We start from the raw sequence: 56805 nt of genomic DNA, 5'->3' as shown, positions 1-56805 counted from the left end.
CGCAGCTCGACGCCGGGGTGCTGCAGCCGCAATGGTCCGACTTCCCGCTGGACCGGCTGTTCGACGAGATCAGCCGCAACTTCCGCAACGTGGCCGAGCAGCAGGGCCTGCGCCTGGTGGTGCGCAAGACCGACCTCTGGGTGCGCTGCGACTACGTGATGCTCTCGCGCATCCTCAACAACCTGGTGTCGAACTCGCTGCGCCACACGAACGAAGGCGGCATCCTGGTCGGGGCGCGCCGGCGCGGGCGCGGCGTGCGCATCGAGGTGTGGGACACCGGCGTGGGCATCGCGCCGCAGCACCAGGCCCGGGTGTTCGAGGAATTCTTCCAGATCGATCCGCAGCGCAAGAGCGGCTCGCCGCGCGGCATGGGCCTGGGGCTGTCGACCGTCAAGCGGCTGACGGCGCTGCTCAACACGCGCGTCGACCTCGCCTCGGTGCCCGGCCGCGGCACCCGCGTGCGGATGCTGGTGCGCGCGGTCGAACCGGTGGCCGATGCGCAACCGTCGGAGCCGGCGGCGCTGGCGCCGGCGGATCCGATGCCCGGCGACCTGGCCGGCGTGCGGGTGCTGGTGATCGACGACGAGCGCACCATCCTCGAAGGCCTGCAGGTCGTGCTGACGAACTGGGGCATGGAGGTCATGGCCGCGCAGTCGCGCGCCGAGGCGCTGGCGCTGGCCGACCAGTGGGCCGCGCCGCCCGATGCGGTGGTCTCCGACCTGCTGCTGCAAGGCGGCGACAACGGGCTGGACGTGCTGGCCGCGCTGGAGAAGCACCCGCGCGGCATCGGCGCGGGCACCGCGCGGCTGCTGGTCACCGGCGAGACCAAGCCGGACCGCCTGCGCGAAGTCGCCCAGGCCGGCGTGATGGTGCTCTACAAACCGGTCTCGCCGAGGGCGCTGCGCCAGGCCATCGGCGCGCAGCTGGCGGCGCTGCGCATACCGGCCTGAACCGGATTCCGGGGACGTGCGGCGCGCCCCTCATCCCCGTGAGCTATGCCGATCGGCATAGCGCGCATGCCCGCAGGGCCGCCACGCACGCGACATAAGCCCTCCGCCTTATCGCGCGAACCCAGCCGCGTCCCTACAGTCAGGCGATCCTCACCGCGGTGAACCTTCATGCTTCTCGAAAGCGTGCGGACCGTCGCCGGTGCCCTGCGGGCACTCGTCGCCGTGCTGCTCATCCTGACCGGCGTGCCGCCTGGCCTGGCGCAGGCGGCATCGGCGCGCGTGACCGTGCTGACCGCCGGCGGCGCGGCCGACGACGAGTTCGTGCGCCAGCTGCGAACGCTCGAGGAGCCGGGCGGCGACTTCCGCGTGATACGGCTGGACGGCGCCGGCACCACCGCAGCCGCGGTCGTGCTCGCGCCCGACAACGAGACCGGCCAGGAGGCCGCGAATGCCGGCGTGCGGACCCGCGGCCGGATCGCACCCGCCACGGCCCCGGCCGGCGCGGCGACGACGGTGGCGGTCGGTGCGGAAGCGGCGCGCTCGGCGGTCGAGCGCGACGGCGCCGACCCGCTGCTGCTGGCCATGCTCAGCCAGCTCGAGTACGAGCAACTCAAGTCCAGCCCCGGCCTGCACCGCGCCGGCCGGCGCGTGGCCGTGCTGCTGCGCGACCCTTCCATGGCGGCGCAACTGAGGCTGGTCGCCGCGGCGCTGCCGCAGGGGCGCCGCCTGGGCGTGCTGGCGGCGGCGCAGTCGCAGCCGCTGGTGCAGGCGCTGGAGCAGGCCGCGGGCAGCGCCTGGACACTGAACGTGGCCACGGCCGCCGACGTGCAGGCCATCGGCCCCGCGCTGCGTGACGTGCTGCCCGCCAGCGATGCCCTGCTGTTGCTGCCCGACGCCATCGGCGACGACGCCGCCGCCACTGCCGCGGTGTTGCGTGCGGCCGCCGGCGCCGGCGTGCCGGTGTTCGGCGCCAGCGACGCGATGGTTCGCTCCGGCGCGTTGGCGTCCGCGCTGTGCGGCCCGGCGCAGATGGCGCGGCAGGCACAGGCGCTGGGGCGCCGGCTGGTGGCCGGCCCGGACGAGGCCTTGCTGGTGGAGGCGGCCCGGCCGTCGACGGTCAGCGTCAACGGCAACGTGGCGCGCAGCCTGGGCCTGCGGCTGCCCAGCAGCGACGAGTTGACCCGGCGCGTCGCGGCGGCCACCCCATGAGCCCGGCCGTGCCCGCCATGGCCGCCACCCCACCCCCGCGGGATGCCGACCGGCGTCGCACCACGCCGGCGCCGGCCGAGGCGGGGGCGGCCGACGACCCGCCCGGCTCGGCCTTCGTGCCGGCCGCCTTCGCACGGGGCTCCGGCCCGGGCCCGCACGCGATCGTCATGAGCGGCAATCTCCGGCGCGACCTGCTGCGCCTGGGCCTGATGCCCTGCGCCGCGGCGGCGCTGGCGCTCACCGCGTGGTTCACGCATGCGCGGCTGGAGGCGCTGGAGCATTCTTTCGACGCCGAGGGGCAGGCGATCGCGCGACAGGTGGCGGCGCTGACCGACCTGAGCCTGTACGCCGGCGACCAGGCCGCCGTGCAGGCCGTGGCCAACTCGGCGCTGCGCGGCGGCCAGGCGACGCGTGTCGAGATCAGCAACAACGCCGGGCTGTTCGTCAGTGCCGGCCCGGCCGTCGGCAACCTGGAGAAGCTGCGCGTGTACACGGCGCCGGTGCGGCTGCGCGAATCGCCCGGCGCCAGCCCGTTCGGCCCGCCGGCGCCCGGCGCCACCGCCGCCGCCCCCCCGGGCCCCGGCGCGGCGCCGATCGGGCTGGTGCAGGCGTTTCGCGACACCACCGCCTACAGCCGCGAGCGCTATCGCTCGCTGCTGGCCGGCGTCGGCATCGCGCTGATCGCGCTGCTGGTGGCCTGGGCCTCGGTGCGTCACATGGCGCGCAGCGTGACCCGTCCGCTGCGCCGCATCTCGCAGACAGTGGCCGCGCTCGAGGGCGGCCATTTCGACACGCGCTGCGACGTGGAGGCCGCGCCCGCGCGCGGCGCCGCGGAGGCCGCGCGCCCGCACGAGCTCGCCAGCCTGGCGCACGATGTCAACCGGCTGGCCGAACGCCTGGCCCACAACCACCAGGTCAGCGAGGAGCGCGTGCGCGAGGCCACGTCGGTCGCACTGCAGCGCATGGCCGAGGCCGAGCAGGCCGCGCTGTCGCGGGCCCGCTTCCTGGCGGCCGCCAGCCACGACCTGCGCCAGCCGCTGCATGCCATGGGCCTGTTCATCGACGGCCTGCTGCCCGGCGCCAGCGATGCGCAACGCCCGGCCGTACTGCGCCTGCAGGAAGGCACGCAGTTCATGACGCTGCTGCTGGACGACCTGCTGGAGATCTCGCGGCTGGACGCGCAGGTGCTCACGCCGAAGATGGCGCCGGTGGCGCTGGATACGCTGTTCGAGCAGCTGGCCGCCCAGCACGCCGCGCAGGCGGCGCAGTCGCAGGTGCGCATGGTGTTCAAGCCGCAGGGCCGGCTGGTGCACAGCGACGCGGCGATGCTGCTGCGCATCGTCGGCAACCTGATCGGCAACGCCATCCGCCACGCCCCGCCCGAAGGCACGGTGCTGGTGGCGGCACGGCGCGGGACGCGGCCGGGCACGACCCGCATCGAGGTGCGCGACAACGGCATCGGCATCGCGCCGATCCACCAGCAGCGCATCTTCGAGGAGTTCTACCAGGTGGCCAACACCGAGCGCGACCGGCGCCAGGGCTTCGGCCTGGGCCTGGCCATCTGCGCGCGGCTGGCGGCGCTGATGGGCTCGCGCATCGAGCTGCGCTCGGCACTGCTCGAAGGCAGCACCTTCTCGCTGACGCTGGCGCAGGCGCGGCAGGCGCCCGCGCCGAGGCCGTCGGCGGCCCCGCCCGCCGGCGCGCCGCTGGCGGGCCTGCGCTGCCTGGTGGTGGACGACGACGACGCCATCCTGCACGCCACCCACGAGCTGCTGCGCCAATGGGCCTGCGTGCCGGTGTGCACCCGGACGGTGGCCGATGCCATCGCCCTCATGTCCGAGCCGGACGCGCAGTTCGACGTAGTGCTGTGCGACCTGCAGCTGGCCGGCCATGACGACGGCCTGGCCGTGATCGATTCGGCGCGCAAGCTGCAGCCCGATGCGCTGGCGGTACTGGTGTCCGGCGCCACCGGGCCGGAATCGCTCAAGCGCCTGCGCGCGCATGACGCGAGCCTGCTGACCAAGCCGGTGGCGCCGGCCAAGCTGCGCGCCCTGCTCACCACCCGCCGCCAGTCGGCCACGCCGGTGCCCGTGCCCTTCCATGCTTGAGCCCGGCGCGCTCCCCGGCATCCGGCCCTGGATCGCCACGCCCAGCTACAGCGGCGCGCTGACCACCGGCTACGTGCGCAGCCTGCTGGGCCTGGTCGGCCTGGCGTATGCGCACGGCTTTGCCATGCACACGCGCTTTCTCGACGGCGACAGCCTGGTCACGCGGGCGCGCAACCGCATGGTGGCGGAGTTCATGGCCGACCCGCGCTGGACGCACCTGTTCTGGATCGACGCCGACATCGGCTTCGAGCCCGAGGCGGCCTTGCGGCTGCTGCTGTCGGGCCATGACGTGGTGGCCGGCGTCTACCCGCACAAGCACGATGCCTGGCCCGCGCAGGGCCTGGACCAGCCGCTGCCCGCGGGCAGCACGCGCGAGGATTTCGAGGCGCGCTACGCGAGCTTTCCGGCCAACCTGCTGCGCCACGCGCCGGGCGAGGTGGATGCGCACGGCTTTCTGGAAGTGCTGGACGCGCCGACCGGCTTCATGCTGATCGCGCGCCACGTCTTCGAGCGCATGGCCGACGCCCTGCCGGAATTGCGCTACACGCCCGACCTGGGCGGCCGCGCGGCGGCGCGGCAACCCGCGCACTACCGGTTCTTCGACGTCATGGCCGAGCCAGGCAACGGCCGCTACCTGAGCGAGGACTACGCCTTCTGCCGTCGCTGGCAATCTGTCGGCGGCAAGGTGCACGTCGACACCCGGGCGCGCCTGACCCACCAGGGCCACAAGGTCTACACCGGGGACTTCGCCCGCGCGCTGGGCTGCTGAAGGCGGGCCGCGGCGCCGTCAGAAGTCGCCGCAGCTGTTGGTCCGCTCGGTGTCCAGGCAGCTGGTGAGGTTGGGACGCGTGCGCACCATCGACCACTGGCGCGCCAGCACGTCGTTGCCCTGCACGGCCCGGTCGCCGGTCAACGGCGCGCTGCTGGCCAGGCAGATCGGCGCGATGCCGATGTTGCGGTCGTACAGCCAGGTGGTGGGCTCCTCGCGCAGCACATCGACGAAGCGCGGCAGGATGTCGGCGCGCGGGGCCTCTCGCGGGGCCGGCGGCGGCGCTGCCGGTGGCACTGGCGGCGGTGGCACCACTTCCAGCGCCACCACCCGCAGCTGGCCGGGCACGACGTTGATCGCATAGCCTTCGGCGGAGGTGAAGCTGCCGTCGACCGGGTAGCTGCCGGGCGGACTGGCGGCGTCGGCCGGGCTGCTCGTCGTGCCGCCGATGCCGGCGCCGGTGTCGCCCAGGATCAGGCCGGATACGGTGAAGCCGAACGGCGGATTGGCGGTGCCGACCGTGCGCTGGAAACTGCCGATGGTGACCGTCGCCGTCGGCTGCTGTCGGTAGATGAAATGGTTGTCGGCCGGCGTGACGGTGACGCCGCAGGCGCCGAGGAAAGCGCAGTTGTAGTAGTTGGGGAAGGCGCCCGAGCCGGCCAGCCCGCCGCGCGTCTCGCCGACCCAGGTGTCGGCCCACACCCGCCATGGCGCGCCGCCCAGGCTGCCGCCGCCGGGGTTCTGGAAGGTGTTGGCCGCGACCAGGTCGGCGCCGCCGACGCTGCTCACCGCGGTGTCCAGCAGCAGGTCGCCAGACAGGGTGCGCACGAGAAGCGTGTCCGCCGCCATCGAGGTGGCGGTGACCGGCAGCGGCGCTTCGCCCGCGGCGTCCCAGCCGACGACCGAGACGGCGCCCACGCGCAGGCTGCCGGCGTTGACGTACTCGAAACGGCCCGCCGCGCCGCCGCCCAGGGTGCTGGCGCTGACGTTGTTGGCCGGGTCGGCCAGGATCACGTCGCCATTGATCGAACGCGCCAGCAGCGTGCCCGCCGTGATGGCCTCGCCCGCCGCCTGCGTGATGCTGCCGCCGCTGATCAGGCCCAGTTGCGGCGCCGTAACGGGGGCGCCGAGCGTGATGCCGCCACCGCCGCCGTTTTGCAGCGTCAGCGGCACGCTCGAGTTGACGGCCGCATTCACGGTGATGCTTCCCGCATGGGTGTTGCTGCCGACCACCAGCGCGCCGGCATCCAGGCGCGCCAGCTCGTCGGACGAGATGTCGAAGCCGGTGCCGCCCGAACCGCCCAGGGTGATCGGGTTGGCGGTGCGGTCGACGCCGGCACCGCTGGCCTGGTCGACGCCGCCGGGCCGCAGGTTGAGCACCTGGCCGGCACGCACGGTGCCGTCCAGTGCCAGCGCATCGCTGCTGCCGTCGTTGGCCGCTCGCAGCGTCACCAGGCTGTTGCCGTCGATGCGGGAGGCCGGCACGGGCGCTCCGGACACGTCGGTGGCCGCCCCGGTCAGCAGCAGGCCGGCGCCGTCGCCCTGCGTCTCGCCGGTCACGGCGATCCGGCCGCTGCCGGTGCTGGTGGCCAGGGCGCCATTGGCCATGAGCACGCCGATGCCGCGTCCGTTCCCCGGCGGCTCGGGCAATACGACCAGCGGGGCGAGCGGCGGTGGCGCAGGATCGGGACCGCCGGTGCGCAGGCCGCGCACGTCGATGCTGCCGTCCGTCGTTCGCAGCACCGCGCCGTCGATGCTGACGCCGTGGCCAGGCCCGTCGCTGCTGTTGCTGCTGTAGGCGCCGATGCCCGTGACGGCGATGCTGCCGCTGGTGGTGCGGATGCCGGTGGGCGCCGCGGCGTCGAGGGCCAGGATGCGAACGCCGGTGCCGATCGCGGCGCGGCCGGACACCTCGACGTTGCCGGTGCTGCTGCTGATGCTCGTGTCGTAGAGGTCCACCACGGCATCGGTGGAGATGCCGCCTTCGCCGATGGCGGCGGTGGACTGCACGCCCTGCAGGCTGACGCTGCCGCCGGCATTGGCATCGCTGCCGCCGGTGCGCGTGTCGATGGTCGTGGCGGTCAGGCAGATCGTGCAGGGGTCGAAGCGGCCGCCCAGCGCCGTCATCGCGACATTGCCGCCGTTGGTCAGGATGCCGCCGCCATAGTCGATGCTGCCGCCGTCCGGGCCGAGCCCGGCGGCGAACTCGACGTTCAGCGGCTGCGTGCCGGTGCTGCGGATCTGCGTGTCGCGGGCAAGGCTTTGGATGTCGCGCTGGGCCTCCAGCCGCAATGTCAGCGGCGCGGTGCTGGTGGCCGTGCCGAGGTTGATGTCCACGCCCCGGTCGAGATAGATCGAGCCGGTGAACGAGTTCGCCGCCGGCGCCCCGGTGGTGATCGTGACGTTGGTGCCGCTGTTGAGCGCGGCATTGATGTCGCCGTCCTGGACCGTCGAGCTGGCCAGCGGCACGAACGGCTGCGCCGGCAGGGTGCCGGCCGCGTCGCCGTGCGCGACGGTGATGTCGAACGGATCGACCAGCCACAGGCCGGCGTTGCCCGCCGGCGCGCCGGCATCCACCCGGATGCCGCGCAGGTCCACATTGCGCCCGGAGGTCTCGACGAAGCCGCCGTTGCCGCCGCCGGTGCCCGCGCGCGCGCCGTACACGCCGTGGCTGCGCAGGTCGCCCTGCGCCACCGCCTCGATGCGGCCGCCGTTGCCGGTGGCCCCGGTGGCGTCGGCCCGGATGCTCGCGTTCTGGTCGATGCCCATGTCGCCGCTCGCGCGCAAGGCGACGGTGCCGCCGCCGGTGGCACCGCGCGCATCGATGAAGGCGGGGGTCGCCTCCTCGGTGTAGTCGTTCGTCACCAGCAGGTTGCGGCCGGTCACCGAGATGCTGCCGCCCTGGCCGGTGTCGGAAGACGCGTCCAGCAGGGCGATCGGGCCGCCCTCCGAGTCGTCGGTGTAGCCCAGGTTGACGTCGGTGCCGTTCGCGTCGAGTGTGATGCTCCCGCCCTTGGCGGTGACGGCGCCGCGGCCGAAGCTGGCATCGACGGTGACCCCGTAGGCGCTGCGCGTGTCGGGCACGACCGAGATCACGCCGGCCTGCCTGACCGCCGTGAAGCCGTTGCTGCCGGCCGTGCCGATGATGTCGATGCGACGCCCGGCGCCGGCACCCACGTCCGAGTCGAACAGCGCCACGCCGTGCGAGCTGCCCATCGTCGCCGAGTTGCTGTTGGCCAGCAGCGCCGAGCGGAAGGCCGCCTGCGCGCCCAGCGCCGTGAGGTCGGCGCCCTGGCCCTCGATGCGCACGTCGCCGCCGGTGGCGATGACCGCATCGGCCACCACCACGCCACCGCCGCCGCCGGCATCGCCGTCGCTGTTGGCGCCGTCGAACTGCACCTGCGGCATCACCACCGGATCGGCCGCGGTCCAGCCGCGCGTGTCCCCGCGCAGCGAGACGTTGCCGCTGGCCGATTCGATGCGGCCCTGGTACAGGCGCCCGGCGCTGTCCAGCCGCACGCCCGAGGCGCCGATGCCGCCGCGCCCATCCAGCGTGACGGCGCCGCTGCCGGTGCGCAGCACGCTGCCGTGCACGCCGACGCCGTTGCCGCTGATCGATTCCGTGCCCTCGATCTGCAGCGTGACGCCTTCGCCGCGCAGGCTGATGTCGCCCGCGCCGGTGCATGCGGCCTGGCCGGCGGCGCAGGTGGACAGCAGCGTGTCGCCGACCTGGACGCCGTCCGGCTGGTACTGGCCGTTGGGCAGGACGACGCCGCGCGCGCGGCCGTTGGCCGGATCGCTCTGGCCGTAGGCGCGGATGCTGCCGCCGTTGGTCTCGATGGTCGACTGCGCCATCAGCACGGCGCCGCCGCTGGCCGTGTTCACCGATGTGACCGGCGCCGGCGCCGACGAGAGCGCGCCCTTGGCATCGGCATTCAGGTTGACGTTGAGCGCCCCGCTGGTCGAGCTCAGGTTCGCCTGCTGCAGCGCCACGTAGCGGTTCGAGTTGACCGAGAACGTGACGTCGCCGCCGGCGTCCTTGGTGATGGGCGCATCGAGGAAGGTCACGCCGAAGCCGCCGGAGTAGCCGTTGTTGTCGAACGGGGTCGGCGTGGCGTTGCTGTTGAGCGTCACGTCGGTATTGCGGCCGAGTGCGCGGCCCAGCGCGCCGGCGTTGATGATGCCGCCCATGAAGATCGGCGCGTCGTCCGGCGCCGTGGCGGTCACGAGGATGTCCTGGTCGGAATTGACCGTCCATTGGCCGTTGCCCGCCGTGCCGCCGGCGTTCACCTGGACCTGGTCGTCGATCGTCACGCGGTGGCCGGAGGTCACGATCTGCCCGCCGCTGGCACCGCTGGCGTCCAGCGAGGCGCCAGCCACGGTCAGCGCACCGGCGCCGATGTCGATGCGTCCGCCGGCGCCGCTTCCCCCCGAGGCGTCGACCGTGCCGGCCACGCGCATGCTGTTGAGGTTGTCGATGCCGGTCCCGATGCCGGCGCCGAGCACGATCTCGCCGCTGCGTGCGTCCAGCGTGCGCGCTCGCAGGACGCCTGCCTGGTTGACCACCTGCGCCTTGGCGGTGGACGCCGCCTGCATGGCGATGCGGCCGCCGTCGGCCGTGACGACGCCGGTGTTGGTGGCCGCCGCCAGCGCGTCCAGGGAATCGGCGGGGATGGTGAAGCGCGTCAGGCCGTCGCCCTCGAAGTCCAGCGTGACCGTGCGCGCCGACACCAGCCCGGCGCTGCCGCGCGCCACGCCGATGGTGCCGCTGTTGGTCACCTGCGCGCCCATCAGCGCGGCGATGCCGCCCTCGCCCACGTTGATGACGCCCTGGTTGGTCACCGCGGCGTTGTTGCCGGCGGCGCGCTGGAAGACCAGCCGGCTGCTGCCGTTGAGGAACGCGTTGTCGTCGGTGATGTCGAGCGTGGACGCCACCAGGCCGCCGACGTTGACCGAGGAGGTCGGGCCGAACAACACCCCCGCCGGGTTGATCAGGTAGACATGGCCGTTGGCGTTGAGGTTGCCGGCGATGTTGGAGGCCTGGCCACCGACCACGCGATTGAGCAGCACGCTGGCGCTGCCGGGCTGCACCACGTTGACCGTGCCGCCGGCGCCGATAGAGAACGCCTGCCACTGCGCGATCGCGCGCTGCGTGCTCTGCCGGACCGTCATCGTCGCGCCGGCGGTCTCGGCGGTGACGGCCGGCGTGGGCGTCAGGCCGGTCGGCAGCGTCTGCGCCAGGGCCGGGGTCAGTCCCAGGCAGATCAGGCTGAGCACCAGCGGCGTCGGCCGCAGGACCGGCGCGGGCAGGCGGGCGCGCGCGCGCGGCGGCCGCGAGGCGTTCGATCGGGCGTGTTGAGGCTGCATGGCGTTGACCGGCCCTAGAAGAATTTCTGGAACTGCACGAACAGCCGCGGATCGTGGCCACCGCCGTCGGTGATGGCCTCGCGCGTGCCGTCGCGCCACGCCAGCGTGGCGTTGAAGGCGAAGTTGTTGGCCCGCGCCCAGGCCAGCCCGAAGCCGACGCCGCGCAGGCTCTGGGTGTTGTCCTGCCCGAGCGGCAGCGGGTCGTGCGACACCTTGCCGCGCGCGGCGTCGTAGAACACGTACGGCGTGACCTCGTCGTTGAGCGACCAGCGCCATTCGATGGTGCCGAGCAGCCCCTCGTCGACCAGCAGCTCGCCCGAGGGATAGGCCCGCACCGCGCGTGCGCCGCCCAGCGACAGCTTCTGCGACGGGTCGAGGTTGCCGCTGGCCATCTGCCCGCCCAGGCTCAGGTACAGCGAGTGGCGCGGCAGGATCGCCTGCAGCCGCGAGACGCGGAAGGTGAGCTTGTCGAAGCTGCCTTCGGTGCCCAGGCCGTTGGGACCCTGGTCGATCGTCTGCGTGAGCTCGTCGCGCAGGTCCAGCCTGCCGTGGTAGAGCGTGCCGGAGCTGGCCCAGTAGCCGCCGCCGAAGATGTCGTCGCGCAGCTCCCAGGCCCAGCCCAGGCCGAGCCCGGCGATGCGCTTTCTCGGGTTGTAGTCGACCGCGTCGTAGTGGTCCGACAGATCCTGCATGTCGGCGCCCAGGCGCAGGAATAGGTTCTGCCGGCGCGAGCGGATCACCGGGTAGTTGAGCGAGGCGTCGACGATGTCGGCGGTGCCGTGCGCATCCAGGTCGGCGAAGTCGCCGCCCAGCTCGTACTGCACGTGCGCGATGCCGACGCCGGCGCGCAGCCCGCTGGCGCCGATGGGCGCCTCGTACGATGCGCGGCCGAACACCATGCCGCTGCTGTCGGCGGCGATCAACCGCAGGTCGATGTTGTCGCCGATGCCGAACGGGCTGAGCCAGCGCGCCAGTCCGCCCAGGCGGTAGCGCCCGGTCTCCTCGGTGCCGTGGTTGTCGGCATCGACCGCGAACTCCCAGCGCGGCGCCGCCACTACTTCCACCGTGAGGTCGGTGGTGCCGGACTGCGCTCCCTCCTGCAGCGACGAGCTGACGCGGATGCCCGGCTGGTCCGACAGCAGCAGCATCGCGCGCTCGTAGCGGCGCAGGTCCAGCGCGCCGCCCGGTGGCAGCGCCTGCAGGAAGGCGCGCACCCGTTCTTCCTTGATCGGCGCGTCCGGCGCGACGTTGACGTTGACCTGGCCCAGCCGCCCTTCGATCACGCTGATCTCGACGACGCCGCCCTCGACCTTCTGCACCGGCACCACGGCCTGCGCCAGGAAGTAGCCGCTGTCGCGATAGATCTGCGTGATGGCGCCGGCCATGGCCTCGAGGTCGGACAGCGTGACGTCGCGCCCGATGTAGGGTTCGATGGCCGGCCGTATCTGCTCGGCCGGCAGGGCGTTGGCGCCCTTGAGCCGCACGTCGGCAAGCCGGAAGCTGGCTGCCTGCGATCCGGCGGGCAGCGGCGGCAGCGCCTGCGTCGGCGCACCCGGCACGGCCTGCGCGGTGGCATCGCCGTCGCGTTCGCAGCGCGTGCAGGGGTTCTGCGTGGGCGTGAGCGTGGTGCTCTCGATCTGCTGCGTCTGCGCCTGCGCGTGGCGCATGCCGATGCCGCAGGCCAGTCCCGCCAGCAGCAGCGATGCCGCGCCGAGCCGCGCCGCGCGGCGGCGGCTCGCCACGGCATTCGGGGGAGCGTGGCGGGCGCTCATGCCGCGCTCCCGCCGACGGTCATGCGCCAGTTGCCGATCAGGTTGAAGGGCGCCCAGAAGAACGGATGCGCGAGCTTCGGATCGCGCAGCACCGCGAGCTGGGCCGCCTGCATGGCGCGCTGGGTGTCGCGGCCCTTGGCCAGCTCGCTGTAGAAGGTGCTCATCAGCAACTCGGTGGCGTCGTCCGATACCGGCCAGAGCGAGGCGATCATGGCGCCGGCGCCGGCCATCAGGAAGGAGCGCGGAAAGCCCAGCACCTCGTCGCCGCGGGCGATGCGGCCCAGCCCCGATTCGCAGGCCGACAGGGTCACCAGCGCGGTGCTGTTCATCTTCATGTCGAGGATCTCGTGTGCTTCGAGGAAGTTCTGGCGCCCGCCTTCGTTGGCCAGCAGGATGCGCGAGTACAGCGGGTCGACCTGGTCGGCCTCGGCGTGCGCGGCGACGTGCACGATCGGCGCATCGGCCACCGCCTGGCGGAACTGCGTCTTGTTGGCCGCCGCACCCAGGTACACCTCGTTGCGCGGGAACAGCCGCGCGAGCTGCTTGACCTCGACCTCGGCGCCGGGCAGGTCGTACTTCTGTTCGATGCTCGGGTTGCCGAACGCCACGAGGTCGGCCTGCGCCTGGTTGCCGCGCTGGGCCAGTTGCAGCGCAATGCCCATCGACGGCACCACCGAGACCGGGTGCGTCTCGATCAGGTAGCGGCCATTGAGGCGCAAGGCCTGGAACGGCAGGTAGTGCAGCGGCCCGTGCGGCACCACCACCAGCCGCTGTCCGTCGGCCAGGCCGAGCGGGCCGATCAGCGCGCTGCCCAGGCGGTCGGCATTGGTGACGGCGCCGCGCCGGCCGCGCACCACCGACTCGCGAAAGCCGTCCACCAGTTCGCCCAGCTCGTCGCGCCGGATCGGGATGGCGTGCGCCTGCACGCCGGTGGCGCTGACCACCCAGACCTGCAGGCGGTCGGGCAGCGAATGGAACTCGAGCACGCGCTCGTCGGCGCGCAGCGCCTGTTGCATGGTCGCAAGGTCGGGCGCGGCCGCCGACAGTGTGGCATTGCCGCCGCGCCCGCGCACGGCGTCGAGCAGCGCACGCGAGCGGCCGCGTTCGCTCAGCTCGAGCGCGCGGCCGTTGTCGCCGAGCTCCACGTACAGGCCGATGGCGCGGTCGAAGATGGACTGCACGTCGGAGAACAGCCCCATCTTGAATTCCTCGCTGCGAAAGCGCGCGCGCACCGAGTCGGCAGCAGCCACGGCCTGGCTCGACGCATTGGCCGCAGCCTGCCTGTTGCCCAGCATCTGCTCGGCTCGGGCGACGCCGTCCCAGGCCCACATGCGGTAGTACGAGGCGTCCACGCCGGCCTTCTGCGTGGTCTGTTCGCGATACAACTCGCGCGCCATCTCGGCGTTGTTCTCGGCCAGCAGCAGCCGGGCCTGCGTGCGGTCGAGCTGCGCGGCCAGCGACGCGTTGGTCGGTTGCGCGATGGTGTCGAGCACCTGCCGCGCCCGCGCGAGCTGGCCCTGTTCCACCAGCGCGTTGACCAGCGATGCCTGCACCAGCGGCTTGTAGCGATCGGAACTGCCGGCCAGCGCGGCGTCGTAGCTGAGGATGGCGCCGGCATAGTCGCGCCGGCGCGTCTGCACGTCGCCGATGACCTTGTTCGCCGGGCCGACCACCTGCGTCGGGTTCTTCACCTGCATGCGCAGGGCGTCGCGCGCGAACTGCTCCGCTTTTTCGAGCTGGCCCGAGTAGCTGAAGACGATGGCAAGGTCGCGGTTGGCGTAGGCCAGCAGTTCCGGATCGCGCGTGCTGTTGGCCAGGTGCAGCGCCTTGCTCGCGGCGCGAACGCTCTGGCGGAAGTCGCCCGCCTCGGCCAGCGCGACCGCCTGGCTGCAGTACTGGTAGCCCGACATCTTGATGTCGTCCTGCGCATACAGGATGGCGCCGTCCTGCGTCAGGGCGAACACGGTGTCCACGTCGGCCAGGCGCGCCTTCTCCATGCGGGAGGCGGCGGCCTCGGCATCGGGCGCGCCGCCTTGCGCGCGGGCCGCACCGGCCATGATCGCGAGCGACGCGGTCAGGACCAGCAAGGCGACAGGCCATCGGACGACCGCGCCGCGCGAGTGGAAGGAGCTTGTCAGGCAAGGTTGCATTCAGGGCCCCGCGCCAGGCCTGCGGCGGCCACGCCGACATTGGCGCCGCCCCATCGGTGCGCGACCAGCGCACCCTCCTCTAGCCTGTGCGGCGCAGTCTAGGCAGCGCCCTTTGCAGCGAACATTCTCAATAAGGTCTAGCGCTAACGGCTTAGCCGCTGGCAGCGGCGCCGAGGCTGTTCAATGCGTGCCTTGCCCCGCGATGCGCGAGCGCCGCGCGGCTACGCATCGGGCGGCACGTAGCCGATGCGGCGCATCGCGGTCGACAGGCCGTTGCGCGTGCCCGCCATGGCGTCCCACGGCGCATTGCCCACGCCGCGCCGCGCGTCCACGTTGGCGAGCGTCCACTGGTCGCCCGCCTCGAGGGTGCCGAGTTCGCTCCAGTCCAGCGGCACCGACACGCCCAGCCCGGGCCGCGCGCGCACCGACCAGGCCGCCACGGTGGTGGCCCCGAAGCCGTTGCGAAGATAGTCCACGAAGATCTTGCCGACGCGATTGCGCGGCCCGCTCACGGCAACGAACCGATCCGGCAGATGCTGCGCCAAGTGCTGCACCACAGCCTGCGAGAACCCCTTGACCGCGTCCCAGCCGTAGTGGCGGCGCAGCGGCACCACCACGTGCAGGCCCTTGCCGCCGCTGGTCTTGACGAAGGCGACCAGGCCAAGCTCCGCGAGCAGCGCCTGCACCAGTTGCGCGCCTTCGCGCACGCGAGCCCACTGCACGCCTTCGCCGGGGTCGAGATCGAACAGCATGCGGTCGGGCCGGTCGATGGCGCGCGAGGTGGCGTTCCAGGTGTGCAGTTCGATGGTGTTCATCTGCGCCACCGACAACAGCGCCTCGGCGCGGTCGATCTGCAGCAGCCCCGGATGCCCGGGGTCCAGCGCGGGATCGAGAAGCGTGACATGCGGCAGCTCGCGGCCTTGCGCGTGCTTCTGGAAGAACAGCTCGCCGCCCACGCCCTCGGGCGCGCGCACCAGCGACACCGGGCGCCCCGCGAGGTGCGGCAGCATGAGCGGCGCGACGCGTCCGTAATAGTCGACCAGCGCGCCCTTGGTGCTGCCGCTGGCGCTGTCGATCACGCGCTCGGCATGGGTGACGCGGATGGCCTTGGCGCTGCCGCCGGCCTTCGCCGCCGCGGCGCCGGACTTGCGCGCCGCGCCTGTCTTGCCGCCGGCCTCCGCGTCGGCCGCACGTTCGCGCCGCACCTCGCGCGCCGGCTTGTCGTCGCGCAGCCCGTTGAAGACCGGGTGGCGCAGGTGCCCGTCGCGGGTCCAGCCGCTGAAGGCCACTTCCGCCACCAGCTCGGGCCGCACGAACTGCTGGACCTTCACCGTGTTCGGCACCGGCGTGGCGAAGGGCGAACTGCGGCTGGCCAGCTTGTCCATGCGCGCGCGGATGTCGGCCAGGCGCTGCTGGTCGAAGCCGGTGCCGACGTTGCCGCAATACTGCAGGCGCCCCTCGTCGTCGTGCACGCCCAGCAGCAGCGAGCCGAAGTCGGTGCGGCCGCCCTGCGGGCGCGTGTAGCCGCCGATGACGAACTCCTGGCGCGCACCGCCCTTGAGCTTGATCCAGTTGGGCGAACGCGCCGACACGTAGTGCGAATCTCGCCGCTTGCCGACGATGCCCTCGAAGCCCAGCCGCATGGCCGCCGCCAGCAGGTCGCGCGGCGCCGCGTCGAACGCCTCGCTCACGCGCAGCTGCGGCGGCGAGTCGGTGCCCAGCAGGCCGGGCAGCAGCACGCTGCGCTGCTCGAACGGCATGCCGCGCAGGTCGCGTCCGTCAAGGAAAGGCACGTCGAAGATCCAGTAGACGATGCGCGCGGTGGCGCCGCTGTCGAACGCGTTCTGCAGCGACTGGAAATCGGGCGCGCCGTTGTCGTCCTCGACCACGATCTCGCCGTCGATCCACCCGGACCGCACGTTCAGCGTGCGCAGCGCCTCGACCAGTTGCGGCATCCGGTCCGTCCAGTCGTGGCCGTTGCGGGTGAAACACCGCACCGAGCGGCCATCGATGCGCGTGAGCAGGCGATAGCCGTCGTACTTGAGTTCGTACAGCCAGTCGTCCTCGGCCGCGGGCGGCCCCGAGGCCAGCGTCGCCAGCTGCGGCGCCAGCTTGGCCGGCAATGCGGCGCGGGGCGGATCCGGCGGCGCGGCCGCGTCCGGCCGGGCGGCGGATCCGGCGGCCGCGGCAGGACGCTTCGCCCGACGGCCGGCCGGCTCGCCGGGCGAGGCGAGCACGCTGCCGGGCTGCGCCACCAGCACGTCGAACTCGTCCAGCGGCCGCGCCTCGCCGTCGCGCTCCTTGATCAGCAGCCAGGGCTGCTTGCCCTTGGCGGATTCACGGTCGCGCCCGCGAATGCGCACGAGCACCCAGCGGCCGTGCAGCTTGTGGCCGTGCAGGTCGAACTTGAGGTCCCCCTTGGCCAGGCCGGCATGCGGATCGCCGATCGGCTGCCAGGTGCCGTTGTCCCACACGATGACCGTGCCGGCGCCGTAGTTTCCCGCGGGGATGACACCCTCGAAGCCGCCGTAGGACAGCGGGTGGTCTTCCACTTCCACCGCCATGCGCTTGACCTTCGGGTCGAGGCAGGGCCCCTTGGGCACGGCCCAGCTGAGCAGGCGCCCGTCGAGTTCCAGCCTGAAGTCGTAGTGCAGGTGGCTCGCGTCGTGCTTCTGCACCACGAACGACAGGCTGCCCGACGATGCCGGCGCCGCCTTGCCGCCGCGCGGCTCGGGGCTGCGCGCGAAGTCGCGCTTGCGGTCGTAGGTCTCGAGGGTGGACGGCTGGCGGGCCATGCGGGTGGCGGCTGCGGCGTCAGGCGGCGCGGCGGGCAGCGGTCTTGCGGGCCGGGGTCTTGGCCTTGGCGCGCGCGGCCGGCTTGCCGCCGCCCTTGCGCAGGCTGCGCTGCAGCAGCTCGGTCAGGTCGACCACGTTGCTTTCCTCCGGTGCGTCCTCCAGCGCCTCGGGCTGCTCCACGTGCCGGGTCTTGCCGGCGGCCGCCTTGCGCTTGACCAGTTCGTGGATGCGTTCGGTGAAGGCGTCATGGAAGTCGGCCGGATCGAACTTGTCGCCCATGTCGCCGATCAGGCGCGTGGCCATCTCGAGTTCGCTGGCGCTGATGCCGGCCTTCTTCATCTCCTGCGGCGGCAGGTCGAGCGCGCTCCAGGGACGGATGTCCTCGCTCCAGCGCAACAGGTTCAGCACCAGCCCGGGGCCGGTGGGCACGAGCATGGCCAGGTGCTCGCGCGTCTGGATCACGACGCGGGCCACGCCGACCTTGCCCGCCTTGCGCAGCGCCTCGCGCAGCAAGGCGTAGACCTTGGCGCCGCGCTCGACCGGCGCCAGGTAGTAGGGCCGGTCGAGGTAGATGAAGGGGATGGCATCGGCCGGCACGAACGACTCGATCGCGATGGTGCGCGTGGTGCGCGGATAGGCCTTGCCGATCTCTTCCGGGCTGATCAGCACGTAGTTGCCGTCTCCGGTCTCCACGCCCTTGGCGATGTCGTCCTTGGACACCTCGCGCCCGGTGCGCTTGTTGATGCGCTTGTAGCCCACGGGGTCCATCGAGCGCTTGTCGAGCCAGTCGAAGTCGATGCCGTGCTCGCGCGTGGCCGGATACAGCGCCACCGGCACGTGCACCAGGCCGAAGCTGATGGCGCCTTTCCACAGCGCGCGCGGCGCGCCGCTCCCGGCGCCCTTGGCGCGCCTGGCGCTCATCGAGCTCGCGCGGGTCTTGCCGCGCGCCGCGGGCGCACGCGTCTTGCGCGGACGTGATGCTGCGCCCTTCGTGGTCTTGGCGCGCGTCGTGGTTGCCATCGCTGGTGCCTCCTGGCCGTTCGTTGCCGGAAGATAGCCGCTGCGCCGCGGGAAAACTGTAGGAATAGGGCTCCAGCGGGGCCGGCGCGAGGGTTAGTCCAGCACGCGTTCGCTGGCCCGCGCGTAGTAGAACCACTCGGCCCCGGCCAGGGCGCGGTCGTTCGGGAAGACGATGTGCCCGTCGCAGGCGGCGCGTACTTCCTCGCCCCCCGCGCGGATGCCGATGAGGTCGCCGCACCGGACCGGATCGAAGGTGGCCCAGTCGCGCACGAAGCGGTCCTGCGCGTCGTGGCGCAGGACCACGCCGGCCAGCCGCAACACCTGCGGATGCGGCGCCGGCGGCTCGTCCGGCGGCGCGTCGATCATCGCCAGCAGGCGCAGCACGGCCAGGATGGCGCGGTAGCCCACCTCGGGCGCGTCCGGGTCGCGGTGCTGGCCGCATTCGAGCGTGACGCCGTAGCCGCCCCGGCTGCGCATGTATTCGTTGGTGCCGCGGCCGAAGTCGATGGCATCGTCCGGCAGCGTCTCGCCGGCAGCGGCGCGCTGGGCCAGGCCCTCGGCATAGATGTCGAGCCAGCCTTCCACCACGCGCGGCGTGCCGAGCTGGCGGGCCAGGCGCCCTTCCTCCCGGGCGCGGGCGAAGGGCTCGAGCGCGCCACGGTTGTCGCGCGGGCCGATCATCGCGAAGGCCTCGCCGTCGCTCTCGAAGGAATGCAGGTCGAGCAGCACCTCGTGGCGATCGATCAGCGGACACAGCAGGTCGGTGATGCGCGTCTCGTAGTCGGCGGCCGGCTGCCCGGCGGGGCTGGGGCGGAAGTTGCGGTTGAGGTTGCGCTCGCCCTCGCGCGTGCCCTTGCGGCGCGCCAGCGGGTTGGCCACCGGCACCAGGGTCAGCTGGCCGCGCCGCAGGGCGTGCATGCCGCCGTCCAGTTCGGCGCGCAGGCGCTCGATGGCCATGCTGCCGCAGGTCTCGTCGCCGTGGACGCCGCCGAGGACGAGCAGGCGCGGACCCGGCTCCAGGGCGCAGAAGGCATGCACCCGCAGCATGTCGCCGGCGGCGCCGTTGGCTAGCGGGTCGAGGGCTCCGGGCTCGGCCAGGGCACTGAAGGGCGAAGTGGACATGGCCGGGCATCCTACAGCCGCCGGCAGGCGGCTCCTACCTGCGCGCGCGGGCGGCGATGGGACAAACGAGGGCCGAACACGAGGAGTCCAAGCATGCCCCGCACAGCAACCAATCCGCCCGACGAGAGCAAGGCGCGCGTGCCGGACCCCGGCACGACCCGCGCCACCAAGGGCCCGCGCCTGCCGCATGAGCGCGACGAATCGTCCGACAGCCAGCACCAGGACAACGTGCCCGGCGACAAGGAGCGGCGCGCGCACGACGACGTCGAGCGCGGGGTGGTCGACACCGACCGCGGACCGGTGACGGACCGGCTCTATCGGGAAAAGCTCAAGCGTTGAGGCCGCGCGCCGGCTCAGCCGCGCGCCGCGGCGGCGAGCTCGGCGCGCATGTCGCCGATGACCTTGGCGTAGTCGGGCGCGCCGAAGATGGCGCTGCCGGCGACGAAGGTGTCGGCGCCCGCGCTGGCCACGCGGGCGATGTTGTCGGCCTTGATGCCGCCGTCCACCTCCAGCCGGATGTCGCGGCCGCTCTGCTCGATGCGCTTGCGGGCCAGTTCGATCTTGCGCAATGCCGAATCGATGAAGCTCTGGCCGCCGAAGCCCGGGTTGACGCTCATGATGAGGATCAGGTCGATCTCGTCGATCAGCCAGTCGAGCGGCTCCAGCCCGGCACCGGGGTTGAAGACCAGCCCGGGCTTGCACCCGGCCGCCCGGATGGCCTGCACGCTGCGGTGCGCATGCGGCGAGGCGTCCGGATGGAAGCTGATGTAGTCCGCGCCGGCCTTGGCGAAGGCCGCGGCCAGGGCGTCGACGGGCTCGATCATGAGGTGCACGTCGATCGGCACGGCGGTGCCGTCGGCGCGCTTTGCGTGCGGCTTGAGCGCCTGGCACACCATCGGCCCGAACGTGAGGTTGGGCACGTAGTGGTTGTCCATCACGTCGAAATGGATCCAGTCGGCGCCGGCCGCGATGACGTCGGCGAGTTCGGCGCCCAGGCGCGCGAAATCGGCCGACAACAGGGACGGGGCGATGCGGTAGGTGGGGCTGTCGTGATCGGCGCTGCTCATGCTCGGGATTGTCGCAGGGTCGGCGGCGCGCGGCTCGGCTACCATCCAGCCCATGTCCTCGTCCAGCTCGATCACCGTCGTCGTCGAACCGCGCTTTCTGCCGGAGCAGTCGGCCCCGCACGATCGGGTCTACGCCTTTGCCTATGTCGTCACTGTGACGAACCTCGGCAAGGTGCCGGCACAGCTGATCTCGCGGCACTGGAAGATCCAGGACGCCGGGGGCCGGCTGCAGGAGGTCAAGGGACTCGGCGTGGTCGGCCAGCAGCCGCTCATTCCGCCAGGCGAAGCTTTTCGTTACACGAGTGGCTGTCGCTTACAAGCGGGTACCGGGTCCATGCAGGGGAGTTTCTTCTTCGTGACCGAGACGGGAGAGCGCTTCGACGTGCCCATCCCCGTCTTCGTCCTCGACGCCGGAGCGGGCGAAGAACCGCCCGTGCCTCGCGTTCTCCACTAGGGCCAGGCCCTGGAAGTTTCCGGCTGGGGCCGGTACGGTATGCCGTCGTCCGGCCGGCCGGGCACTTCTGTGCGCCCGGGTGGATCGCGGCACATGAATGATTGCGGATGACTCCTTTCTTCAACGATCTCCTGGGCTTCTGGTCCGAATGGGTACACCCCTCGGCCGGGTTGCCGACGATCGTCTGGTCGCTGCTGCTGGCTGCCGCGGCCGCCACCGGACATCTGTTGCAGCGCTACACCGGCATGCCCAAGCTGGTGGGCTACACGCTGGTCGGCACGGTGGTGGGCTTCGCCGGCTTCGAGGGCGCGGTCTGGCCGCTGCAGGGCACGGGACTGTTCCTGCTCGAACTGGGCGTGGCCATGGTGCTGTTCGAGACCGGCGGGCGGCTGCCGCTGCGCTGGTTCCGCCACAACCCGATGGTGCTGGTGCAAAGCCTGCTCGAGAGCACGCTGACCTACTTCGCGGTGTACTGGGTGCTGCGCTGGATGTCGGTGGCCGAAGGCGTGGCGGTGCCGCTGGCGCTGATGTCGCTGCTGGCCTCGCCCGCGGTGCTCAGCCGCGTGACCATCGACACCCGTGCCTCCGGCCCGGTGACCGAGCGCGCGCTGGCGCTGTCGACACTCAACACCTTCTACGCGCTGTCGCTCAGCCATGCCCACACCAGCATGGTGGCCGCGGGCACGGCGCCGATGGGCTTGCTGGCACGGCTCTACCCCGTGGGCGTGGTGCTGGGCCTGTCGTTCGTGGTGGGCGCACTGATGGCACTGGCGCTGCGCTCGGCTCTTCGGGTGATGAGCCCGACCAGCGAGAACACCTCGATCCTGCTGCTGGCGATCATCGGCGCCGGGGCAGCGACGGCCGCCTACCTGGGTGCCTCGGCGCCGCTGTCGGCGCTGATCGGCGGCGTGCTGCTCAAGCAGCTCAACCCGAAACCTTGGGTGTGGCCGCGCCAACTCGGCACGGCCGCCTCGCTGATCACCATGCTGATGTTCGTGCTGGTCTCCAGCGTGGCGGCGCAGGCGCAGTGGAGCGTGCCGGTGGCGGGCCTCGTTCTCGCGCTGATCGGGGTACGGCTGCTGGCCAAGGTGACCGGCGTGGCCGTCGCCAACCCGGGCAGCGGCGCGAGCTGGGCGCAGGCGTTGTGGCTGGGCCTGGCGATGTCGCCGCTGTCGGCGGTGGCGCTGCTGATCGTGTCGGCCTTCGCGCGCGCCTCGCCGATGGTCGGCGGCATGGTCGCGCAGATCGGCCTGCCGGCCATCCTGCTGATGGAGGTGCTGGGCGCGGTGCTCGCCACGGTGGCGATCCACGCCGCCGGCGAAAGCTCGCAGCGCTGGCTGCCCGACCTGATCGCACGCCGCGCGCGCGGCAGCGGCAATGCCGGCGGCGCCGGCAATGGGGAGACGACCCGATGAAAGCGCATACCGACCGCGTCGTGCCGCTGGAGCCGTTCACGCGCTCCGAGGCGCTGTCGCTCGGGGTCGAGCTGGAGTTGCAGCTGGTCAACACGCACGACTTCGACCTCGCGCCGTACGCGAACGACATGCTGCGCCTGATGGCCGACATTCCCCTGCCCGGCAGCGTGGTGCCCGAGATGACGTCCAGCATGATCGAGATATCGACCGGCGTGTGCCATTCGGCGCGCGACGTGCTGAGCCAGCTCAGCCCGATCCGGGACGCGCTGGTCAAGAGCGCGGCCAAGCTCAACATCGCGGTGCTGGGCGGCGGCACGCATGCGTTCCAGCAGTGGCACGAGCAGCGCATCTACGACAAGCCGCGCTTTCGCGAGCTGTCGGAGCTGTACGGCTACCTGTCCAAGCAGTTCACCATCTTCGGCCAGCACGTGCACATCGGCTGCCCGAGCGCGGACGGCGCCCTGCTCATGCTGCACCGCATGTCGCGCTACATCCCGCATTTCATCGCGCTGTCGGCGTCGTCGCCTTTCGTGCAGGGGCAGGACACGCAGTTCGACTCGGCGCGGCTGAACTCGGTGTTCGCGTTCCCGCTGTCGGGCCGCGCGCCGTTCATGCTCAGCTGGAAGGAGTTCGGCCACTACTTCGAGCGCATGACCCGCACCGGCGTCGTGCGCAGCATGAAGGACTTCTACTGGGACATCCGCCCGAAGCCGGAGTACGGCACGGTCGAGATCCGGGTGTTCGACACGCCGCTGACCGTCGAGCGCGCCGCGGCGCTGGCCGGCTACGTGCAGTCGCTGGCCGCCTGGTTCCTGCAGGAGCAGCCCTTCACGCCGAGCGAGGACGACTACCTCGTCTACACCTACAACCGTTTCCAGGCCTGCCGTTTCGGCCTGGACGCGGTGTACGTCGACCCGGCCACGGGCGACCACATGCCGCTGCGCGAGCACATCCTGATGACCATGTCGCAGCTGGAATGGCATGCCGAGGCACTGGACGCCACCGAAGGCCTGGCGCAGTTGCGCACCGACGTCGAGGGAAGCCAGAACGACGCGCGCTGGCTGCGCGAGCGCCAGGACAAGGAGCGCCTGCTGGCCGAGGTGGTGCGGCAGGCCGCGCTGCGCTTCCGCGGGGGCGCCTGATGGGCGAGTTCGACCTGATCGCGCGCTATTTCACGCGGCCGGCGCGGCGCTCGCCGCTCGGCGTGGGCGACGACTGCGCGCTGCTGGCGCCGGCGCCGGGCATGCAGGTGGCGGTGTCGAGCGACATGCTGGTCGAAGGCCGGCATTTCCTGTCCACCGTCGACCCGGCACGGCTGGGCCACAAGGCGCTGGCGGTCAACCTGAGCGACCTGGCGGCCTGCGGCGCCAGGCCGCTGGCCTTCACGCTGGCACTTTCGCTGCCGTCGGTGGACGAATCCTGGCTGGCCGGCTTCGCGCGTGGCCTGTTCGCGCTGGCCGATGCGCACGGCTGCGAACTGGTCGGCGGCGACACCACGCGCGGGCCGCTCAACATCTGCATCACCGTGTTCGGCGAAGTGCCTGCGGGCGCCGCGCTGCTGCGCTCGGGCGCGCGGCCGGGCGACGACGTCTGGGTCAGCGGCACGCTCGGCGACGCGCGGCTGGCGCTGGAGGTGTTCCGCGGCCGGCTGGCGCTGCCGCCGGCGCTGATGCAGCTGGCGCGCGACCGCATGGAGCTGCCGACGCCGCGGGTGGCGCTGGGCCTGGCCCTGCGCGGCATCGCAACGGCGGCGGTGGACCTGAGCGACGGCCTGGCCGGCGACCTGGGCCACATCCTCCGGGCCAGCGGCGTGGGCGCCACGCTGGATGCCGATGCCGCCGCCGACCGCCTGGCCGGCGCACGGCACCCGGACCATGCCGCGCTGCCCCCGCAAGGCGCGGCGCGCCATGCGCTGGCGCTGGCCGGTGGCGACGACTACGAACTCGCGTTCTGCGCACCGCCCGCGGCCCGCGCCGCGGTGGAACAGGCCGGGCGCGACGCCGGCACGGCGGTGGCCCGCATCGGCCGCATCGAGGCCGAGCCAGGGCTGCGCCTGGTCGATGCGAGCGGCGCGCCGCTGGCGGCGCAGGCTTTCGCTTCGTTCGACCACTTCGCCTGAGCGCCGCCGCGCCGCGGCCGCCGGCCAGCCGGCTAACATCGGCGCAGATGGCCGCCGACACTCCCCTGATGCCTCCCGCCTCGCCCGATCCCGCCCGCCGCTCCGGCGCGCGGCGGCCGGGCTGGCGCTTTCTGCTCGCGCACCCGGCGCACTTCATCGCGATGGGCGGCGGCTCGGGCCTGTCGCGCCTGGCCCCGGGAACCGTGGGCACGCTCTGGGCGTGGGTCGCCTTCCTGGCGATGCAACGCCTGTTGTCCCCGGCCGCCATCGGCTGGGTCATCCTGGCCGGCCTGCCGATCGGCTGGTGGGCCTGCACCGTCACCGCGCGCCACATGCGGGTGGCCGACCCGGGCAGCATCGTGTGGGACGAGGTCATCGCCTTCTGGACCGTGCTGTGGCTGGTGCTGCCCGCCGGGCTGCTGGCGCAGTGCATCGCCTTCGCGCTGTTCCGCTATTTCGACGCCGCCAAGCCGGGGCCGGTGCGCTGGGCCGACCAGCTGTTCAAGCCGCGAGACGATGCCGGCAAGGAGGCGCCGCGCTGGGCCGCCGCCGGTTTCGGCATCATCCTCGACGACCTCGTGGCGGCTTTCTGCACGCTGCTGGTCATCGCGCTGTGGCGCGCATTCATCCAATGATCGGCATCACGACATGAGCCCTGCCGCGTCCGAACCGCTCGAATCCCTGCCGACGCCCGTGCTGGTGGAACGCCTGGCCGAGCGCCTTGGCGCCCGAGGCTGGATGATGGCCACCGCGGAAAGCTGCACCGGCGGCCTGATTGCCGGCGCCTGCACCGACCGGGCCGGCTCGAGCGAGTGGTTCGAGCGCGGCTTCGTTACCTATTCGAACGCCGCCAAGACCGAGCTGCTGGACGTGGACGCGGCCCTGATCGCCGAGCACGGCGCGGTGAGCGAGCCGGTGGCGCGCGCCATGGCCGCGGGCGCGCTCGCGCGGTCGCGGGCCCAGGTGGCAGTGGCCGTGACCGGCGTGGCCGGGCCGGGCGGCGGCAGTGCGGACAAGCCGGTCGGCACGGTCTGGTTCGGCTGGTCCGTCAACGGGCGCGTGCGCAGCGAGCGCCGCCGCTTCGACGGCGACCGTGCGGCGGTGCGCGCCGCGACCGTGCATTTCGCGTTGCAGACACTCATCCAACTGATCGAGGCCCCCGCGTCATGAGCAGCAGCACCCCTTCGTCGTCCTCTCCCCTCGCGTTCTCCGACAACGAGGCACTTCACCGCTTCGAAGCGCACCGCGACGGCCAGCTCGCCGGCTACGCCGAATACAACGTGCATCCGGATGCGCTGATGTTCACCCATACCGAGGTGCTGCCCGCCTTCGAGGGGCAGGGCGTCGGCTCCGGGCTGGCGCGCCACGTATTGGGCGAGGCCCGGGCACGGGGCATGTCGGTGATCCCGGTGTGCCAGTTCATCGCGGGCTACATCCGCAAGCATCCCGAGTACCTGGACCTCGTGTCGCCGGCGAGCCGGCGGGCGTTCCAGCTCTGAGCGGCGTGCGCGGCGCTCACGCCGCGCCGTGGCACTTCTTGTATTTCTTGCCGCTGCCGCACGGGCACGGATCGTTGCGACCGGGCTCGGCTTCCTTGCGCACGGTCTCGGTCCGCGGACCCATGCTGCGCCAGAAGCGGCGCAGGTCGTAGACCGCCCAGACCGCCAGGTCGACCTGTTCCAGCCGCTGGCGGCTCACCGTGGGCGGGCCGTCCTCGGTGAACATGGAAAACTCGGGCGCGGCGCGGTCGTCCTCGGTCAGGGCCTCGATGTCCGCCAGCGCCTCGGCCAGCAGGCCGGCGGCTTCCTTGTCGCGCGGCGGCGCCCATTCGGCTTCCCAGGTCTGCACCGCATAAAGAAAACCCAGCGCCCAGAGCTGGCCATAGGACGGAATGGCGCCGCCCTCTGCTTCCTCGTCGATTGCCTCGCCAGGCGGCAGCGCGGCCAGCGCACCGCGGATGTCGAGCATCTCGGGCTGGTAGGCGCGCTCGTCGTCCAGCGCCTGGACGGGGGCGTCCAGCGCGGCCTCGATCTCGGCCCGGCGCCGGTTCCAGCGCCAGGTGAACTCCATGTGCTGCATCGGCGCAAAGCCCTTGCCCAGCACGTGCGGCCAGTACTCGGCCGGCTCGATCGGGCGCCGGGTGCAGGCCAGCGCCGCCAGGAAACCTTCGCAGAACTCCCATTCCGGAACGTTCTCCTCGTGCTCGCGCATGGCGTCGAGTTCGCCGTCCAGGAAGTCGAAGTCCTCGGGTTGCAGGGGTTTCGGTGTGTCGACGCGTGTTTCCGGGACACCGTCTGTAGGAATGTTTTGTTGCATTTAAGACTCGTAGACAATCTATGATGCCCCAGGGCGAGGCCCTTATGCATCCAGCCAGTCGACTTTCCATTTTTTTGGCGCGCCAGTCCAGGCCAGCCGTCCAGCGCAGTTCATGAAGGTTTCCTTACGCTCCCGTGCTGCGCCGCACGGGGTTGCGGCGCAGCGCGGCGGCACCTCCTCCCCGGCGCCCTTGGCGCCTGCCGGCGAGCCGCAGTTGGCGGCCTACGCCGGCTTCCTGCAGGCCATGCTGCCGCAGCAGGACAAGCTGATTGCACCGCACCGACTGGGCGGCGAGCGCGTGTGGCTCAAGAAGGCCGGCCCGCGCCACGGCATGGCGCGCTACCGGCTGCTCGGACTGGTTGCCGGCATCTTCCGCCTCGATCTCCTGCGCCCGGTGCCCAACCCCGGCGGCGAGGCCGCCATCGCAATCGAGGCACGGCGCCTGCGCCAGCTGGCTGACGCCGGCCTGCGCGTGCCGAGGGTGCTGGCGCAGCAGGCCGAAGGCCTGCTCATCTCGGACCTGGGCGAAAGCGGCATGGGCGCGCAAATGCTGCAGGAGTGCCTGGAGCAGGCGGCCGCGGCCGGCCCGGCGCCGCTGCTGGCGGCCTGGCGCGACGGCCTGGAAGCCATCGCCCGGGTGCATGCGGGCGGCGCCTACCTGAGCCAGGCATTCGCGCGCAACCTGGTCCTGTGCCCGGACGGCGTGATCGGCTACATCGATTTCGAGGACGATCCGCGCGAGACGCTGAGCCTGGCCGAATGCCAGGCCCGCGACTGGCTGAGCTACCTGCATTCGACCGCGGCCCTGGTGCATGCCGCGGCGCCGCATGCGGCCGGCACCCATTGGCATGGCGTGCTGGCTCAGGGCGCGAGCGACGCGGTGCGCGAGCGCATCGCCATGGCCGCGCAACGCATGCGCTGGCTGCGGCGCCTGCCCAGGAGCCGGCGCTGGGGCCGCGACACCCAGCGGGTGCGTTCGGCGGCCCGGCTGCTGGCCCGCTGGTACGGGCCGGACGGCGCGCAGCAGCTGGCGACGAGCTACTGACCGCCCGGCCCGCGGCGGCCTTTTCGCACAGTCCTACGCCTTTCGGCGCCGCCGTCCCCCATTTGGTGGATTGCAGGGCATCGGTGCCGCAAGGAAGATCCGGCGATGACTGCTTTCTTCTACGTTTGAGCCGCCGGCCGGGAGCGTCGAAGCCATGCCGAAGTTGATCATGATGGATGCGGCCGGAACCATCCGGCAGATCGCCCTGAAGCCGCCGTGCGTGACCCTCGGGCGCGGCGCGCAGAACGACCTGCCGATCGATTCGCGCCGCGCCAGCCGCTCGCACGCGGTCATCGAGTTCGAAGGCCCGCGCCTGTTCCTGCTCGACCTGCACAGCCTCAACGGCACGCTGGTCAACGGGGAGCTGATCGACCGCCACCTGCTGGCGCATGGCGACTGCATCCAGATCGGCAGCGCCGAGCTGCGCTACGCCGCGCTGGAGGAAGTGCTCAGCACCGAGGAAGCCCTGCGCCTGCTGACCGCCCCGCTCGAGCAGGGGCTGCAGGACTGGGACCAGATGACGATGCCGGCCGAAGCGGAGGCACCCAAGGAGAAGTGGTGGTACTGACGTCGGTGGTGCCGACTGTTGGCTAGCCGGCCGGCCACCCCGTCGCCACCGGCACGCCGCATTCGGCCAGGCGGCGCGCCAGCTGCAGCACCGCGCGGTCCTTGCTCAGCAGCGTGGCGCGATGCGCCAGCGCCAGGTCGATGAAGTGCTGGTCGTCCGGGTCCTCGCACGGCGGCACGAGCGCGGCAGGGGCCGGGGGCGGCTCCACCGCGTGGACCTGATGGTCGAATGCCGCAAGCACCTGCGCGGCGCTGCGCCCGATGCGCGAGAGCCGGCCCGCGATGAGCGGATAGCCCAGCACGCGGACGAGTTCGTCGCGCATGGCCGCGGTGGCGATCCAGCGCACGTCGCCGTCCTCCAGCGCGGCCCGCAGTCCGATGCAGCCGGGATCGTCGAAGACCAGCAGGTCCAGCGCAACGTTGGTGTCCAGGACGACGACGGAAGGCGGCATGGAATGCGCGGGCTTGCCGGCGCGTCAATCGGCGGCGGGTGCGGCGGGTGTCGGCGCGGTGCCGGCCTGCCCCCGGAACGAGCCGGCCTGCAACTGGAACTTGAACAGCCGGCATTCGATCGGCCCGTTCCACATGGGCACCCGGCGCGACTCCTTCAGGCGCATGCGCGAGGGCAGCTTCATGTCGGGCGTCAGCACCCAGGCGGTCCAGCCGGCGAAGCTCTTTTTCCAGTGCGCTGCCAGCCGCGCGAAGAAGTCGGCGCCGTCGGCGCCCAGCGGGTCGGTCCCGGGCTCGACCTGCGCCGTCTCGCGGCCGGCGCGCGGGCCGCGGCGGCCCGGTCCGGCGGCGCCGGCACCGGCGACGCCGCCGACCTCGATGCGCTCGCCATACGGCGGGTTCAGCAGGATGACGCCGCCCTCGGCCGGCGGCATGCGCTGCAGGGCGTCTCCGCCGCGCAGCGAGACGCGGTCGGCCACCCCGGCGCGTTCGGCATTGCGCTCGGCGAAGTCGACCATGCGGTGCGACACGTCGGAGCCGAACACCGACGGCGCGGCGCTGGCCGGTCTGACCATGGCCGCGGCCTGCTCGCGCAAGGCGGCCCAGTCGGCCGCGCGGAATGCCAGCAGCTTCTCGAAGCCGAAGCGCCGCTGCGCGCCGGCCGCCATGCCGGCGGCGATCTGCGCGGCCTCGATGACGATGGTGCCGCTGCCGCAGCACGGGTCGTACAGGGGCTGGTCCGACACGGCGCCGGTCTCCGGGTTCCACCACCCGCTGGCGGCCAGCATGGCCGCGGCCAGCGTTTCCTTGAGCGGCGCGTCGCCCTTGTCGACGCGCCAGCCGCGCTTGAACAGCGGCTCGCCGCTGGTGTCGATGTACAGGCTCAGGTGCTCGGCGTCGAGGTGCGCGAACACGCGCACGTCCGGGCGCTGCGTCTCGATGTCGGGCCGCACGCCGCCGGCGCGGTCGCGGAAGCGGTCGGCGATCGCGTCCTTGATGCGCAGGGTGGCGAAGTTCAGGCTCTTGAGCGGGCTCGCCTGCGACGTGGTCTCGATCTTGAAGCTCTGGCGCGGCGTGAACCAGGTTTCCCACGGGACATCGGCCGCCGCCCGGTACAGGTCGTCCTCGCCGCGGTACGGGGTGTGCGAGAGCAGCACCAGTACGCGTTGCGCCAGGCGCAGGTGCAGGTTGAGCTTCATCGCCTGGGTCCAGTCGGCGCGCACGGACACGCCGGCCCGCGCCACCAGGAGCGATTCGCCGGCCAGCCCGGTCAGGCGGTGGACCTCCTGCGCGAGCAGGTCTTCGACGCCGGCTGCGCAAGGCAGGAACAATTGCATGTTGTGCATGCCTGCATTGTCGCCCCTGGCGCTATAGTGAATCGGCGATGAGCGCGCCCCGTCCGTCCGAGCCGTTCGAAACCGAGGCGCCTGCTTCGCAGGCGAGGCGCGCAGCCATTCAGGCCGAATTGCTGCGCCTGAGCAACCAGCCCGGCGGCCCGGTGCTGGCGGTCCAGTTCCTGCTGGACTGCGCCGTCGCTGCCCTCTTCGCCTGGCAGTACTCGCCCGGCATGGCGCTGCTGTGGCTGGCGCTGGTCGTCTGCAGCACCACGTGGCGGCTCTTCCGCCCCCAGCATCTGCCGGACACGCTCGACGCGCAGTCGACGCCGGCGCAGGTGCGCCTGCACACGCTGCGCGTGTCGGTACACGCTGGGGTGCATGGCCTCGCCGGCGTGCTTCTTTTCGACCCGACCAGCCTGACGACGCAGCTGCTGCTGGCGCTGGTGATGATGGGCATGACGCTGTCGGCGGCTTTTTCCCTCTCGTACGTCGCGCGTGCCATGCAGCTGGCGATCGCGCTGCTGCTCGGGCCGCTCATCCTGATGAGCCTGGTCTTCGGCGCGCCGCCGCTGGACGGCCTGGCGCTGCTGGGCACCGGCCTGATCGTCATGATGTGGGGCCAGGTGGCCGACCGGGCGCGCAAGCTGGAAGACTCGATCGGCCAGCGCCACAACGAAAGTGTGCTGCGAGCGCAGGCGCTGGCCGGCCTGCACGCGGCCGAGCTGGCGCAGGTCGAGCGGCTGCGGTTCTTCTCGGCCGCCAACCACGACCTGCGCCAGCCGGTGATGGCCATCGGCCTGCAGGCGGAGGTGCTCGGGCACCAGTTGCGCGACGGCGCGCCACCGGCCGTGCTGCAGGCCACCCTGGACGCGCTGGGACGGGCGCAGTCGGTGATGGAGGGACTGACCCAGCAACTGCTGGAGATCGGCCGCATCGAGGCCGGAGCCGACCCGCTGGCGCCCGGGCCGGTGCCGCTGGCGCCGCTTCTCGACGAATACGCCCGCACCGGCGACGACCGGCGCGTGCGGGTGCGCTGCCCCGAGGGCGCGCTCGCCTGGACCGATCCGATGGCGCTGCGCCGCATCGTGGCCAACCTGGTGGACAACGCGTTGAAGTTCACGCCGCGCAACGGCCGCGTCATGCTGGCCTGCCGGCGCCGCGGGGCGCTGTGGCGCATCGAGGTGCGCGACAACGGCATCGGCATTCCGCCCGACGAGCACGAGCGGGTGTTCCGCGACTTCGAGCAGGTCGGCAATGCCGCGCGCAACCTGAGCCATGGCCACGGCCTGGGGCTGGCGATCGTGCGCCGGCAGGCGCAGCGGCTCGGCACGCGTGTCGACCTGCGCTCGTCGCCGGGGCGCGGTGCGGTGTTCAGCTTCGACGTGCCGGCATACACCGAAAGCGTGTCGACCGTGCCTGCCGCACCCGCCCTGGTGGATGACCTGCACCCGACGGCGGAAGGCGACGCCGGGGCGGCGCCGCTGCGGCCGGGGTTGACGGTGCTGGTGGTGGAGGACAACGCGGTGGTCGCCGAAAGCCTCGCGGCACTACTGCACCACTGGCAGGTCAGGACGCACCTGTTCGGCAGCGCCGACGAACTGCTCGACGGCGGCAGCCTGCTGCTGGCGGCTGCCGACCTGGTGCTGTGCGACATCCGCCTGCCGGGTGCGCTGGACGGCGTGGCCCTGGCGCAGCAGTTGCAGATTCGGTGGCCCGGCCTTCCGATCGCGCTGGTGTCGGCCGACATCGACGACGCCACGCGGGCACTGGCGCGCGAGCGCGGCTGGCAGGCGCTGCGCAAGCCGGTGCAGCCGGCGGCGCTGCATGCGCTGCTGCGGGCGGTTCAGCGCCCGGCGGACTGAAACTGCCGCGGGCCGGCGCGCGGCGACGCCGCCGCCTTGCCCGTCAGAGCGCCTTGCGCAGGTTCGCCGGCGCGATGCGCAGCGCCTCGCGGTACTTGGCCACGGTGCGGCGGGCGCATTCGATGCCCTGCTCCTTGAGCATGTCCGACAACTGGCTGTCCGACAGCGGCTTGCGCACGTCCTCGGACCCCACGAACTGCTTGATCAGCGCCCGCACCGCGGTGCTGGACGCATTGCCGCCGGTCTCGGTACCCAGCGCCGAGCCGAAGAAGTACTTCAGTTCCACGGTGCCGAACGGCGTGGACATGTACTTTGCCGTGGTCACGCGCGAGATGGTGGATTCGTGCAGGCCCAGCTCGTCGGCGATCTCGCGGAGCACCAGCGGCCGCATGGCCAGGTCGCCATGCATGAAGAAGTTCTTCTGGCGCTCGACGATGGCGTTGGACACGCGCAGGATGGTGTCGAAACGCTGCTGGATGTTCTTGATGAACCAGCGCGCCTCCTGCAGCCGCTGGCTCAGGGCCTGGCTGCCCTCGCCCTTGTGCGCCTTGAGGGCGCCGGCGTAGACGTCGTGCACGCGCAGGCGCGGCATCACGTCGGGATTGAGCTGCACCCGCAGGCGCGCCTGGGTGCCGTTGCCGACGCGGGTGACGATCACGTCGGGAATCACCACGTTGCGCTCGACGTTGGCGAAGCGGCGGCCGGGCTTGGGCTCGAGCTTCGCGATCACCTGCATGGCGGCGCGCACCTTGTCCTCGCTGGTCCGCGCGAGAGTGGCCAGGCGCTTGAAGTCGCGCCGCGCCAGCAGCGTCATGGGCTGCTTGCAGACGGCCAGGGCCACCGCGAGCACCTCGGGGTCGATGCCGTCCCGCACCTGCGACAGTGCGCGCAGCTGGATCGCCAGGCATTCGCCGAGGTCGCGCGCGCCCACGCCGACCGGCTCCAGGCTCTGCAGCAGGCCCAGCGCCATCTGGAAGCGGTGCACCAGGTCGTCGAACTGGTCGTTGTCGTCGCCGGCCAGGCCCGAGGCGAGCGCCGGCAGCGAGTCCTCGAGGTAGCCGTCGTCGTTGAGCGACTCGATCAGGAAGCGCAGCGCCGCGCGGTCGACCGCGTCGAGGCGCAGCGCCAGCGCCTGCCGGTGCAGGAAGTCCTGCAGCGATTCGTGGCTGCGCGCCAGCTCGGTGGCGTCGGCACGCTCGTCGCCGTCGGCGTTGCTCTGCCGCGCCGGGGCGTCACCGCCCCATTCGCTGTCGTCGGGTGACAGGTCGATGCTGCCGTCGCCCTCCCAGTCGGGCTCGCTCTCGGCGCTGTCGGCCGGCGCTTCGGCCAGCGCCACCTCGGAATCGGCCGGCGCACTGCTCGCCGAGTCCCCGTTGAGGCCCGGTGCCTGCGCGGCAAGCTCCTCGTCGCGCACGTCGCGCGCCGAAAGCGTGTCCACGTTGTCGAGCCCGAATTCCTCGCGCACCGCCTCGTCGCCGTTGCGCTCGAGGAACGGGTTCTCGTCGAGCATCTGCTCGACTTCCTGGCTCAGCTCGAGCGTCGACAGCTGCAGCAGCCGGATCGACTGCTGCAGTTGTGGCGTCAGCGCGAGATGCTGCGAAACCCGCAGCGACAAACCTTGCTTCATCGACCCGCCCGGTTCACATGCGGAAGTGTTCGCCGAGGTACACCCTGCGCACTTCAGCGTTGTCGACGATTTCCGAAGGCGTGCCCTGCGCCAGCACGTTGCCGTCACTGATGATGTAAGCGTGGTCGCAGATGCCCAGCGTCTCGCGCACGTTGTGGTCGGTGATGAGTACGCCGATGCCGCGGTCCTTGAGGAAGCCGATGATCCGCTGGATCTCGATCACGGCGATGGGATCGATGCCGGCGAAAGGCTCGTCCAGCAGGATGAAGCGAGGCTGGGTGGCCAGCGCGCGCGCGATCTCGACCCGGCGCCGTTCGCCGCCCGACAGCGCCAGCGCGGGCGAATCGCGCAGGTGGTCGACCCGCAGGTCGGCCAGCAGTTCGCCCAGCCGTTCCTCGATGCTGTGGCGGTCGAGCGGCTGCATGCGGCCCTTGGCGTCCGGCTCCATCTGCAGCTCGAGCACGGCGCGCACGTTGTCGGCCACGTTGAGCTTGCGGAAGATCGAGGCCTCCTGCGGGAGGTAGCTCAGCCCCATGCGCGCGCGCCGATGGATCGGCATGTGCTCGATGGGCTCGCCGTCGATGCTGATCTGCCCGTCGTCGGCCCGCACCAGCCCGACGATCATGTAGAACGACGTCGTCTTGCCGGCGCCGTTCGGGCCGAGCAGCCCGACCACCTCGCCCTTCTGCACGTCCAGCGAGACGTCCTTGACCACCATCCGGCTGCCGTAGCTCTTTTGCAGCCCGCGTGCCTGCAGGCGGCTGCCGCCGTTGCGGCCGTCGGCCTCCAGCGTGTCCGCGCGATCGATCACCGGCTGCCCCCCAGCGAAGTGCTCGGGCGCAGCCCCTTGCCGGCCGGCTGCGCCGGCGGCTGGGCCGCCCCCTCGCCCGAACGCGGCGAGATCATCGCGCGCACCCGCCCGCCCGGCGCCGGCTGGCTGCCCGGCTGATCGGGCGCGCTGTTGACGGTGTAGGTGTCGTGGACCTGGTCGTAGACGATCATGGCGCCGTTGGTTTCATCGTTGACGCGCGTGCCGACCAGCCGGCGCATGGTGGCGCGGCGGATGAACTTGACCGTTTCGGCCCGGCCGTCGTACTCGATCAGCTCCGATTCGCCCTCGACCCATTCGTCGCTGCCGGGCGGCCCGTCGCGCTTTTGCTTGAAATAGGCCCGCTTGCCGGGCGCCGCGGTGACGACGCCGTGCTGGTAACCCTCGGGATCCTGCTGCACCTCGATGCGCGCACCCCGGACGGTGATGGTGCCCTTGGTGGCCACGACGTTGCCGGTGAAGACGCTCGTCTGCTTGAGGTCGTCGTAGCGCATCGAGTCGGCCTCGATGTTCATCGGCTTCTCGCGGTCGGCCTTCTCGGCCCACACCATGCCGCAGGCGCCGGCGAGCAGCGCGGCGGCCAGCGCGCCAGCGGCGCGCCGGACCAGGCGCCGGGGTGCCAGCGCGGAAGGACGGGATTGGGTGTTAGGTTCGTTACGCAATGTCATAGGGCATGAAACTTGCTCTGGCCATTGTAGGGGGCAATTCGGCCCGCCCAATGAAAAAAGCCCGCGCACGGCGGGCTCGATCGCGGTGGGGCGCCGGCGCGGCGCCCTCACTCAGGCCTTGGGGGCCTCGCCGACCAGGAATTCGACCACCTGGAGCACGCGCGGCATGCTGCGCGCGGTCTCGCCGTCGACGTACCAGCGCCCTGCGACGCCCATGGCCGGCACGCCGCTGACCTTGTAGTCATCGGTCAGCTGGGTGGCGCGCTTGACCTTGCTGGCCACGGTGAAGGACTTGAAGACCTCGGCGAACTTGGTGCCCAGGTCGGGCTGCTTGGCCGCCCACTCGAGCACGGCGGCGTCGCCGTTGAGCGGTTGGCGGTCCTTGTGGATGATCTGGAAGATCTTGGCCTGGTACGCGTCCACCTTGCCCATGGCCTCGAGGGTGTAGTACAGGCGCTGCTTGGTCGCGACGTCGTTGCCGACGAACGGCACCGGAACGCGGCGGAACGCCGCCTGCGGCGGCAGCTTGGGGATCCAGGCCTCGAGCATGGGCTCGAACTCGGCGCAGTGCGGGCAGTTGTACGAGAAGAACTCGACCACCTCGACCTTGCCGGCCGGGGCGTCCACCGGCGCCGGCCGGGACAGCACGAGGTAGTCGGCGCCTGCCTTGAAGGCGGCCTGCTGCGCATGCGCGGCCGGTGCGGCGAGCCACGGGGCCAGTCCGGCCGCGGTGGCGGCCAGCGAAAAATCACGACGGTTCATTGGGTTCTCCTTGTCCGACTGACTGAGCCGGCGCAGGTCTTTAAGTTCCGAGGGGTGGTCAGCGCTGCACGCGCACGAGGGCGGACTGCATGCCGGAGCTGTCCAGCCGCTCCTTGAGGCGATCGGCCTCGTTCTTCTCGTTGAACGGGCCGGCGCGTACGCGATAGACGGTCCGGCCGGACTGCTCGCGTTCGGTGACCTTGGACTGCACGCCCATGAGCGAGAGCTTGGCGCGCTGGGCCTCGGCGTCGCCGTTGGAGCTGAAGGCACCGGCCTGCACGAAGTAGACGAAGGGGTCGGGCCCGCCGCTGGCGGCCGCAGGCGCGGCGCTGGCGACCGCCTGGCCGGAAGCAGCCGGCGCGCCGCCGCCCATGCGGGAGCGGGCCAGGTCGCCGATGGGGTCGGACGAATCGGGGTTGACGCCGGACACCGTGCGCGGCGGGCGGGTGGGCGCGGCCGGCGCGGGCACGACCGGCGTCACCGGGCCGGCAACCCCGGCCACGGCGGGCGCGCTGGTGGTGCCGCCCGCGGCGGGTGCGGGTGCGGGAGCGGCGCTGCCGGGCACGTTGGTGGTGGTCACCGTGGAAGCGGGCGGGCGCTGTCCGGCCTTGCCGGCCAGGGGGGCGTTGGGGTCCCAGTCGCGGTTGCGCTGGGCCTCGGTTTCATCGACGCCCGGGCCCAGGCGCTGGGTCTTGGCCATGAAGGGGATCGGGACCTTGGTGACGTACACCGCGATGCCGAGCGCAATGCCCAGCCCCAGCACCAGCCCGATGACCAGGCCGATGAAGGTGTTGCCCGACTGCTTTTTTCTTTTCGTTGCCATGAAGAACTCTTGCTGCCTCACATCGAGCGCGGCGCGCTCACACCGAGAATCGCCAGGCCATTGTGCAGCACCTGCGCGGTGGCCGCGACCAGTGCCAGGCGGGCGCGCTTGAGCGCCTCGTCGTCCACCAGGATGCGCTCGCTGTCGTAGTAGCTGTGGTAGCTGGCGGCCAGTTCGCGCAGGTAGAAAGTGACGTCGTGCGGCGCGAAATCGGCGGCCGCGCCGGTCAGCATGTCCGGGTACTTGGCCAGCATCAGCATGAGCGCCTGCGCCGGCGCGCTGTCGAGCAGCGACAGGTCGGCATCGGCCAGGCCGGCGGCGTCGCCACCCCAGGCCGACAGCACCGAGCAGATGCGCGCGTGCGCGTACTGCACGTAGTACACCGGGTTGTCGTTGTTCTGCGCCAGCGCCAGGTCGATGTCGAAGGTGTATTCGGTGTCCGGCTTGCGCGACAGCAGGAAGAAGCGGATGGCGTCGGTGCTGGTCCACTCGATCAGGTCGCGCAGCGTGACGTAGCTGCCGGCTCGCTTGCTGATCTTGACCTCCTGCCCGCCGCGCATCACGCGCACCATGGTGTGCAGCACGTAGTCGGGGTAGTCGGCCGGAATGGATTCGCCGCAGGCCTGCAGGCCGGCGCGCACGCGGGCGATGGTGCCGTGGTGGTCCGTGCCCTGGATGTTCACCACCTTGTGGAAGCCGCGCTCCCACTTGGCGACGTGATAGGCGACGTCGGGCACGAAGTACGTGTAGCCGCCGTCGGACTTGCGCATGACGCGGTCCTTGTCGTCGCCGTAGTCGGTCGAGCGCAGCCACAGCGCGCCGTCCTGCTCGTAGGTCTTGCCGGCCTCGACCAGCTTCTTGACCGTGGCCTCGACGCGGCCGCTGGTGTAGAGGCTCGACTCCAGGTAATAGTGGTCGAAGCGCACGCGGAAGGCCTGCAGGTCCAGGTCCTGCTCGTGGCGCAGGTAGGCCACGGCGAACTGGCGGATGCCGTCCAGGTCGTCGATGTCGCCGCTGGCGGTGTATTCGCGGTCGTCCGACCTGACGGTCTTGCGGGCCAGGAAATCGGCCGCGATCTCGCCGATGTAGTCGCCGTTGTAGGCCGCCTCGGGCCAGCCGGCGTCACCGGGCTTGAGCCCCTTGGCGCGCAACTGCACGCTATTGGCCAGCGTCTGGATCTGGACGCCGGCGTCGTTGTAATAGAACTCGCGCCAGACCTGCTGGCCCTGCGTCTCGAGCAGGTTGCAGATGGCGTCGCCCAGCGCCGCCTGGCGGCCATGACCCACGTGCAGCGGGCCGGTCGGGTTGGCCGAGACGAATTCGACCAGCACGCGCTCGCCGCCGCCCGCCGGGGCGGGCTGGCGGCCGAAGGCCTCGCTCGCCTGCAGTACCTCGCGCACCACCGCCTGCTTGGCGGCGGGCTTGAGGCGGATGTTGAGAAAACCCGGGCCGGCGATTTCGATCGCCTCGACCCATTGGCCGTAGGCCGGCGTGGCCATCAGGCGGGTGCTGATCTGTTCGGCGAGTTCGCGCGGCTTGCGTGCCAGCGGCTTGGCGAGCTGCATGGCCGCCGTGCTGGCGTAGTCGCCGTGCGCGGCCATCTTGGGCGACTCGAAGGCCGCCTTGGCGCCGGCGCCCGGCGAGAGGGATTCGAGCGTGTCCGCCAGCGCGGCGAGCAGCTCCTGTTTGACCAATAGCATCGCCGGATTTTACCGGTCCGCCAATGCCGGGCGCCGGCGAATGGCCGGCCGGCCGACGGCGCGGGCACGGCGCCCGGGCCGGCGCGCGTCATCCGCCAGGCGGCCCCGGCCGTTAGGATGGGCAGCCCCACGGCGGGGAACGATGTCACCCAACTTCTGAAAAGGCGAAACTCACCATGAAAAAGCTCCTTTCGTTCGTTGTCCTGGGTACCTGCCTGCTCGCGGGCGCCGCGCAGGCGCAAAGCTGCGACGCCAAGGCCGTCGACAAGAACGGCAAGCCGCTGGCCGGCGCGGCCAAGACCAGCTTCGTCAAGAAGTGCGAGAAGGACGCGATGGACGCGGCCAAGAACACGTGCAGCACCAAGGCCGTGGACAAGAACGGCAAGGCCCTGGCCGGCGCGGCGAAGAGCAGCTTCATGAAGAAGTGCGAAGAGGACGCGATGAAGGGTTGAGGCAGCGACTTCTGACCCAAGCGAAGAATCAGTCACGACCTGGGCAGTCCAGACCCTGCCTACAAGCTGTGGAACGCTTCCAGCTGGCGTAGCAGGGAAGCCCGGACAATGTGGACCAGTGGCGACTGGTAAGCGTCTTTGCGCCAGATGATCGCCAGTCGCGTTTTCGGGTGGACCACGCCCAGGTCCAGGACCGCGAGATCCTTGAGCGCCGGGAACCTGAGCATGCCCGAGGGGAGCACCGTCAGCAGGTCGCTGCGGCGGACGAGCCGCGCGGTACTGAACGGATGCGCGTCGGTCTCGAGGTAAACGTCCGCGGGAGGCAGCCCCAGATCGGCGAGCATTCGGTCGAGCCATTGCCGATGCGGCACCTGGGACGGCGGCAAGATCCACTGCTGCCCCGCCAGCGACTCGAGGCCCGCCCCGGCAGCGGCGGCCGGATGGCCTTTTCGCGCAACCACCTGGTAGGAAGTCTTCTCGATGGACGTAATGAGCTGGTAGCCCAGCGCAGCGGGCATCGGGTCAACGTGGACGACCAATGCCAAGTCGAGTTGGCCCGCTTCAACCTCTCTGTAGAGCTCAGGGCTGAATCGCGCGTTGATTGAATAGCGAATCGCGCCTCTGCGTGCGAGCGTTTCCGTCACGACAGGGACGATCACCGGCTCCATCATTCCGGGCACCGAACCCAATCGGATGGTGCCGCGCACGCCATACTTGCGCGCCTGCATCTCGCGGTCGATATCCCCCAACGTGGCACGCAAGCGTTCTGCGCATTCGCGCATTGCCAGTCCGTCCGGCGTGAGAGTGACGCCATGTGCCCCGCGATCGAATAGCCGCACTTCGTAGCGCCTCTCGAGCCGCGCGATCGCCTTGGACACGGCTGACTGCGTCACGCCGCGCTCATCCGCCGTGCGGTGCAGATTCTGAACTCGCGTCGCCGTCAGGAAGATTTCGAAGTCATGCACGTTCATTCAAGAGCCCATAAGCGACGTTCTGCAATCGCAGCCTGAGTCCTGGAAGGAATCAGTAAATTCCACAGATGAATTGTATGCACGCCACCCCCGCCCCTAGGATTGCTTGACTATGTTCAGGAGACACGAATGACTGAGATCCGGCGGCTAGCTTTCCTTACAAACGCCCTGTCGGGCGCCCGTGCTTCGATTCGCACGCTCTTGCTTGCCACCAGCGCAGCAACCCTCGCACTGCATGGCGCTACCGCGTCCGCGCAGGGCACTTTTCCGTCCAAGCCCGTGCAAGTCGTCGTACCGTTCGCGGCCGGGACGTCGCTTGATATCGTTGCCAGAATCTATGCCCGATTGCTGAGCGAGCAACTCGGCGGGCCGGTGATCGTCGATCCGAAGCCCGGCGCGGGCTCGGTGCTGGGCACTGCGTTTGTCGCCCGCGCGCCGGCAGACGGCTACACCCTGCTGCTGGGCAGCAACAGCGCCCTGACCATCGCGCCGAATATCCAATCCTCGCTCGACTACACCCTGCGCGGCTCCTTCGTGCCGATCGTGACGCTCTTCACCACGTCCTCGGTGATGCTTGCGCGCAAGGACCTGCCGGCCAACACGCTCGGCGAAGTCGTCGCGCTGGCCAAGGCGTCGCCGGGCGCCATCAGCTACGCCTCCTACGGCGTGGGCACCATTCCGCACATCTCGATGGCCATGCTGGAGTCCAGGACCGGGACTCAGTTCAACCATATCCCGTACAAGGGCGGCTCAGAAGCAGGCCTGGCAGTTGCTGCCGGTCAAGTGGACGTCGGATTCGAAACCATCGTAGGCTCCATTGCGAGGCTCAAGACCGGCAAGGTCAAGCCGATCGCGGTCCTGCAAGACCACCGTGCCCCCGGGCTTCCGGACGTGCCAACGACCTCGGAACTGGGCTTCGGAGACATCAACATTCCAGCCATGATGGGCATCTTCGCGCCCAAAGGGACGCCGGCTGCGGTCGTCAAGAAGCTGTCCGAGGCTTCGGCTGCCGTCGTGAAATCCAAGGAATTCGAGAAGCAGGTTCAGGCCATCGGGGCCGAGACGCTCGACATGACGCCCGAGGCACTCATGTCGGCTCTCCAGGCCGAATCGGACCGCATCAACGCCATCGTCAAGAAGGTCGGCATCAAGGCCGAGTAGCGCCGCCGCACCCAGACCCATCCGATCAACCAGAGCAAGCACCGATTTCAATGTCCATGCCACTTGTCCGATCCGTCATCGAAGACGGTGTCCAGACCATTCAGATGCGCTCCGACGAGACGCGCAACGCCCTGTCGCTGGACCTGCAGCGCGCCATCCTCGATGCCCTCGGCCAAGGAGTGGCCCAGGGCGCCAAGGTGGTCATCCTCAAGGGCAGCCGCCAGGCTTTCTCTTCGGGCTACAACGTCAACCCCGCGGGACGCAGCGACTACGTCGCCCGGGACGACATCTTTGCCGACTGCGACCGGCTTGCAGAGTTCGCCGACTTCATGAAGCGCGTGCGCAGCCACCCCATGCCCGTCATTTCCCAGATCGAGGGCTATTGCGTCGCCGGCGGCACGGATCTGCTGCTCAGCTCGGATATCGCGGTAGCGGCCGACAGCGCGCGGATCGGCATGCCCAATGTCAGGGCACTGGGCATCAGCATGCTGGCGACGCTGTGGCCGATGGTCGTCGGGCCGATGCGCACCAAGCTGATGATGTTCACCGGCGACCTGATCTCCGGCGTGGACGCGGCGCAATGGGGCCTGGTGGCCAGCGCCGTGTCGGTGGACGAGATCGACCGCGTCACCATGGCGTTGGCGCGGCGCATTGCACTGATGCCGGCCAGCATGCTGGCAGTGACCAAGCTCGCCGCCAACCGCGCCCTGGAGGAGCAAGGGCTCGATGTGTTGATGCGCGCCAGCGTCGAGCTCGACGCCATGTCGCACTTCTCCGAGCCGGTGATCCATTTCTGGAAGCGGGCCCGCAGCGAAGGCCTGAAGACTGCCCTGCGCGAGCGCGACGCGCCGTTTGCCGGCGACAGCTTCTCGGCCATCCTCAACACGGGCCCGCGCGCCTGATCAAGCCGGTAGCAGAAGATGTTTCCACTCCAAGGCCTGCGCGTGCTGGACTTCTCGGCCGGCGTGGCCGGCCCGCATGCGGGCATGCTGTGCGCGCAGTACGGCGCCGAGGTGATCAAGGTCGAGCCGCCTGACGGCGACTGGTCGCGCCAGTTGGGGCGCCGCCATGGCGACACCACTGCGTACTCGCACGTCTACAACCAGGGCAAGCGGTCGCTCGCGATCGACCTCAAGCATCCCCAGGCGGCCCAGGCGGTGCGCGACATGGCCCGGCATGCCGACGTGGTGATCGAGTCCTACCGCCCGGGCGTCATGCGCAAGTTCGGCCTCGACTACGAGGCGGTGCATGCGACCAATCCGGGGGTCGTCTATCTGTCCGTCACCGGCTTCGGCAGCGAAGGGCCGTTGGCCAACGCTCCTGCCACCGACGCGGTGCTCCAGGGCTTCAGCGGGTTCATGCACGCCAACCGCGATATGCACGGAAGGCCGCAGCGCCTGGACTACTTCATCATTGACGTCATCACCGGGCTGTACGCATTTCAGGCCATTTCGGCGCGCCTGATGGCCCGGTTCCGCTCCATGGACGTCGGCGGCCCGATCGACTGCAGCCTGATGCGCGCCGCCGCCGCGCTGCAGGCCGGCAAGATTGCCGAAGTGCACTTCGAGGGCGGCGAAAGCGCGACCTACGTCCCGCTGGGCGTATTCCAGACCGCCGACGGCGACACCAGCCTCTCGGTGCGCCGAGACGATCACTTCGCTGCGCTATGCAACGCGCTCGGCCGGGACGACCTTGTCGCCTGCGGGCGCTACACCACCGGCGCCGACCGCATCGCGCGGGCGGGCGAACTGCTGCCCATCCTTCGAAGCGAGCTGCGCGCCCGGTCGACGGACGAGGCCCTCGCGCTGCTGGCGCAAGCGGGCGTGCTGCACGCGCAGGTCAACACCTACGCGCAGATGCTCGAAAGCGAACAGGTCCGGCTGATGGGCAATTTCGCCTGGGTGCCGGCCAGCGGCGACATGCCGGCCTTCCCGGTCGCCAAGGTGCCGGGCGTGGCCGACGCGATGTCGGCAGGCCCGTCGCCCGCCGTCGGCGAGCATTCCGTGGACGTCCTGCGCACATGGCACGTGGACGCCGCGACGATCGATCTCTTGCTTGCCGAAGGCGCCATCCGCCACCGCTAGAAGGTTTCGGCTTCCGAGCCCCAACACCCAATTCCCATGACCCTCACCATGCGCACAGTTCTTAGAGAAGACCACGAACAGTTTCGAGACCAGGTGCGTCGCTTCGTTTCCCGCGAGATCGCGCCGCATCACGGCCAGTGGGAAAAGGAAGGACGCGTGCCCCGCGAGACATGGCTCAAGGCCGGCCGCGAAGGCATATTGCTGCCCGCCATTCCGGAACAGTACGGCGGCGGCGGCGGCGACTTCGGCCACGCCATCGTCGTGATCGAGGAGTTGATGCGGGTGCTGGCAACCGGCGTGGGATTTCCGCTGCATTCGGACATCGTCGCCCAGTATCTGCTTGCGTACGGCAACGAGCAGCAACTTGCGCGCTGGCTCCCACCCATGGCGCGCGGCGAGAAGATCGGCGCCATCGCCATGACCGAGCCGGGCATCGGCAGCGACCTGAAGACCCTTCGAACCCACGCCCGGCGCGAAGGCGACACCTACGTGATCAACGGCGCCAAGACGTTCATTACCAACGGCCTCAACTGCGACCTGGTGATCGTGGCCTGCAAGACCGACCCGCAGGCCGGCACGCGCGGCATCAGCCTGATCGTGGTGGAAGCCGGCATGCCGGGCTTCAGCAAGGGCGAGGCGCTCGACAAGATCGGACTGAAGGCGCAGGACACGGCGGAACTCTTCTTCGACAACGTGCGGGTACCTGCGACCAACCTGCTTGGCGAGGAAGGCAAGGGATTCGGCTACCTGATGCACCAACTGGCGCAGGAACGGCTGATGGTGGCTGTGCGCAGCCCGGCCGTGATGGAGGCCATGCTCGAGCAGACCATCGAGTACACCAAGAACCGCGTGGCTTTCGGCCAGCCGGTCTTCAACCACCAGAACACCCGCTTCAAGCTCGCGGACGCCAAGACCAAGGTGGTGGCATGCCGAGTCTTCGTCGACCACTGCATCGGTCTGCACTTCGCCGGCGAACTGGACGCGACGATGGCCGCCATGGCCAAGCTCCACGCGACCGAGGCACAGGGGCAGGTGGTGGACGAACTACTGCAATTGCATGGGGGCTACGGCTTCATGCGCGAATATCCGATCGCCCGCGCTTTCGTGGACAGCCGGGTGCAACGCATCTACGGCGGCACATCCGAGATCATGCGGGAGATCATCTCCCGCAGCCTGTGAGCCAACCACCGATGACGCTTGCACAGAGCCCCTCGCGCGCCCTTGAAGGCGTGCGCGTGCTGGACCTGACCCGCCTGCTGCCTGGCCCCTACGCGACCTACATCCTGGCGGGCTATGGTGCCGACGTCGTGAAGGTCGAAGACGCGGGCGCGGGCGACTATGCCCGCCATTCACCCCCGCTCAAGAGCAGCGGTGCCGGCGCGGCCTTCACCGCTGCCAATGCCGGCAAGCGCAGCATTGCGCTGGACCTGAAGGACCCCGAGCACGTCGATGCTTTCATGCGACTTGTCGATACGGCCGATGTGCTGGTCGAAAGCTTCCGTCCCGGGGTCATGGCGCGACTCGGCCTGGGGCACGAAGAACTGCGTGCGCGTCACCCTGGCCTCGTCTACTGCTCGATCTCGGGCTTCGGCCAGGCTTCGACCCTGGCCGGCCACGACCTGAATTTCCAATCGTTGTCCGGCCTGCTGGCTCAGCGCCCGACCGGAGCCGTTCCGTTCGCCCATCCTCCGGCGCTGCTCGGCGACCTGGTGGGCGGGTCCTACTCGGCAGTCATCGCGATCATGGCTGCGGTGCTGGACCAGCGGGCGGGTCGCGGTGGACGATTCATCGACATCTCCATCACGCACGGCGCCATGGGCTTGATGCCCATGGAGACCGTGGCTGCGCTGAACGACGAGACGCCCCCGCCCTTCGGTGAAAGTCACCTGACCGGCGCGCATCCCTTCTACGGCGTGTACTCGACCGCCGACGGCCGCGAGGTAGCCCTTGGCGCATTGGAGCCGAAGTTCTGGCGCGCCTTCTGCGAACATGCAGGCGCGATCGACCTGGTCGACGCAGGAGGCAACCCGATGGACGCGTCCCGTCATCAGGTGCGCGAACGGCTCGACCGTCTCTTCAAGACCCGCACTGCCGCGGAATGGGAAGCGTTTGGCCGCGAGCACGACTGCTGCTTGACGCCAGTTCTCAGCGTTCGAGAAGCCGTTGGTCGAGCGGGCACAGCGTCCCAGCCCGCCATCAGCCACCATTGGCAAAGGGACGGGGCGCCTCCGGTTCGCGTTCTCAAGGGTGTCAGCGCTGACCTGGCCGATCCTCCGCGGCGCTTGTGCCCGCCTCCTCGCCAAGGCGAACACACACAAGAAGTCCTGGCCGCCGCAGGTCTGCCAGCAGACCACGTGGAGCGTATTGCCCGCAAGAAGCCCAGCGGCGCCTAGCTGATCGTCACGGCCGGCGCGGGACTTGCTGAAAGCGTGCGCCGCGCCTATTCAGTGAGCGCGCGCCGCACGTCTTCCTGCAGGCTGCGCAGGTGAGCGCGCATTGCCTCGCGGGCGCGCCCGGCATCGCGGGAGCGCAGGGCCGCGACGATCTCACCGTGCTCGTCGTGGTTTTCCTGCTGGCGATGCAGCGGGCTGTGCAGCCGGAAAAGGCGGGCGTTGACGCGCAATTCCTCCACAAGCCGCGGAAACACCACGTTGCCGCTGGCGTTTGCAATGACGAGGTGGAAGAGGTCGTCGAAATGGAAATGCTCGATCTCGCTGTGATCGCCGCTGTGCAGCGCCTTGCCTTGCGCTTCCAGCTCGTCGATCTGCGCGTCGGTGATCTTCGTCGCCGCCAGGGCGATGCATTCGCACTCGATCACCTCGCGGGCACGCATGCAGTCGAAGTATTCCTTGGTGCCCAGGGCCCGCACGGCATAGGAACGTGCGTCGCGCCGCACCAGCAGGCCCTCGCCAGCCAGGCGTACCAGCGCTTCGCGCATCGGCGTGCGGGAGATGCGCAGTTCCTCCGCCAGGCGCGCCTCCTGCAGCGGGCTGCCGCCTGAGATCTGGCGGTCGAGGATAAGCGTGCGCAGCCGCTCGTAAGCCTGTTCGGCGAGGCTCGTCGATCGCACGTCCAGGGGCGCGATGGTGATGGTGGCGGGCTGGGCCGGGCTTGGAAGGCTTGGCATGCGGGAGTAGGCGATTGGCACGGGGGCGGCAAAAGCTTAGCAGGCCCGCGGCCCGGGACTGGCAGTCATCACAACCACTTCTGCAGCGGATTTCCCGCATTGGGCGCCCGCGGCCGCAGGCAGGGGAGGAATGCACCCGAGCCGGGTTCGGCACGGAACTCGCCATCCTGCCACACGATCCGGCCGCGCGACACGGTGACGCCGGGCCAGGCGCGCAGCTTCATGCCCTCGTAAGGCGTGTAGTCGGCGGCGTGGTGCAACTCGTCATTGGTGATCGTCTTCTCTTCGCCTACGGGGTAGAAATCCCAGATGACCAGGTCGGCATCGCTGCCCACCGCGATCGTCCCCTTGCGCGGATACAGGCCGTAGAGGCGCGCCGGACTGGTCGCGGTGAGTTCGACGAAGCGATGCACGTCGATTCGCCCGGCCATCACGCCTTCGCTCATGAGGAGCGGCAGGCGCGTCTCGACGCCGGGAATGCCATTGGGAATGCGATCGAACGAGGCGTTGTCCCCGGCGACTCGCTTGCCGTCCGGCCCGTTCATGTTGAAGGGCGCGTGGTCGGACGAGAAGATGGTGAACAGGCCGCCGGCGAGGCCGTTCCAGATGAACGGCTGGTTCGCCTTGTCGCGCGGCGGCGGGCTGCAGATGCAACGCGCACCGTGCATCGGGTCCTCGTGGTCCAGCCCAAGGTCCTCGGCGCTCAGGAACAGATACTGCGGACAGGTCTCGGCATGGATGGGCAGGCCCCTGCCGCGCGCCCAGTGAATCTGCTCCACCGCTTCTCGACCCGACACGTGCACGATCAGAATCGGCGTGTCGACCAGCTCGGCCAGCGCGATGGCGCGGTGCGTCGCCTCGCGTTCCACTGCCATCGGGCGCGAGCTCGCGTGGTAGCGCGGTGCGGTCAGGCCGGCGTCGAGCAGCTGCTCGGTGAGCCAAGCGATGCAGTCGCTGTTCTCGGCATGGATCATGGTCATGGCGCCATGCTTGCGCGCCGCAGCCAGGACCTCGATGACCTGCCGGTCGTCCAGCTTCATGTCGTCGTAGGTCATGTAGATCTTGAAGGAGGTGTAGCCCTTCTCGATCAGCGCGGGCAGCTCGCGCTGCGTGACGTCGCGCGTGGCGTCGGACACGATCAGGTGGAACGCGTAGTCGATCACCGCCTTGCCCTCGGCGCGGCGATGGTAGTCGTCGACCGCTTCCTGCAGGCTGTGGCCCCGCTGCTGCGCGGCGAAGGGCAACACCGTGGTCGTGCCGCCGCAGGCCGCCGAGCGCGTGCCGGTGAAGAAGTCGTCGGCGAATCGCGATCCGTCGCTGGTGGGCTGGTCGAAATGACAGTGCCCGTCGACGCCGCCGGGCGTGACCAGTCTTCCACCCGCATCGAGTTCGCGCGTTGCGCTGCCTTCGAGGCCCTGGGCAATGGCGCAGATGCGCCCCTCGCGCACGCCGATGTCGGCGCGGTAGCGGTCACCGACGGTCGCGATGTCGGCATTGCGGATGATCAGGTCGTAGCTGCTCATGGAGATGCCCTCAACGTTGCTCGAGCGCCGCCTCGACCGGGGCAGAGATCGGCTCGCTGCTGCTGCCGTAGGCGCGTCCGTAGTGGCGCTCGATTCGGCGCTGCACGAAGTCCCAGGCGCTGGTCATGAGCAGGTAGTAGATGGCCGCCACCACGAACAGCTCGAGGACCATGAAGCGCTCCTGGATCAGCACCTGCGTGCGGCGAAGCAGCTCTTCCATCGAGATCACCGAGGTGATGGACGTCGTCTTGAGCAGGCCGTTGATGCTGTTGCCCAGGGTCGGCACGATCAACCGCATGGCCTGGGGCAGGATGATGTAGCGCATGGTCTGCGCGCTGCTGAAGCCCACCGCGCGCGCGGCGTTGGTCTGCCCCGCTGGAATGGACTGGATGCCGGCGCGGATGATTTCCGCCAGGTAGGCCGCCTCGTTCAGGATGAGGCCCAGCAACGCCGACTCGATCACCGACAACTTCAGCCCCAGCTGCGGCAGGCCGGTATAGATGATGATGAGCTGCACCAGCAGAGGCGTGCCGCGAAACACCCAGATGTAGAAGTGCGCGGGCACCGACAGCCACCGGTGGCTGGACAGGCGCGCCAGCGCCAGTGCGCCGCCGACCACGAGCCCGCCTGCGATGGCGGCCAGCGTGAGCCACAACGTGGTCACGGCGCCGCTCAGCAGATACGGGTTGAACAGGTAGTCGGCAAACCCCGACCAGCTCCAGCCTTGTCCCATGAAGTCTCCTTGCGTTGCAGTTGCGGTCGGTCGGTGCTTCAGCCCGCCGGGCCCTTGACACTCACCGGGCCGTCGATGGGCTTCACGCCGTACTGGTCGAACAGCTTCTGGAAGCTGCCGTCAGCCTTCATGTCGTTGAGCGCCTTGGCCATCGCCTCGGCCAGTTCGCGGTTCTTGGCGGCCAGCGCGACCGGCGTCGGGAAGAGCCCGTGCAGGACGCGCTCGAAGTCGCCGCGCTTCTGGAATTCCTCTGCTGTGGAGTCGATGGACAGCGCCACCTCCACCTGGCCTGCGCGCAGGGCCTGGAAGGCCATGGCGAAGTTCTCGAAGGTGCGGATGTTCAGGCCCTTCATGCCCTTGTCGACGAGCTGCTTGTCGAGCTCGCGCGCCTTGCGCTCCTCGAAGCCGCCGATCTCGACGCCGATGCTCTTGCCCGACAGGTCTTCCGGCTTGGTGATCTTCAGCGGGTTGCCGCGGGTGGTGCTGATGCTGATGGCCTGGTCTTCGTAGATCAGCATCTGCATCAGCTTGGCACGCTCTTCCGTGTAGAAGATGCCGGTGTTGATCACGTCCCAGCGACCCGCCTGCAGGCCAGGGATCATGGCGGAGAACTCGATGCGCACGTACTCCGGCGTGAGGCACAGGCGCTTGGCGATCGCCTCGCCCAGCTCCACGCGCATGCCCTTGAGCGCGCCGCTCTGGTCGACGAACTGCATTGGCGGCAGCGTCGGGTTGACAGACATCACGAGCGTGCCCTTCTTGGTCAAGGCGGAATCAGGCACGGGCGACTTGCAGGCCGGGGCCTGAGCCTGCGCGACGCCGACGCCGCACAGGAAGAGAGCCGAGGCCGACACGAGGGCGGGGAGCAGTTTCATGGTGAGGTCCTTGGGGAAGTGAACGAAGCGGCGGGACTGGAGAACGGGATCGGGTCAGCGGATGGAGTCGATCAGCTCCAGACGCTCGAGGTCGCGGCGCAGGGCGGCGGCATCGGCATCGGGCAGGGGCAGACGCGGCGCGCGGGGCTTGCCCACCGGCAGGCCCATCATCGACAGGCCGTCCTTGGACGCGGCCACGTAGCGGTGGCCACCCACCCATCGGACGATGGGCAGCATCTTCTTGTAGAGCGCCAGCGCGGCAGGCATGTCGCGCTCGTCTGCCACCAGTTCGAACAGACGAGCCGACATCTGGGGAATGAGGTTGGAGCACACGGCGACCCACCCTTGCGCGCCCAGCCAGAAGGACTCGTAGCCGAGGATGCCGGCGAACACCGTCATGCGGTCGCCGCACAGCTCGATGATGTCGCGCACGCGGGTGACTTCCAGCGTCGACTCCTTGATATAGCGGCAGTTGTCGATGCGCGAGAGGCGCGCCACCAGATCGGGCTTGAGGTCCACGTTGGCCGTGGCCGGATTGTTGTAGACCATGATCGGAATGCCGATCGACTCGCCCACCTTGCGGTAGTGCTCGAACAGCTCGTCGTCGGTGGGCGTGCTGTAGAAGGGCGGAATGACCATGACGCCATCGGCCCCCATGGATTCGGCCTCGCGACTCAGGCGCACGCACTCGTCGGTCCACTCCGCGCCGGTCCCGATGAGCACAGGCACGCGTTTTGCTGCGGTGGAGACGCAGGTTTCGATCACCAGTTGGCGTTCATCCGGGGTGAGCGACAGGAACTCTCCCGTGCTCCCCAGGGGAATCAGCCCATGGATTCCCTCCTTGATCTGCCAATCGACCAGCTTCTTGAGGGCAGGCACGTCGACATGCTTGCCGTCTTCGGTCATGGGGGTAATAAGCACTGTGTAGGTGCCACGAAACGCTGTCATGGGGTGGGGTCCTGGCTGAAAAATCGGGTGCGGATGGCTCGGTATACGTGTAGTATACGTATACATTGCATCCCGTCAACGAGCTTTTTTGCCGTTCCGCCGTCCCACCATGAGCGCTGCCAGACTCACCCACCCCTCCATCGCTGCCGTCGGGCAGCCAGTGCGCTTCTGGTATGACGGCCAGCCGCTGGAGGGAATTGCGGGCGAAACCATCGCGGCATCACTGGCCGCGGCGGGCATCAACAAGATGCGCCACACGCGTGGAGGCGAGCGCCGGGGGCTGTATTGCGGGATGGGCGCCTGCTTCGACTGCCTTGTCACGGTGGATGGCAAGGCCAGCCAGCGCGCGTGTCTAACCAAGGTGGCCGATGGGCAGCAGGTGCGCTCAGCGATGCCGGCGGGCACGCAGGCCGATCCGCTTGTCCCGCTGGCGCACGAAGCGGCCCAGGAGCCGACTCGGCGCGAAGTGGATGTGCTGGTGGTGGGTGCAGGCCCGGCCGGCCTGTCGGCAGCGCTTGCCGCACGACGCGCCGGCGCGCAGGTGCTGTTGCTGGACGAGCGCCTGCAGGCCGGCGGCCAGTTCTACAAGCCTTTGGCGCCTTCGCACCAGGCGCCGAGCCCGGCCGACCGTCAGTTTGCCGACGGACTTGCGTTGGAGCGCGAGGTTAGACAAGCCGGGGTGGCCATCGAACAAGGCGCCCAGGTCTGGTCGGCGTTCTCGCCGCGTGAGGTTGGTGCGCTCATCGATGGCCGGGCCCATGCGATCACCTGCCGCCAGCTGATCATTGCGCCGGGAGCATACGAACGCCCCGCACCCTTTCCTGGCTGGACGCTGCCCGGCGTGATGACCACCGGCGCCGGCCAAACGCTCGCGCGCGCCTACCGCGTGTCGCCAGGCAAGCGCGTGCTGATTGCGGGCAACGGCCCGCTCAACCTGCAGCTCGCGGCAGAGCTGCTGGCCGGGGGCGCCCATGTCGTCGCGGTGCTCGAATCGGCGGCGCGCCCCTCGCCAGCGCAGTGGCGATCGATGCTGACGGCGGCCCGCACCGCGCCCGACTTGCTGCGCGACGGCTGGCGCTACTTGCGCCGCCTGCGCGCACACAAGGTGCCGGTGCTCTGGGGCTGGACGGTGAATGCCGCTGAAGGCGATGGCTCGCTGGAGCACGTGCAGGCCAGCGAGCTTGCGCAACCAGGCCACACGCGCCGGTTCGATGTGGACACGCTTTGCCTCGGTTACGGCTTCATCCCGTCCACCGAACTGGCACGCATGCTCGGTTGCGAGCACCGGTTGACGCCCCGCCATCTTGGCTACCTGTCCACAGTCACCGGCGAAGATGGCGCGACCAGCCTGCCGGGCGTCTACGTCGTCGGCGATGGCGCCGACATGGGCGGATCGCGCGTGGCCCTTGCCCGCGGCACGCTGGCCGGTACGGCGGCCGCACGCAAGCTCGGCCACGCAGGCTCGCCACCAACCGAAGCGGTCGCCGGGCTGCACAAGGCCATGCAGTTTCAGCAAGCGCTGTGGAAGATCTACCAGGCACCGCCGGTTTCGCTCGCCTCGGTACCCGACGACACGCTTCTGTGCCGCTGCGAAGAAATCAGCTTCGGCACGGTTCGCGAGCAGATACGCGCCGGCCGCGACACGCTCGCCGCGCTCAAGCGCAACACCCGCCTGGGCATGGGCCGTTGCCAGGGCCGCTATTGCGCGACGACTGCCGCACGACTGGTCACCGAAATGACGGGCCAGGCGCCGGGTGTCGAGCAGTACCTTGCACCACGTCCACCGGCCAAGCCGGTGCCTGCAGGCGCCCTGGGCTTCGAGAAGCCCGAGTGGGGCGGGCACAAGCCGGCGATCACGCCCAACCTCGCGCGGCCGGTTGCGGTCCCGCCCTTGGAACAACAGCCCCTGAAGACGGACGTGCTGGTGATCGGCGCAGGCGTACTGGGCTCTTGCCTCGGCTACTACCTCTCGCGGCAAGGCGTTGACGTGACGGTGGTCGACCGCGACGACCTCAACCTCCAGGCGTCGGGTGCCAATGCGGGAAGCCTGCACGTGCAGCTACTCTCGTTCGACTTCGGCGACCGCGCGCAGGCCGGGGGCGGCCCGGCCGCGGCCACGCTGCCGCTGGGGCCGATGTCCGTGCGCCTGTGGCAGGAGATCGAATCTGACTGCGGCGAGGACCTGGAGATCAAGATCACCGGCGGCCTGATGGTGGCCGACAGCGATGCCGGCCTGCGCTTCCTCGAGGCCAAAGCGGCGCTGGAGCGCAGCCACGGCATCGACGCGCAGCTGATCGACGGCACCGAACTCAGGCGCCTGTCGCCCGCCTTGTCAGACAAGCTGCTGGGCGCCGAGTTGTGCCCGATGGAAGGCAAGATCAATCCGCTGCGTGCCACCTATGCCGTTGCGCGGCGCGCGCAGGAGCAGGGAGCGCACTTCCTGCGCGGCTGCGACGTGAACAGCATCGAGCGGCTGCCCGGTGACGGCGCGGGATTCGAGGTCCGTACCTCGCGCGGCACCATCCGCGCCGGCCGCGTGGTGAACGCGAGCGGTGCCTGGTCCAGTGCCATCGGCAACATGCTGGGCGTAAGCATTCCGGTGAAGGGTGCGCCACTGCAGATGATCGTGACAGAGCCGGCGCCGCCGCTGGTGGACCACCTCATCGCGCATGCCAACAGACACCTGAGCCTGAAGCAGGCTGCCAGCGGCGCGCTGTTGGTTGGCGGCGGCTGGACCGCGGCCTTCAACGAGGACATGCGCCTGAACCGTGCCGAACGTGCCAGCATCGAGGGCAACCTCTGGGTTGCGCGACACGTGCTGCCGGCCATCTCGGGACTGCACGTGCTGCGTTGCTGGGCCGGCATGAACGTGAACATCGACGGCGCTCCGATCATGGGCGAAGTGCCCAGCGTGCCGGGCTTCTTCAACGCCGTGACCTCCAACGGCTACACGCTCGCGCCGATCACCGCCCGGCTGGTGACCGAACTCATCACACGCGGCCGGACCGACTTCGACATCTCTCCTTTTCGCATCGAACGATTCCATTGAGCCCCATGACCCATCACGCCGACGCTCGGGCGCAGTTGCGCCAATTCATCGACATGCATTTCGACGAGCAGGTGCAGATGCTCGCCCGCCTCGTGCAATGCCCTTCGGACAATCCGCCGGGCGATTGCGCGCCGCACGCGGAGCTCACCGCCACCCTGCTCGAGGCGATGGACTTTCAAGTCGAGCGACACCCGGTCCCCGCAGAGTTCGCCGCCGCCAACGGCATGCAAAGCGTGGTGAACCTCATAGTGCGACAGCGCTTCGGCAACGGCGGACCCGTGGTCGCGCTCAATGCCCACGGTGACGTGGTGCCACCCGGCGAAGGCTGGAGCAGCGACCCCTACGGCGGCGAAGTGCGCGAAGGCTGGATGTACGGCCGCGGCGCAGCGGTCTCCAAGTCGGACTTCACCACCTATGCCTTCGCCATGCGCGCACTCAAGGATGCCGCGGCATCGGGCACGCCGTTGAACGGCAGCGTCGAGCTGCATCTGACCTATGACGAGGAAACCGGCGGCATGACCGGCCCCGGCTGGATCCTGTCGCAAGGACTGAGCCGCCCCGACTACGTGCTGTCTGCAGCCTTTTCGCACCACGTGGTGGTGGCGCACAACGGCTGCCTGCACCTGGAGGTGACGCTGCGCGGCAAGTCGGCCCACGCCGCCAGGCCGGATACCGGCCACGATGCGATCGAGGCTGCGGCAAGCCTGCTGCCTGCCCTCTACCGCCACCGCGACGCGCTTGCCAACCGCCCGTCGCAGACGCCCGGCATCTCCCACCCCACCCTCGTCGTGGGCCTGATCGAGGGCGGCATCAACACCAACGTGGTGGCCGACCGGCTCAGCCTGCGCATCGACCGGCGGATCGTTCCCGAGGAATCGCCGGAGGCAGTCGAAGCCGAACTGCGCGACGTGATCGAAGACGCCTGCCGCGCCCTGCCCGGCATCACGGTGGAGATCCGCCGCATCCTCCTCGCGCGACCGTTCGCGCCGGCGCAGGGCGCGAAGGAATTGACGGAGTTGCTGTGCCGCGAAGCGAGCGAAGTGATGGGAAAGCCGGTCACGCCGATCGGCGTGCCGCTTTATACCGACGCACGTTTGTACAGCGAGGCGGGCATCCCCACCGTCATGTATGGCGCCGGCCCCGAGTCCCTGCTGGAGGCCAATGGCCACCGCGCCGACGAGCGGGTGCCGCTGGCCGAACTGCGCCTGGCGACCCAGGTGGTCGCCAACACTCTCCTGAAACTCCTGCAACAGTGAAGGTGGAATGCAAATGATCGAGATCCAGAAAGTGAGCAAATGGTATGGCGCCTTCCAGGTGCTCACCGACTGCAGCGCGAGCGTGCGCAAGGGCGAAGTTGTCGTGGTGTGCGGCCCCTCCGGATCGGGAAAGTCCACGCTCATCAAGTGCGTGAACGCGCTCGAGCCTTTCCAGCAGGGACGAATTCTGGTCGACGGCGCGTCGGTCGGCGACCCGAAGATCAACATCAACCAGCTGCGCGCACGCGTGGGCATGGTGTTCCAGCATTTCGACCTGTTCCCGCACCTGTCGATCGAGGAGAACCTGGCGATTGCGCAGCGCAAGGTGCTCAAGCGCTCCGCCGATGAGGCGCACGACACCGCCATGCGGCTGCTCCAGCGCGTGGGCATGCGCGCCCACGCGCACAAGTTTCCCAACCAGCTATCGGGTGGTCAGCAGCAGCGCGTGGCCATCGCGCGTGCGCTGGCGATGAACCCCATTGCGATGCTGTTCGACGAGCCCACCTCGGCGCTCGACCCGGAGATGGTCAACGAGGTACTCGACGTGATGGTGGAGCTGGCCCGTGAAGGCATGACGATGATGTGCGTCACGCATGAAATGGGCTTCGCGCGCAAGGTGGCCAATCGCGTCATCTTCATGGACAGCGGCCGCATTGTGGAAGACTGCAGCAAAGACGAGTTCTTCGGCAATCCTTCCGCGCGCTCTGACCGTGCGCAGCAGTTTCTTTCCAAGATTCTTCAGCACTGAGTGAGCGGCCCTGCGGTGTTCACTTCGCCGGCGCCTCCCCAAAGGGCATCAGGGCACAGCGCCGGCCAGACTCCAAGGAGTCAGGACGAGGAATTCTCCGCCGGTTCGCTTGTGGAGTTCTTCGGGCGGGTCCGTCGCTTGCGCGACCAGGCTGACGCCATCCCGGCAGAATGACACGCATGACCAAGACGCCGCTCCTGACCACAATCGCCGATGGCGTCATGACGCTGACGCTCAACCGTCCCGACAAGCTCAATGCCATCGACAACGATGTCGCCGAAGCGCTGCTCATGGCAATCGAAGCCGCGGGTATCGACACAACGGTCCGCGCAGTGCGCGTCCGGGGCAACGGGCGCGCTTTCTGCGCCGGCCGCGACGTTGGCGCCGCGCCGACGGACCGCGACCTTACGCTCGTGCAGGCCGTCGCTTCCGCGCTGGTTCGGCTGGACAAGCCGGTATTGTTCGCGGTTCACGGCTGGACCATTGGCGCCGGCCTGGAGTGGATGCTCGACGCCGACGTCGTGGTCGCCGCGAGCAACGCGCGCTTCAAGTTGCCGGAGGCAGCTCTCGGGGTATTCGTCACCGGCGGCCTGAGCGCGACGCTACAGGCGTGTGCAGGGCCAAGCCGGGCCAAAGCGCTCACTCTACTAGGCGAAGAGTTCACACCCGACGAGGCCCGCACCTGGGGCCTGGTGTGGCGCGTGGTCGCGCCGGACGAGCTCGACGAGGCGTCGATGCAGATGGCGCGGCGCCTTGCAGCACTGGATCCGGCGGTCGCACGCCAGTTCAAGCGGGTCTTCAACGACGTCGGGCTGGCTAACTTCGACGCCGCGATCAAGCTGGAGAACGCAGCGCATGCAGCGCTGGGCCTCTCGGCGTGAGAGCGCACGGGTGCCAGGCAGGACGCCGCGCAGCAAAGCGGGTCACATCATTGGTGTTGCTTGACAGCTGATTGCCGCCTAGGGCCTATGACTGCCAGGATGACCACGAAGCGAGATTTCCTGGCCGTCGCAGTGCTTCCACCTGGTTGCCCGATCCTCTTTCTGTTCTTCGGAAATGCGCCGCGCCGCACGCAAGGCCGACATCCCGGCGATGGCCATGGGAACGAGGAACGACGCGAGTGCGCAAGCAATGCGAACCGCGAGGTCAGACATGGCGAAGCCTCCGCCTGGCCAAATGATCCCGCCAAGTGATGAGGCGACCGATCTCGCCGGATGGGACTGCCTCGACCAACTCATGCAGTACCGGCGCGTAACTTGAAAGTGGAAGCCGGATCATCATGCGAACTCGAAGCGCGTCCGTCTCGTGCGAGTTGCGTTCGTGAAGAAGGGATTCGCAGCGCAGCACGCTTGCATCGGCAAAGCGCAGGATGATCTGGTGTACGACCCGGACGTCGCCGGTCGCGACAATGACATCCAGCACATGGAACGCACTGATGCTCGACTTGCGGTACTCGCCGAGGTATTCACGGTATGCGGCGTAGGCCACGTTGGATTTCCTTTTGCTCGTCAACCGCGCGATTGCGGATCGGAACGCATCCTCGACTTCTGCGCAGCTTGCTGCGGTAGCAATTT

The 56805-nt window shown here is 70.0% G+C and carries 48 protein-coding genes (2 of these 48 running past the window's edge); 25 read left to right on the top strand and 23 right to left on the bottom strand.

The window, feature by feature from the left end; genetic code table 11:
• The 4 genes from VES41_RS12655 to VES41_RS12640 all read left to right on the top strand — a co-directional run.
• Nucleotides 1-950, top strand: partial view of an ATP-binding response regulator gene (locus VES41_RS12655; RefSeq protein WP_324817291.1) — the end only. Its footprint begins 958 nt before the window's first position; only the last 950 of its 1908 coding nucleotides appear in the window; its start codon lies off the left edge, out of view; the stop codon is at nucleotides 948-950.
• A 168-nt stretch (nucleotides 951-1118) separates the two neighbouring features.
• Nucleotides 1119-2159 carry an ABC transporter substrate binding protein gene (locus tag VES41_RS12650; RefSeq protein WP_324817288.1) on the top strand — a complete coding sequence of 347 codons (1041 nt, stop codon included), beginning with the start codon at nucleotides 1119-1121 and terminating at the stop codon, nucleotides 2157-2159.
• On the top strand, nucleotides 2156-4267 hold the full coding sequence (locus VES41_RS12645) for an ATP-binding protein (RefSeq protein WP_324817285.1): 2112 nt from the start codon (nucleotides 2156-2158) through the stop codon (nucleotides 4265-4267). The genes VES41_RS12650 and VES41_RS12645 overlap by 4 nt, the downstream gene beginning before the upstream one ends.
• Nucleotides 4260-5036 carry a hypothetical protein gene (locus VES41_RS12640; RefSeq protein ID WP_324817283.1) on the top strand — a complete coding sequence of 259 codons (777 nt, stop codon included), beginning with the start codon at nucleotides 4260-4262 and terminating at the stop codon, nucleotides 5034-5036. The genes VES41_RS12645 and VES41_RS12640 overlap by 8 nt, the downstream gene beginning before the upstream one ends.
• An 18-nt stretch (nucleotides 5037-5054) precedes the next feature.
• Here VES41_RS12640 and VES41_RS12635 read toward each other — a convergent pair whose 3' ends face one another.
• From VES41_RS12635 to VES41_RS12610, 6 genes are all read right to left on the bottom strand, one after another.
• The gene (locus VES41_RS12635; RefSeq protein WP_324817280.1) at nucleotides 5055-10403 is read right to left on the bottom strand and encodes a filamentous hemagglutinin N-terminal domain-containing protein; all 5349 of its coding nucleotides are present in this window, start codon (nucleotides 10401-10403) and stop codon (nucleotides 5055-5057) included.
• A 14-nt stretch (nucleotides 10404-10417) separates the two neighbouring features.
• A complete protein-coding gene (locus VES41_RS12630) occupies nucleotides 10418-12175 on the bottom strand; it encodes a ShlB/FhaC/HecB family hemolysin secretion/activation protein (protein ID WP_324817278.1) in 1758 nt (585 codons plus the stop codon).
• A complete protein-coding gene (locus tag VES41_RS12625) occupies nucleotides 12172-14262 on the bottom strand; it encodes a CHAT domain-containing protein (protein ID WP_324817275.1) in 2091 nt (696 codons plus the stop codon). Before VES41_RS12625 ends, VES41_RS12630 begins: the two co-directional genes overlap by 4 nt.
• A gap of 284 nt (nucleotides 14263-14546) precedes the next feature.
• A complete protein-coding gene (ligD, locus tag VES41_RS12620) occupies nucleotides 14547-17120 on the bottom strand; it encodes a DNA ligase D (protein WP_324817273.1) in 2574 nt (857 codons plus the stop codon).
• A 19-nt stretch (nucleotides 17121-17139) separates the two neighbouring features.
• The gene (locus VES41_RS12615; protein WP_414719114.1) at nucleotides 17140-18141 is read right to left on the bottom strand and encodes a Ku protein; all 1002 of its coding nucleotides are present in this window, start codon (nucleotides 18139-18141) and stop codon (nucleotides 17140-17142) included.
• 93 nt (nucleotides 18142-18234) lie between these two features.
• Nucleotides 18235-19188 (bottom strand): succinylglutamate desuccinylase/aspartoacylase domain-containing protein, encoded by a 954-nt coding sequence (locus VES41_RS12610; RefSeq protein WP_324817441.1) that lies wholly within the window; start codon nucleotides 19186-19188, stop codon nucleotides 18235-18237.
• A 168-nt stretch (nucleotides 19189-19356) separates the two neighbouring features.
• Between VES41_RS12610 and VES41_RS12605 the strand changes: the two genes are divergently transcribed.
• On the top strand, nucleotides 19357-19602 hold the full coding sequence (locus VES41_RS12605) for a hypothetical protein (RefSeq protein ID WP_324817271.1): 246 nt from the start codon (nucleotides 19357-19359) through the stop codon (nucleotides 19600-19602).
• Nucleotides 19603-19616: 14 nt separating this feature from the next.
• Here the strand turns inward: VES41_RS12605 and rpe are convergent, their stop codons facing one another.
• On the bottom strand, nucleotides 19617-20330 hold the full coding sequence (rpe, locus tag VES41_RS12600) for a ribulose-phosphate 3-epimerase (protein WP_324817268.1): 714 nt from the start codon (nucleotides 20328-20330) through the stop codon (nucleotides 19617-19619).
• 52 nt (nucleotides 20331-20382) lie between these two features.
• Here rpe and apaG point away from each other — a divergent pair, with 52 nt between their 5' ends.
• The 7 genes from apaG (at nucleotide 20383) to VES41_RS12565 (ending at nucleotide 25817) form a co-directional block, all read left to right on the top strand.
• Nucleotides 20383-20784, top strand: a complete 402-nt coding sequence (apaG, locus tag VES41_RS12595; protein ID WP_324817265.1) for a Co2+/Mg2+ efflux protein ApaG — start codon at nucleotides 20383-20385, stop codon at nucleotides 20782-20784.
• A gap of 107 nt (nucleotides 20785-20891) precedes the next feature.
• On the top strand, nucleotides 20892-22199 hold the full coding sequence (locus VES41_RS12590; RefSeq protein ID WP_324817263.1) for a cation:proton antiporter: 1308 nt from the start codon (nucleotides 20892-20894) through the stop codon (nucleotides 22197-22199).
• 20 nt (nucleotides 22200-22219) lie between these two features.
• Complete coding sequence (locus VES41_RS12585; protein ID WP_324817439.1) at nucleotides 22220-23341, top strand: YbdK family carboxylate-amine ligase; 1122 nt, start codon at nucleotides 22220-22222, stop codon at nucleotides 23339-23341.
• Complete coding sequence (gene thiL, locus VES41_RS12580; RefSeq protein ID WP_324817261.1) at nucleotides 23341-24318, top strand: thiamine-phosphate kinase; 978 nt, start codon at nucleotides 23341-23343, stop codon at nucleotides 24316-24318. The genes VES41_RS12585 and thiL overlap by 1 nt, the downstream gene beginning before the upstream one ends.
• Before the next feature lie 68 nt (nucleotides 24319-24386).
• Complete coding sequence (locus VES41_RS12575) at nucleotides 24387-24953, top strand: phosphatidylglycerophosphatase A (RefSeq protein ID WP_324817258.1); 567 nt, start codon at nucleotides 24387-24389, stop codon at nucleotides 24951-24953.
• Between the two features lie 13 nt (nucleotides 24954-24966).
• The gene (locus VES41_RS12570; protein WP_324817255.1) at nucleotides 24967-25488 is read left to right on the top strand and encodes a CinA family protein; all 522 of its coding nucleotides are present in this window, start codon (nucleotides 24967-24969) and stop codon (nucleotides 25486-25488) included.
• Nucleotides 25485-25817: a GNAT family N-acetyltransferase gene (locus tag VES41_RS12565; RefSeq protein ID WP_324817252.1), complete on the top strand. Its 333-nt coding sequence runs from the start codon at nucleotides 25485-25487 to the stop codon at nucleotides 25815-25817. Before VES41_RS12570 ends, VES41_RS12565 begins: the two co-directional genes overlap by 4 nt.
• A 16-nt stretch (nucleotides 25818-25833) precedes the next feature.
• On the opposite strand, the gene VES41_RS12560 is transcribed toward VES41_RS12565, so the two are convergent.
• Nucleotides 25834-26634: a UPF0149 family protein gene (locus VES41_RS12560; protein WP_324817250.1), complete on the bottom strand. Its 801-nt coding sequence runs from the start codon at nucleotides 26632-26634 to the stop codon at nucleotides 25834-25836.
• A gap of 112 nt (nucleotides 26635-26746) precedes the next feature.
• Between VES41_RS12560 and VES41_RS12555 the strand changes: the two genes are divergently transcribed.
• On the top strand, nucleotides 26747-27679 hold the full coding sequence (locus VES41_RS12555; protein ID WP_324817249.1) for a hypothetical protein: 933 nt from the start codon (nucleotides 26747-26749) through the stop codon (nucleotides 27677-27679).
• Between the two features lie 154 nt (nucleotides 27680-27833).
• Nucleotides 27834-28247, top strand: coding sequence for an FHA domain-containing protein (locus tag VES41_RS12550; protein ID WP_324817246.1), 414 nt, complete (start codon nucleotides 27834-27836; stop codon nucleotides 28245-28247).
• A gap of 22 nt (nucleotides 28248-28269) precedes the next feature.
• Here VES41_RS12550 and VES41_RS12545 read toward each other — a convergent pair whose 3' ends face one another.
• Together VES41_RS12545 and VES41_RS12540 are read right to left on the bottom strand one after the other, a co-directional pair.
• Nucleotides 28270-28698 carry a putative toxin-antitoxin system toxin component, PIN family gene (locus VES41_RS12545; protein WP_324817244.1) on the bottom strand — a complete coding sequence of 143 codons (429 nt, stop codon included), beginning with the start codon at nucleotides 28696-28698 and terminating at the stop codon, nucleotides 28270-28272.
• Between the two features lie 24 nt (nucleotides 28699-28722).
• Nucleotides 28723-30042, bottom strand: coding sequence for a THUMP domain-containing class I SAM-dependent RNA methyltransferase (locus VES41_RS12540; protein WP_324817241.1), 1320 nt, complete (start codon nucleotides 30040-30042; stop codon nucleotides 28723-28725).
• A 38-nt stretch (nucleotides 30043-30080) separates the two neighbouring features.
• Here VES41_RS12540 and VES41_RS12535 point away from each other — a divergent pair, with 38 nt between their 5' ends.
• Nucleotides 30081-31895 carry a hybrid sensor histidine kinase/response regulator gene (locus VES41_RS12535; protein ID WP_324817239.1) on the top strand — a complete coding sequence of 605 codons (1815 nt, stop codon included), beginning with the start codon at nucleotides 30081-30083 and terminating at the stop codon, nucleotides 31893-31895.
• Nucleotides 31896-31938: 43 nt separating this feature from the next.
• Here the strand turns inward: VES41_RS12535 and VES41_RS12530 are convergent, their stop codons facing one another.
• The 6 genes from VES41_RS12530 to argS form a co-directional block, all read right to left on the bottom strand.
• Nucleotides 31939-33522 carry an RNA polymerase factor sigma-54 gene (locus tag VES41_RS12530; protein ID WP_324817237.1) on the bottom strand — a complete coding sequence of 528 codons (1584 nt, stop codon included), beginning with the start codon at nucleotides 33520-33522 and terminating at the stop codon, nucleotides 31939-31941.
• 13 nt (nucleotides 33523-33535) lie between these two features.
• Entirely contained in the window at nucleotides 33536-34330 is a 795-nt protein-coding gene (gene lptB, locus VES41_RS12525; protein ID WP_324817436.1) for an LPS export ABC transporter ATP-binding protein, read from the bottom strand.
• Entirely contained in the window at nucleotides 34330-35019 is a 690-nt protein-coding gene (gene lptA / locus VES41_RS12520) for a lipopolysaccharide transport periplasmic protein LptA (RefSeq protein WP_324817234.1), read from the bottom strand. Before lptA ends, lptB begins: the two co-directional genes overlap by 1 nt.
• Before the next feature lie 111 nt (nucleotides 35020-35130).
• A complete protein-coding gene (locus VES41_RS12515) occupies nucleotides 35131-35781 on the bottom strand; it encodes a thiol:disulfide interchange protein DsbA/DsbL (protein WP_324817232.1) in 651 nt (216 codons plus the stop codon).
• A 58-nt stretch (nucleotides 35782-35839) separates the two neighbouring features.
• Nucleotides 35840-36604 carry an SPOR domain-containing protein gene (locus VES41_RS12510; protein WP_324817229.1) on the bottom strand — a complete coding sequence of 255 codons (765 nt, stop codon included), beginning with the start codon at nucleotides 36602-36604 and terminating at the stop codon, nucleotides 35840-35842.
• A 17-nt stretch (nucleotides 36605-36621) separates the two neighbouring features.
• Nucleotides 36622-38304, bottom strand: a complete 1683-nt coding sequence (gene argS / locus VES41_RS12505) for an arginine--tRNA ligase (protein WP_324817226.1) — start codon at nucleotides 38302-38304, stop codon at nucleotides 36622-36624.
• A 176-nt stretch (nucleotides 38305-38480) separates the two neighbouring features.
• On the opposite strand from argS, the gene VES41_RS12500 reads away from it, so the two are divergent.
• Nucleotides 38481-38756 carry a hypothetical protein gene (locus VES41_RS12500; RefSeq protein ID WP_324817224.1) on the top strand — a complete coding sequence of 92 codons (276 nt, stop codon included), beginning with the start codon at nucleotides 38481-38483 and terminating at the stop codon, nucleotides 38754-38756.
• Between the two features lie 59 nt (nucleotides 38757-38815).
• Here the strand turns inward: VES41_RS12500 and VES41_RS12495 are convergent, their stop codons facing one another.
• Nucleotides 38816-39727, bottom strand: a complete 912-nt coding sequence (locus VES41_RS12495) for a LysR family transcriptional regulator (protein ID WP_324817222.1) — start codon at nucleotides 39725-39727, stop codon at nucleotides 38816-38818.
• Between the two features lie 129 nt (nucleotides 39728-39856).
• Between VES41_RS12495 and VES41_RS12490 the strand changes: the two genes are divergently transcribed.
• The 5 genes from VES41_RS12490 to VES41_RS12470 are packed head-to-tail and all read left to right on the top strand — an operon-like array spanning nucleotide 39857 to nucleotide 45365.
• Nucleotides 39857-40888, top strand: a complete 1032-nt coding sequence (locus VES41_RS12490) for a tripartite tricarboxylate transporter substrate binding protein (RefSeq protein WP_324817220.1) — start codon at nucleotides 39857-39859, stop codon at nucleotides 40886-40888.
• A 50-nt stretch (nucleotides 40889-40938) separates the two neighbouring features.
• The gene (locus VES41_RS12485; RefSeq protein WP_324817218.1) at nucleotides 40939-41790 is read left to right on the top strand and encodes an enoyl-CoA hydratase-related protein; all 852 of its coding nucleotides are present in this window, start codon (nucleotides 40939-40941) and stop codon (nucleotides 41788-41790) included.
• A gap of 18 nt (nucleotides 41791-41808) precedes the next feature.
• Nucleotides 41809-42972: a CoA transferase gene (locus VES41_RS12480; protein WP_324817215.1), complete on the top strand. Its 1164-nt coding sequence runs from the start codon at nucleotides 41809-41811 to the stop codon at nucleotides 42970-42972.
• Nucleotides 42973-43008: 36 nt separating this feature from the next.
• On the top strand, nucleotides 43009-44151 hold the full coding sequence (locus VES41_RS12475; protein ID WP_324817213.1) for an acyl-CoA dehydrogenase family protein: 1143 nt from the start codon (nucleotides 43009-43011) through the stop codon (nucleotides 44149-44151).
• An 11-nt stretch (nucleotides 44152-44162) separates the two neighbouring features.
• Nucleotides 44163-45365: a CaiB/BaiF CoA-transferase family protein gene (locus tag VES41_RS12470; RefSeq protein WP_324817210.1), complete on the top strand. Its 1203-nt coding sequence runs from the start codon at nucleotides 44163-44165 to the stop codon at nucleotides 45363-45365.
• Between the two features lie 47 nt (nucleotides 45366-45412).
• On the opposite strand, the gene VES41_RS12465 is transcribed toward VES41_RS12470, so the two are convergent.
• The 5 genes from VES41_RS12465 to VES41_RS12445 all read right to left on the bottom strand — a co-directional run bounded on the left by VES41_RS12465 (nucleotide 45413) and on the right by VES41_RS12445 (nucleotide 50178).
• On the bottom strand, nucleotides 45413-46099 hold the full coding sequence (locus VES41_RS12465) for a GntR family transcriptional regulator (RefSeq protein WP_324817208.1): 687 nt from the start codon (nucleotides 46097-46099) through the stop codon (nucleotides 45413-45415).
• 68 nt (nucleotides 46100-46167) lie between these two features.
• Nucleotides 46168-47622, bottom strand: a complete 1455-nt coding sequence (gene hydA / locus VES41_RS12460) for a dihydropyrimidinase (RefSeq protein ID WP_324817206.1) — start codon at nucleotides 47620-47622, stop codon at nucleotides 46168-46170.
• A 10-nt stretch (nucleotides 47623-47632) separates the two neighbouring features.
• Nucleotides 47633-48355, bottom strand: a complete 723-nt coding sequence (locus tag VES41_RS12455) for an amino acid ABC transporter permease (RefSeq protein WP_324817203.1) — start codon at nucleotides 48353-48355, stop codon at nucleotides 47633-47635.
• 38 nt (nucleotides 48356-48393) lie between these two features.
• Nucleotides 48394-49230, bottom strand: a complete 837-nt coding sequence (locus VES41_RS12450) for an ABC transporter substrate-binding protein (RefSeq protein ID WP_324817201.1) — start codon at nucleotides 49228-49230, stop codon at nucleotides 48394-48396.
• Nucleotides 49231-49284: 54 nt separating this feature from the next.
• Entirely contained in the window at nucleotides 49285-50178 is an 894-nt protein-coding gene (locus VES41_RS12445) for a dihydrodipicolinate synthase family protein (RefSeq protein ID WP_324817199.1), read from the bottom strand.
• 109 nt (nucleotides 50179-50287) lie between these two features.
• On the opposite strand from VES41_RS12445, the gene VES41_RS12440 reads away from it, so the two are divergent.
• From VES41_RS12440 to VES41_RS12425, 4 genes are all read left to right on the top strand, one after another.
• On the top strand, nucleotides 50288-53227 hold the full coding sequence (locus VES41_RS12440; RefSeq protein WP_324817196.1) for an FAD-dependent oxidoreductase: 2940 nt from the start codon (nucleotides 50288-50290) through the stop codon (nucleotides 53225-53227).
• A gap of 5 nt (nucleotides 53228-53232) precedes the next feature.
• Nucleotides 53233-54483, top strand: coding sequence for a M20/M25/M40 family metallo-hydrolase (locus VES41_RS12435; protein ID WP_324817194.1), 1251 nt, complete (start codon nucleotides 53233-53235; stop codon nucleotides 54481-54483).
• Nucleotides 54484-54496: 13 nt separating this feature from the next.
• Nucleotides 54497-55231: an amino acid ABC transporter ATP-binding protein gene (locus VES41_RS12430; RefSeq protein ID WP_324817191.1), complete on the top strand. Its 735-nt coding sequence runs from the start codon at nucleotides 54497-54499 to the stop codon at nucleotides 55229-55231.
• Nucleotides 55232-55410: 179 nt separating this feature from the next.
• Nucleotides 55411-56112, top strand: coding sequence for an enoyl-CoA hydratase/isomerase family protein (locus VES41_RS12425; RefSeq protein ID WP_324817189.1), 702 nt, complete (start codon nucleotides 55411-55413; stop codon nucleotides 56110-56112).
• Nucleotides 56113-56377: 265 nt separating this feature from the next.
• On the opposite strand, the gene VES41_RS12420 is transcribed toward VES41_RS12425, so the two are convergent.
• Nucleotides 56378-56805, bottom strand: partial view of a PTS sugar transporter subunit IIA gene (locus VES41_RS12420; protein ID WP_324817186.1) — the 3' portion only. The gene runs 409 nt beyond the window's last position; 428 of the gene's 837 nt are visible here — the last part of the coding sequence; its start codon lies beyond the right edge, outside the window; the stop codon is at nucleotides 56378-56380.

The sequence above is a fragment of the Variovorax sp. genome, assembly GCF_035634955.1.
In the GTDB taxonomy this organism is placed as follows: domain Bacteria; phylum Pseudomonadota; class Gammaproteobacteria; order Burkholderiales; family Burkholderiaceae_C; genus Variovorax.
This window is presented reverse-complemented; position numbering and strand designations above follow the sequence as displayed.

Coding starts and splice junctions, on each gene's coding strand:
- rpe (WP_324817268.1), bottom strand. CDS start 20,330: ATGAGCAGCGCCGATCACGACAGCCCCACCTACCGCATCGCCCCGTCC.
- VES41_RS12430 (WP_324817191.1), top strand. CDS start 54,497: ATGATCGAGATCCAGAAAGTGAGCAAATGGTATGGCGCCTTCCAGGTG.
- VES41_RS12540 (WP_324817241.1), bottom strand. CDS start 30,042: ATGCACAACATGCAATTGTTCCTGCCTTGCGCAGCCGGCGTCGAAGAC.
- ligD (WP_324817273.1), bottom strand. CDS start 17,120: ATGGCCCGCCAGCCGTCCACCCTCGAGACCTACGACCGCAAGCGCGAC.
- VES41_RS12555 (WP_324817249.1), top strand. CDS start 26,747: ATGAAGGTTTCCTTACGCTCCCGTGCTGCGCCGCACGGGGTTGCGGCG.
- argS (WP_324817226.1), bottom strand. CDS start 38,304: ATGCTATTGGTCAAACAGGAGCTGCTCGCCGCGCTGGCGGACACGCTC.
- VES41_RS12515 (WP_324817232.1), bottom strand. CDS start 35,781: ATGAACCGTCGTGATTTTTCGCTGGCCGCCACCGCGGCCGGACTGGCC.
- VES41_RS12560 (WP_324817250.1), bottom strand. CDS start 26,634: ATGCAACAAAACATTCCTACAGACGGTGTCCCGGAAACACGCGTCGAC.
- VES41_RS12510 (WP_324817229.1), bottom strand. CDS start 36,604: ATGGCAACGAAAAGAAAAAAGCAGTCGGGCAACACCTTCATCGGCCTG.
- VES41_RS12530 (WP_324817237.1), bottom strand. CDS start 33,522: ATGAAGCAAGGTTTGTCGCTGCGGGTTTCGCAGCATCTCGCGCTGACG.
- VES41_RS12455 (WP_324817203.1), bottom strand. CDS start 48,355: ATGGGACAAGGCTGGAGCTGGTCGGGGTTTGCCGACTACCTGTTCAAC.
- VES41_RS12630 (WP_324817278.1), bottom strand. CDS start 12,175: ATGAGCGCCCGCCACGCTCCCCCGAATGCCGTGGCGAGCCGCCGCCGC.
- hydA (WP_324817206.1), bottom strand. CDS start 47,622: ATGAGCAGCTACGACCTGATCATCCGCAATGCCGACATCGCGACCGTC.
- VES41_RS12635 (WP_324817280.1), bottom strand. CDS start 10,403: ATGCAGCCTCAACACGCCCGATCGAACGCCTCGCGGCCGCCGCGCGCG.
- VES41_RS12590 (WP_324817263.1), top strand. CDS start 20,892: ATGACTCCTTTCTTCAACGATCTCCTGGGCTTCTGGTCCGAATGGGTA.
- VES41_RS12645 (WP_324817285.1), top strand. CDS start 2,156: ATGAGCCCGGCCGTGCCCGCCATGGCCGCCACCCCACCCCCGCGGGAT.
- VES41_RS12570 (WP_324817255.1), top strand. CDS start 24,967: ATGAGCCCTGCCGCGTCCGAACCGCTCGAATCCCTGCCGACGCCCGTG.
- apaG (WP_324817265.1), top strand. CDS start 20,383: ATGTCCTCGTCCAGCTCGATCACCGTCGTCGTCGAACCGCGCTTTCTG.
- VES41_RS12535 (WP_324817239.1), top strand. CDS start 30,081: ATGAGCGCGCCCCGTCCGTCCGAGCCGTTCGAAACCGAGGCGCCTGCT.
- VES41_RS12550 (WP_324817246.1), top strand. CDS start 27,834: ATGCCGAAGTTGATCATGATGGATGCGGCCGGAACCATCCGGCAGATC.
- VES41_RS12565 (WP_324817252.1), top strand. CDS start 25,485: ATGAGCAGCAGCACCCCTTCGTCGTCCTCTCCCCTCGCGTTCTCCGAC.
- VES41_RS12485 (WP_324817218.1), top strand. CDS start 40,939: ATGTCCATGCCACTTGTCCGATCCGTCATCGAAGACGGTGTCCAGACC.
- VES41_RS12640 (WP_324817283.1), top strand. CDS start 4,260: ATGCTTGAGCCCGGCGCGCTCCCCGGCATCCGGCCCTGGATCGCCACG.
- VES41_RS12605 (WP_324817271.1), top strand. CDS start 19,357: ATGCCCCGCACAGCAACCAATCCGCCCGACGAGAGCAAGGCGCGCGTG.
- VES41_RS12480 (WP_324817215.1), top strand. CDS start 41,809: ATGTTTCCACTCCAAGGCCTGCGCGTGCTGGACTTCTCGGCCGGCGTG.
- VES41_RS12490 (WP_324817220.1), top strand. CDS start 39,857: ATGACTGAGATCCGGCGGCTAGCTTTCCTTACAAACGCCCTGTCGGGC.
- VES41_RS12615 (WP_414719114.1), bottom strand. CDS start 18,141: ATGGCAACCACGACGCGCGCCAAGACCACGAAGGGCGCAGCATCACGT.
- VES41_RS12650 (WP_324817288.1), top strand. CDS start 1,119: ATGCTTCTCGAAAGCGTGCGGACCGTCGCCGGTGCCCTGCGGGCACTC.
- VES41_RS12435 (WP_324817194.1), top strand. CDS start 53,233: ATGACCCATCACGCCGACGCTCGGGCGCAGTTGCGCCAATTCATCGAC.
- VES41_RS12465 (WP_324817208.1), bottom strand. CDS start 46,099: ATGCCAAGCCTTCCAAGCCCGGCCCAGCCCGCCACCATCACCATCGCG.
- VES41_RS12470 (WP_324817210.1), top strand. CDS start 44,163: ATGACGCTTGCACAGAGCCCCTCGCGCGCCCTTGAAGGCGTGCGCGTG.
- VES41_RS12495 (WP_324817222.1), bottom strand. CDS start 39,727: ATGAACGTGCATGACTTCGAAATCTTCCTGACGGCGACGCGAGTTCAG.
- VES41_RS12500 (WP_324817224.1), top strand. CDS start 38,481: ATGAAAAAGCTCCTTTCGTTCGTTGTCCTGGGTACCTGCCTGCTCGCG.
- VES41_RS12445 (WP_324817199.1), bottom strand. CDS start 50,178: ATGACAGCGTTTCGTGGCACCTACACAGTGCTTATTACCCCCATGACC.
- thiL (WP_324817261.1), top strand. CDS start 23,341: ATGGGCGAGTTCGACCTGATCGCGCGCTATTTCACGCGGCCGGCGCGG.
- VES41_RS12575 (WP_324817258.1), top strand. CDS start 24,387: ATGCCTCCCGCCTCGCCCGATCCCGCCCGCCGCTCCGGCGCGCGGCGG.
- lptA (WP_324817234.1), bottom strand. CDS start 35,019: ATGACATTGCGTAACGAACCTAACACCCAATCCCGTCCTTCCGCGCTG.
- VES41_RS12440 (WP_324817196.1), top strand. CDS start 50,288: ATGAGCGCTGCCAGACTCACCCACCCCTCCATCGCTGCCGTCGGGCAG.
- VES41_RS12425 (WP_324817189.1), top strand. CDS start 55,411: ATGACCAAGACGCCGCTCCTGACCACAATCGCCGATGGCGTCATGACG.
- VES41_RS12450 (WP_324817201.1), bottom strand. CDS start 49,230: ATGAAACTGCTCCCCGCCCTCGTGTCGGCCTCGGCTCTCTTCCTGTGC.
- VES41_RS12475 (WP_324817213.1), top strand. CDS start 43,009: ATGACCCTCACCATGCGCACAGTTCTTAGAGAAGACCACGAACAGTTT.
- VES41_RS12545 (WP_324817244.1), bottom strand. CDS start 28,698: ATGCCGCCTTCCGTCGTCGTCCTGGACACCAACGTTGCGCTGGACCTG.
- VES41_RS12610 (WP_324817441.1), bottom strand. CDS start 19,188: ATGCTGCGGGTGCATGCCTTCTGCGCCCTGGAGCCGGGTCCGCGCCTG.